Origin of the sequence: Frankia sp. AiPa1 (genome assembly GCF_023243075.1) — a bacterium.
In the GTDB taxonomy this organism is placed as follows: domain Bacteria; phylum Actinomycetota; class Actinomycetes; order Frankiales; family Frankiaceae; genus Frankia.
The window spans coordinates 1-57,671 of record NZ_JALKFZ020000125.1; the positions used below are offsets into that span (position 1 = coordinate 1).

The following is a 57,671-nucleotide window of genomic DNA, read 5'->3' on the forward strand; positions in this document are numbered from 1 at the left end:
CGACGTTCGGCAGCACCTGCCGGCCGGCGATGGCGACCGGCCCGGCGCCGCTGGCCCGGGCGGCGGCCATGAAGTCCTCGACACTCGGCGCGTCGAACAGGTCGCGGATGGCGAGGTCCACGCCGAGCGCCGCCCGGGCCCGGCTGACCACCCGGGTGGCGAGCAGCGAGTGGCCGCCGAGGGCGAAGAAGTTGTCCTCGGCGCCGACGGACGGCAGTCCGAGCACGTCGGCGAACAGGTCGGCGAGGGTCTGTTCGACGCCGGCGGCCGGCGGCCGTCCACCGCCGCGGGCCACGGGTTGCGCGGCGGGCAGCGCGGCGACGTCGAGCTTGCCGTTGGCGTTACGGGGAATCTCGGCGAGCGACAGGAACGCCGAGGGCACCGCGTAGTCCGGCAGCAGCGCCGCGAGGTCGGTGCGCAGCCGCGCCACCAGTGCCCCCGCGGCCCGTGCCGCCGTCGGGTCGGTCGTGCGGGGCTCGGTCGTGCGGGGCTCGGTCATGCGGGGCTCGGGGAAGGACGGCCGCCGCAACGGCAGGGCGGCCGGCTCCGTGCCGTGGACGAGGACGACATCGAGCAGGCCGGCCGCGCCGGTGCGCGGGGCGAGGGCCGCGGTGTAGCCGAGCGAGTCGGCGAGCGCGTGGACGTCCTCCGGGTCGACGGCCTCGGCCGCCGCGGAGTCGACGTCTGGGGCGCAGATGGCGAGTTCGGCGGCCACCCGGGCGTCGGGCACGCCAGCGAGGCACACCCGTCCCGGCGGCCGCTCGCGCAGGAACGCGGCGAAGCCGGCGAGATCGTCCACGTCCACGCCCCAGACCAGCTCCGCCGTCGAGGTCGGGGGCAGTTCGGCCCGCGCCGGGGGCTGTTCGGCCTGGGCCGCCGGACGGCGCAGGACGACGTCGTAGCGATGGCGGGTGAGCTCGTTGCGGTGCCGGCCGCGCTTGACCCGCACGCACACCTCGAGCCCGGCGTCCGCGGCCAGCTCCTCGAAGAACGCCGGTGCGACGACCAGCTCCTTCTCCAGGTGCAGGCGCCGGTCGACGGCGGCGGCGAAGCGCGCCGGGTCGTTGCCCGTGCCGGTGCCCTGGGCGACAGCGTCGGACTGGGCCCGTTCGATCGCGCTGTGGAAGGCCCGCAGCCGGCCGAGGTCGCGCACGTCGCCGACGAACAGCGTGCCGCCGGGGGCGAGCAGATCCAGCGCGCCGAGCAGCACCCGGCGCAGGTAGTCGGCGCCCGGGAAGTACTGGATCACTGAATTGATCACGACGGTGTCGAAGAAGGCGCGCGGCAGGCCATCGGTGACGTGCGCCGGGGCGTGGCGCAGCTCGACGGCACCAAACCGCGCCGGGTCGGCGGCTGTCTCGGCGCGCAGCTTCGCGATCACCGGGGCGGCGAAGTCCGTCGCCCAGTAGGCCGCGCAGTCGGGCGCGAGCGGCCCTAGCAGCAGCCCGGTCCCGACCCCGATCTCCAGGATCCGCCGGTCCCGTGTTTCACGTGACACCAGCGCCCGGATGCGCTCGACCGTGGCGGCGCGCCATTCCTGCATGTGCGGCAGCGGGATCGGCGTCCCGTCGTAGCTGGAGTCCCAGCCGGCGAAGTCCTCGGCGGCGGTGCCCTGCGCAGTGGCAGCGGTCGGGATCCGCTCGTACTCGTCGGTGTAGATCTGCTGCCACTCGCCGACCTGCTCGGTCTCGGTCGCCGTCGTCTCGTCGGCGGAGCGCCGGGCCGGCACGACATAGGCGACCAGGCGCTTGGAACCGGGCAGCGTCGGGTCGGGGGCGGCAATGACGGCCGACTGGCTGACCGCTGGATGGCTGTCCAGGGCGGAGATGACTTCACCGAGCTCGATCCGGTGGCCGCGGATCTTGATCTGGTCGTCGGTGCGGCCGAGGTAGTCCAGGTTGCCGTCGGGCCGGCGGACCACCAGGTCGCCGGTGCGGTACATCCGTTCGCCCGGGTGGACGGGGTCGGCGACGAACCGGGTCGCGGTCAGTCCGACCTGCCCGAGGTAGCCGCGGGCCAGCCCGTCCCCGGCGATGTAGAGCTCGCCGGCGGCACCGTCCGGGACGGGGCGCAGCCAGCGGTCGAGGATGTGCACGGCCGTGTTGCGGATCGGCCGGCCGACCGTCGGGGTGACGCTGTCGGAGGTGCCGGCGCCGAGGGTGTTGATGGTGTACTCGGTCGGCCCGTACAGGTTGTAGCCGGCGGTGTCATCGGTGTCGCGCAGCCGGTTCCAGACCGACTCCGGCACGGCCTCCCCGCCCAGCATCACCAGCGCCGGCCGGTACTGCTCCGGCTCGTCGCGGTCGAGCAGACCCGCTTCGAACAGGTGCAGCGCGTAGGTCGGCGTGACGTTGACGACGTCGATGCGGTGCCGGTCGCAGTAGGCGACCAGACCCTCGGCGTCGCGTCGCAGGTCCTCGTCGCAGATGTGCACCTCGTGGCCCTCGACGAGCCAGAGCAGCTCCTCCCAGGACATGTCGAAGGCGAACGAGACGGTGTGCGCGATGCGCAGTCGTCGCCCGCCAGCCGCCGCGATCGTCGGCGCGAAGATCTCTTTCTGGTGGTTGAGCTGCATGTTCGTCAGCCCGCGGTACGGCGTGACGACGCCCTTGGGCCGTCCCGTCGACCCGGAGGTGTAGATCACGTAGGCGGGATGGTCGAGCCGGTCGGCCCGGTCGCGGGCGAACGCGCCGAGCTCGGCGTCCGACAGGGCGTCGGAGGGGCTCGCGGCGAGCTCGGCCGCGAGCGTCGGCTCGTCCAGCTCCAGCCAGGTCACCGCGGGCAGCTCGCCGAGATAGGCATGGGTGGTCTCGGTGGTCAGGGCCAGGGCGGCACCGGCGTCGGCGACCATGCCGAGCAGCCGGGCCGGCGGGTGGTCCAGTTCGAGGGGCAGGTAGGCGGCGCCGGTGCGCAGCACGGCGAACAGGGCGATGACCATGTCCAGCGTTCGGCCGAGGCCGAGGGCGACCACCGTCTCGGGGCCGGCGCCCCGAGCGATCAGCAGCCGGGCCAGCTGGTTGATCCGGGTGTCGAGCTCGGCATAGGTCAGCCGCTGGTCGCCGAGGACGAGCGCGACCTCGGTTCCAGCGCCGTCCCCGACCGACGCTGCCCGGGCGGCCAGCAGGTCGGCGATGGTCTCGGTGCCGATCGGGTCGCGGACCAGCGCGGTCTCGGCCGCCCGCCGGGCCTGTTCGGCGGGCAGCAGCGGGTCGAGCGCGCCGACGGGCGCGTGCAGGTCGGCGACCAGCCGGTCGACCGTGACCCGGAACCGATCGAACAGGGCGTGGGCCAGCTCCACGTCCACGACATCGGCGCGGTACTCCAGCCGGACGGTGATCCGCGCGCCCGGGAACAGGACGAACGTCAGCGGGTAGTGGGTGTGGTCGAGGCTCGACCCGCCGACGATGCCGTAGCGGGCGGTGGTCTGCTCGTTCGCCACCTCGTCGATGAAGTTCTGCAGCACGTAGAGGGTGTCGAACAGCACCGGGTGCCCGCTGGCCCGCTGGATCTCGCCGAGCCCCAGGTACTCGTGGTCGAGCAGATCGAGACGATCGCCGCTGACCCGGCGCAGCAGGTCGCCGACCGGCTCCGCCGGATCGAGCCGCACCCGCACCGGGACGGTGTTGAGGAACAGCCCGACGACGGACTCGATGCCCTCGAGGTCGGTCGGCCGGCCGGCGACGGTCGTCCCGAACACGACGTCGTCCCCGCCGGTGACGCTGGCGAGCACCAGGGCGAGCGCCGCATTGAAGATCGTGTTGACGGTGACCCCGTGCGCCCGGGAGGCCGCCCGCACCGCTGCCGCGGTCGCCGCGGGCAGCTCGGCGGTGATCCGCCGCGGCGCGACCGGCGCGAGCCCTCGGCCGGCCGGCACCACCAGCGTCGGCTCGGCAAGGCCGGCGAGCGCCGCCCGCCAGGCCGCCGCGGCCGCGGCCGTGTCCTGCGCGCGCAACCAGCCGAGGTAGTCCGCGAAGGACGCGGCCGGCGCCGCCGGGACCGCGATCTCACCACCAGCCCCGCTGGCCGGGTCGGCGGCGTACAGGGCGAGCAGGCTCTCGACGACCAGCGCGCCGGACCAGCCGTCCCACAGCAGCACCTGGCGGTTGACGACCAGCCGGTCGCGGCGTGCGTCCAGGTGCAGCAGGGTCAGGCGGAACAGCGGCGGCGCGGCCACGTCGAACGGGCGGGACCGGTCGGCCGCGGCGATCTCCTGCGCCCGCCGGTCACGCTGCGCGGGCGCGAGCCCGGTCAGATCGATCTCCTCGACTGGCGCCGGCAGTTCCCGGGCGATGGCCTGCACGGTGTGGGGCAGCCCGTCGCTGAGGAAGCCGGCCCGCACGGTCGGGTTGGCCGCCATGAACGCCGTGGTGGCGCGGCGCAGCCGATCGGCATCGAGCCGGTGGTCGAAGTCGAAGGAGAACTGGGCGGTGTAGGCGTCGCTGGTGCGGTCCAGCGCCCACTGGAAGTACAGACCCTCCTGCAAAGGTGACAGCGGCCACACGGCCTCGACCTCGGCCGGAAACACCCGCGCGATCCGCTCCAGCTCAGCGTCCGACAGGGCTACGAGTGGCGCGGCGGCGAGATCAGCGCGGCCGGCGAGACCCGCGAGGTCCCGCAGGGCGTCGAGAAAGTCGGCGGCGATCCGGGCGGTCTCCTCAGCGGTGAGGACCGCCGTCAGGAACGTGAAGGTGGCCTGCAGCCCCGGGCCCTGCGGCGTCTCGACGCAGGCGACGTCGACCGTCAGCGGGTAGCCGACCCCGAGGCCCGGGTCTGGCGCGGCGGCCAGCGCGTCGAACTCGGCGGCCGGTGCGAAGTCGGTCCGTCCGTCGGTGCCGAACCGGCCCAGGTAGTTGAACAGCACCTGGGCCCGTCCCGCCGCGGCCAGGGTGGGCCCGGCCAGCGGGTTGGCATAGCGCAGCAGGCCGAAGCCGACCCCCTCGCCCGGCACCGCCCGCAGCGCCGTGCTGACGTCGGCGAGCAGGTCACGCGCCGGGCCGCGGGCAGGCCCGAGCCGAACCGGGGCGATGCTGGTGAACCAGCCGACCGTCCGGCTCAGATCCACGCCCGCCGCGAGCTCCGTGCGCCCGTGCCGTTCCAGGTCGACGATCAGGTCGCCGTCCTGCTCGCCGCACCGCACCGCACGGCGCAGGCCGGCGAGCAGGATGTCGGTGATCTCGGCGCCGGTCGCGACCGGCACGCTGGTGAGCAGAGCGGCTGTCGTCGACACCGGCAGGTCGACCCGCAGCGATGCGGTGTCCGCGGCGGTCCCCACCGCGCCCGGCCCGAGCGGCTCGGCGAACGGACGTCCACCGGGCGCGAGTACCGCCAGCCAGTGGTCCAGCTCGTCGAGCCGCTCGGGCGCGACCGCCGCGTCCGCGAGGATCCGGCTGAAGGCGCGCAGCGAGGTGCCGACCGGATCGAGCGCGGGTGCCGCGCCGCCGCGCACCGCCGCATACGCCTCGGCGAGGTCGTCGAGCAGGATCCGCCAGGACACCCCGTCGACGACGAGATGGTGGGCGACGAGCACCAGCCGCCCGGGAGCGTCCGGCCCGGCGTCGAGCCACGCCGCCCGCAGCATCGTCCCGGCGTCCGGGTCGAGCCGGCCGGCGGCCGCACTCGAGCTGGCGGCGATCGTCGCCCGCAACGCCTGTTCGTCCAACCCGGTGACGTCGATGCGGGTGAGCAGCTCCGGGTCGGGCCGCGGCGACGGGTCGATCCGCATCAGCCACACCGACGGCGCCGGGCGCAGCAGCCGGGCACGCAGCCCGTCATGCCGGGCCAGCAGCGCCTCCAGCGCCCGGCGCAGGCTCACCTCGTCGGCCCCGGCGGGCGTGCGGACCAGGAACGCCTGGTTGAACCGCCGGATCTGCCCGCCCCATTCGGCCAACCGGGCGACGATCGGCAGCGGCGTCAGCATCCCGACCGCGTCGGCAGCGGTGTCGGTGCCTGGGGTCGAGGCGCCCCTGCCGAGACCTGCGTCGGTGCGGGCGGCGACGAGAGCGGCGAGGGCGGCCGGGGTGCGCCGCAGGAACACCTCTCGCGGTGTCACCCGCACGCCCTCGCGGCGGGCCTGGTTGACGAGCTGGATGGCGATGATGCTGTCCCCGCCCAGCGCGAGGAAGTCGTCGTCGACGCCGACCCGGTCAAGGCCTGCCCGGTCAAGGCCGAGGACGGCGGCGAACACCGCGCACAACGCCCGTTCGAGCTGCGTGCGCCCGGCCCGGGCCGACGTCGCGGCGCCGAGGTCCGGGGCGGGTAGTGCGGCCCGGTCCAGCTTGCCGTTGCTGGTCAGCGGCAGCGCGTCCAGGGCGACGATGGCCGCGGGCACCATGAAGTCCGGCAGCGCGGCCGCGACCCGGGCCCGCAGCGCCGCCGGGTCCACCTGTCCCGCCGGGACGACGCCGCTCGGGACGACGTAGGCGACCAGGCGGTCCCGGCCGGCGGCGTCGGGACGGGCGAGGACGACCGCCTGCGCCACCGCCGGATCGGCGGCGAGTACCGCGGCGATCTCCCCCGGCTCGATCCGGAACCCGCGGATCTTGACCTGGTCGTCGGCGCGGCCCAGGTATTCCAGCGCGCCGTCCGGAGCCAGGCGGGCCAGGTCGCCGGTGCGGTACATCCGGTCGCCGGGCGCGCCGTAGGGGTCCGCGACGAAACGGGTGCTGCTCAGACCGGGCCGGCCAAGGTAGCCCCGGGCGAGCTGCGTCCCGCTGACGTAGATCTCCCCCGGCACACCGGGCGGGACCGCGGTGAGATGCCGGTCGAGCAGCCGCGCGCGCAGGCCGGGAATCGGCTGCCCGATCAGGCTGTGTCGCCGGGCGGCCCCACCGGCGGCGCACGACGCGTCCAGCGGCAGGTAGGTGACGTGCACCGTGGTCTCGGTGATCCCGTACATGTTGACCAGACGCGGGGCGTCGCTGGCGTGCCGGGCGTACCAGGGTGCGAGCCGGCTCGTCTCCAGCGCCTCCCCACCGAAGATCACCAGCCGCAACGCCAGCGGCGCGCCTTCCTGATCGGCGGCCTGATCGGCGGCTATGAGGGTGGCGAACGCGGATGGCGTCTGGTTCAGGACGGTGACGCGCTCGCGGGCCAGCAGGGCCCGGAACGCCTCGGGCGAGCGGGACACCTCGTGGTCGATGACGACGAGCCGGCCGCCGTGCAGCAGCGGCCCCCACAGTTCCCAGACGGAGAAGTCGAACGACACCGAGTGGAACAGCGTCCACGTGTCCTGGTCGTCGAAGTGGAACCAGGCACGCGTGTCGGCGAACAGGCGCACCACATTGCGATGCGGGATCAACGTGCCCTTGGGCCGACCGGTCGAGCCGGAGGTGTAGATGACGTAGGCGAGGTTGTCCGGCCGGGGCCGGGCGGGCCCGCCGGGCCGCGGCGTGGGCCCGGTCGGCGGCTGCTCGGCGAGCGCCGCGCTGACCAGCGGGTCGTCCAGGGCGAGCAGCGGCACGCCGGCCCGGGTCGGCAACGTCGCGCGGACGGCGACGGTCGTCACCGCGCACACGGGGGACGCGTCGCGCAGCATGAACGTGATCCGCTCGGCCGGGTAGTCCGGGTCCACGGGCAGGTACGCACCGCCCGCCTTCTGCACAGCGAGCAGTGCCACGACCAGGTCCACCGACCGGGGCAGGACGACCGCGACGATCGACTCGGGGCCGACGCCACGCCGGCGCAGCAGCCGGGCAAGCCGGTTGGCCCGCGCGTCCAGCTCCGCGTAGGTGAGTGAGCTGTCCCGCCAGGTCAGGGCGACCGCGTCCGGAGCCCGCCGGACCTGCGCCTCGAACAACTCCGGCAGCGTGACGTCCAGGTCTGGTCCGGCGGCAGGTGCGGGGAGCGCGGGCCGGGCGGCGAGGGCCCCGACCGTGCGGTCCGGGTCGGCGGCGAACGCGTCGAGCAGCGCGAGCATCCGGTCGGCGAGGCCGGCGACGGTCGCGGCGGCCAGCACGTCCGGCTGGTAGCCGAAGGTCAGCCGGGGCCGTTCCCCCGGGATCACCCGCACGGTGAGCGGGTAGTGCGTCGCGTCGTGGCCGTCGATGCCGGCCAGGCGCGGTCCGCCCGGTGGGATGAGGCTGGCCGGATCGAACGGGTAGGACTCGACGACGAGCAGCGTGTCGAACAGCTCCCCGAGCCCGGCCGCTGCCTGGATCTCGGCCAGGCCCAGATGGTGGTGCTCGAACAGCGCGCCCTGCGCGGCCTGCAGGTCCGCCATCAGCGCGGCGGCGGGCTGACCGGCATGGACCGTCACCCGCGCCGGGACGGTGGTGACGAACAGGCCGACCATCGCGTCAACCCCGGCCAGCTCCGGCGGACGGCCGGACACCACCGTGCCGAACACGACGTCGTCCCGCCCGACGGCCCGGGAAAGCAGCACCGCGTGCGCGGCCGCCATGATGGTCGCGAAGGTCAGTCCCCGTGCGCGCCCGAGCTCACCGAGGCGCCGCACGAGTCGCGCGTCGACCTCCCGCTCCAGCACCGACGGCTCCGCGAGCCCCGTCGGCACGCCCCGGTGGCCGCCGCCGGCGAGCAGGGTCGGCGGGTCAAGGCCGTCGAGCGCGGCCCGCCAGGCGGCCCGGGCCGCCTCCGTGTCCCGCGCCCGCAGCCAACGCAGGTAGCGGGAGTAAGGCTGCGGCCTCCCCGCAGCCGCCGCATTCCCCGCAGCCAGGCTGAACAGCTCGCGCAGCAGCAGGGGCAGCGACCAGCCGTCGCTGACGATGTGATGGGCGCAGACGGCGAGCGTCGCCGTGTCCGCGCCGGTGCGCACCCACAGGAAGCGGACCAGCGGCGGCGCGGCCAGGTCGAACCGGCCGGCCCGGTCGGCCGCGATCAGCCGCGCCGCCTCGGCCCGGGCCTCGGCGGCCGGCCAGCCGGACAGGTCGGCGACGGTCCACTCCGGTTCGGCCTGCGCCAGGATGACCTGCGCCGGCACACTCCCGTCGGACACGATCGCCGCGCGCAGCAGGTCGTGCCGGGCGACCAGCACCCGCGACGCCGCCCGCAGCCGCTCCACGTCGGCCGGGCCGTCCAGCTCGGAGCCGTCAAGGTCGAGAACGAACTGCAGGACATAGGGGTCCTCGCCGTCCTCGCCGTCGAGCAGCCGGTGGAACAGCAGCCCCGCCTGCGACGGCGAGAGCGGCCAGACGTGCGTCGCCGCGGGGAACCGGTCCCGCAGGCGGGCCAGTTCCGCGTCGTCCACCGTCAGCTCGGGGTCCGCGCCGTCGCCGTCGGTGGCGGTGGCGGTGGCGGTGGCGGTGGCGTACGGGGCCAGGGTGGCGACGCTCGGATGGGCGAACACGTCGGCGAGTGCCACGGTGAGTCCGCGGGCCGCCGCCCGGGTGACCATCGTGAAGGCAAGGATGCTGTCGCCGCCAAGGTGGAAGAACGAGTCCTCCACGCCGACCTCGGGCTGGCCCAGCACCTCGGCGTAGACGTCGCGCAGTACTGCCTCCGCCCACGTCGACGGCGCCCGTCCGCCCCCGGCGGCGGGGGCGAAGTCCGGCGCGGGCAGCGCCCGGCGGTCCAGCTTGCCGTTGGCGGTGGTGGGTAGCGCGGGCAGCACGACGAAGGCCGCCGGCACCAGGTGGCCGGGCAGCCGGCCCGCCGCGTACGCCCGCAGCTCGCCCGGCGACGCACCCGCCGCGGTGGGAACGACATAGGCGACCAGGGCACGGCCGGCCGGACCATCCTCGCGGACGACGACGGCGGCGCGCCGGACCGCGGCGTGCTCGACGAGGGCGGTTTCGATCTCCCCGGGCTCGATCCGGAACCCGCGCAGCTTCACCTGGTCGTCGGTGCGCCCGGCGATGTCCAGATCGCCGGTGGGGGTCCAGCGGGCCAGGTCGCCGGTGCGGTACATCCGCTCGCCGCGGCCGTAGGGGCTCGCGACGAACCGGGCCGCGCTCAGGCCTGGGCGGCACAGGTACGCGTCCGCCACCGCCGGTCCGGCCAGGTACAGCTCCCCCGGCACGCCGGGCGGGACGGGCATGAGCGCGCCGTCGAGCACGAAGGCGCGCGTGTGCCGCAGCGGCGGTCCCACCGTCGGACGACCGGGTCCCGGCCGCACCACCCCGGCGGTGGCCCAGACCGTCACCTCGGTCGGGCCGTAGACGTTGGTCAGGTCGCGGGCCCGGTCCGTGAGTTCGCGGGCGAGGTCGGGCGCCAGCGGCTCACCGCCGGCGAGGACTCGCACCGGCAGCGGGCCCGGCCCGGCCGCGTCGAGGATGGACCGCCAGCGGGTCGGCGTCGCCTGGGCGATCGTCACCGTGCCGGTGGTGATCAGCGCCGCGAGCAGCGCCGGGTCGCGCCCCTGCCCCGCCTCGACGAGATGGCAGGACGCGCCGAGAGTCAGCGGCGCGAGCAGCTCGACCGTGCTCGGGTCGAAGCCCAGGGTCGTCGCACCCAGCAGCCGGTCGTCCGGGCTGATGCGCACCGCCTCGACGAACGAGTCGAGGAACACCGACAGCGACCGGTGGCTGACGACGACGCCCTTCGGCCGCCCGGTCGACCCCGACGTGTAGATCACGTACACCGGAAGCCGCGGGTCCACCGCTGGCGGCCATGCCCCGTTCGCCACCGGGTCGGGTTCGGATTCGTCCCCGTCTACGAGCACCAGCGCGGTGCCGGGCCGAACTGGCAGCCGGTCCACGAGGTCGCCGGTCGTCACCAGCACCGTGGGGGACGCGTCGGCCAGCATGAACGCGATCCGGTCGGCCGGATGGTCGACGTCGACGGGCAGGTAGGCGCCCCCCGCCCGGCCGATGGCGACGACCGCGACGACCAGCTCGGCCGTCCGGGGCAGGGCGACGGCGACGATCGATCCGGGCCGCACGCCCCGGCCGGCCAGCGCTCGGGCCAGGCGATCGGCCCGCGCGGCCAGCGCGCCATAGGTCAGGGTTTCCGCCGCGGTGACCAGCGCCGTGCGGTCCGGCGCCCGGTCCGCCTGGTCGGCGAACCGCGTCATCCACGGCCGCGCGTCCTGGCCAGGCAGGCCCGGGACGTGCGGCGCGCCACCGGCGGCCAGGACCCGGGTGCGTTCGTCCGCGTCGAGCAGGTCGAGGGCGCCGATCGGGGCGTCCGGGTCGGCGAGGGCGGCGGCGAGCAGCCGGGCCAGACGCGGGCCGACCGACCGCGCGAACGCCGGGGACACCACGGCGTCCTGGTAGGTGGTCTCCAGCTCGAACGCGCCGCCGTCACCGGCACCGGCACCGTCGCCGAACTCGGCGACGACCATCAGCGGGAACTGGGCGGTGCCGTTGTGCAGCGAGCGGCGCTGCCCGTGCAGGCCCCGTCCGTGCAGGCCCCGTCCGTGCAGCGCCGCCGCGGCCGGGCTGCGCACGGCGACCATCGTGGTGAACAGGCTGGACACGCCGTCCGCGCGGTCGGGGTTGACCGCGCGGACGACGTCGGTGAGGTCGACGTCGGCGTGGGCGAAGCCGCCCCGGCACACCTCGCGGGCACGCGTGAGCAGCTCGGTGAACGTGTCGGCCGGCCCGACGGGCAGCCGCAGGCACAGGCTGTTACCGAAGTACCCGAGCATCCGCCCGCTCGCCGCGTCGTCCCGGTTGACGACGGGTGTGCCTACCGTGACGTCCGACGCACCGGTGGCCCGGTGCAGCAGCGCGGCGTAGGCGGCGAGCACCACCATGAACGGGCTGGCGCCGTGCCGGGCGGCGAACGCGCGGACCCGCCCGGCCAGCTCCGCCGACGCCTGATGGACGGCCTGCACCCCGCCGTCTGGATCCCCGGTGCCAGCCCCGTCGGCGAGCTCCTCGGCGGTGGGCGCCGGCAGCGTGACCGGTTCGGCGAGCGGGGACAGGGCGCCTCGCCAGTAGTCGAGCCCCGCCGCACTCGGCCGGGCGGCGGCCGGCGCCGCGTCGAGGTACTGGACCACCGCGGGCCGCGACTCGGGCACACCGTCATAAGCCGCGAGAAGATCACCGAAGAAGACGTCCCAGCAGGCGTCGTCCCAGGCGATGTGGTGGGCGGCCAGCGCCAGGGTGTGCCGCTCGTCGCCGTGACGGATGACGGTCACCCGCAACGGCGACTCGGTGGCGAGATCGAACGGTCGGCGGGCGGCGCGCAGCGCGGCGTCCCGGACGGCCGCGCCTCGACGTGACTCGGGTTCCGCGGTGACGTCGACGCTGCTCCAGCCGGGTTCGACGTCGTCGCGGGGGACCTGTTCGAGCTGGCCGTCGGGGGTCGTCCGGTAGGTGGTGCGCAGGATCTCGTGCTGGCGGGCGACGGCGCGCAGGGCGTCGCGCAGGGCGTCGACGTCCAGCGGTCCGATCAGCTCGAACGCCGTCGAGATCGTGTAGGCCCGGCTGTCGGGTCGCAGCCGTTGCAGGAACCACATCCGCCGCTGGCCGGCGCTCATCGGATAGCCCTGGCCAGAGGCGCGGGCCGGGCCGGTCTCCGACTCGCGCGAGAGCGACTCCGCCTCCAGACGTCGACGGAGCAGCTCACGCTTGCGCTGCGCGGAGTCGGGACTGGCCACGGTGTATGTCCTTCCGGTGCGCCCACGGCGGGCATGGCTGTCAGCCCGGGTGCGGGAACCGGCCGGGCAGGGTGGGGGTGCGGTCAGCCGAAACGGCGGCGCAGCTCGCGTTTATCGATCTTGCCGATGGCGGTGAGGGGCAGCTCGTCCACCACGGTGAGCAGGTCGGGGAGCATGAACCGGGCCAGGCCCCGCTCCCGCAGGTAGGTCTTGACGTTCTTCAGCTTGATCGACTCTCCGGCGCCCAGCACCACCACGGCCCGCACGCTCTCGCCGAGCTGTTCGTCGGCGGCCGCGATGACGGCGGCCTGCACGATCGCCCGATGGGCGAGCAGATGCTCCTCGAGCTCCGTGGCGGAGACGTTCTCCCCGCTCCGGTTGATCACGTCCTTGATCCGCCCTTCGACGACGAGGTTGCCCTCGGCGGTGCGCCGGACCAGGTCACCGGTGCGGTAGTAGCCGTCGGGGGTGAACGCGGTCGCGTTGTGCTCGGCGGCGCGGTAGTAGCCGCGGATGGTGTACGGCCCGCGGGTCCACAGTTCGCCGGTGGCCCCGGCCGGGACGTCGAGTCCGTCCTCGTCGACGACGCGGATCTCGTCGGCGGCGGCCAGCGGCCGGCCCTGCGAGGTGCAGGCGAGCTCGTCGCCGTCGTCCAGGCGGGTGTAGTTGAGCAGGCCCTCGGCCATCCCGAACACCTGCTGGACGGCGGCGCCCAGCACCGGGCGGATCTGGCGGGCCAGCGCCTCGTCCAGCTTCGCCCCACCCACCTGCAGCAGGCGCAGGCTGGTGGTGTCCGGACCCTCCCAGCCGGCGGCGGTCACCCAGATCCGGGCAAGTGCCGGGACGAGGGCCGTCACCGTCACCCGTTCGCGGGCGATCAGCTCGAAGGCGATCTCCGGGCTCGGCGCACAGGCCAGCACCACCGTCGCCCCGACGCCGAACGCGCCGAGCAGCCCCGGGCAGGCCAGCGGGAAATTGTGGGCCGCGGGCAACGCCACCAGGTAGACATCGCTGCCGCTCAGCCCACACAGCCGGGCGCTCGCCGCCGCGTTGTACGCATAGTCCCAGTGGGTACGCGCGATGAGCTTGGGCTTGCCGGTCGTCCCCCCCGAGATGAGCAGCACCGCGACCCCGGCCGGGTCGACCGGCTCGGGACTGGTCACGGGCCGCCCGCCCCGCGCGGCGGCCCCGGCCGCGGCCAGCCCGGCCAGCCCGGTGAACGCGGTTGACGCCCCGGCATCGCCGGCGACCAGCACGTGCCGGATGGACGGGACGGCCGCCACGATCTCCCCGGCGAGCACCCGGTGGTCGAAGCCCTCGTGCCGGTCCGGGATCGCGTACGCCACGGCGCCGGAGAGCCGGGCCAGATGCTCGATCTCGACCCGGCGGTGCGCGGGCAGTGTCAGGACCGGGATCGCGCCGAGGCGCAGCAGCGCGAACAGCAGCGTCACGAACTCGATCCGGTTCGGCAGATGCAGGACGACCCGGTCGCCCGCGCCGAGTCCAAGCCCGGCCAGACCGGCGGCCAGGTCGTCGACGGCCTCGTCGAGCTCGGCGTAGCTGCGCCGCACGGGCGCCCCGGGCGGCCCGCCGACGAGCGCGGTGGCCGCGCCGTACCGCTGCGCCCAGTCCCGCAGCCGGTCCGCCAGCGGCCCGCCTTCCCAGTACCCGGCCTCGCGGTAGCGATCGGCGAACTCCGCCGGCCAGGGAACGAATCCCTCGCCCATCAGACGTCTCCCAGCCGGGACTCGATCTCGTCGTCGGACATCCCGGCGATCTCCCAGGCGATCGACGCGACCCGGTCGAGCCGGCCCGGCATACGCTCGGCCGCGCGCATGGCGTCGGCGAGCCCGGCCACCGTCGGCGTCCCGAACAGCATCCGCACCGAGACGTCCGTCGTGTCGAGCTCGTCACGCAGGCGGGTGACAACCGAGGTGGCCAGCACCGAGTCCCCACCCACGGTGAAGAACTCGTCGGTCACCCCGCATTCGGCACCCAGCACGTCCCGCCAGACCAGCAGGATCATCCGTTCCAGGTCGCTGCCCGGCGGTGTCGTCGGGCGCGTCCCGTCCCGCTCCCGGCCCAGCAGCGCGGCCACCGCGGCCCGGTCGATCTTCCCGTTGACGCTCAGTGGCAGCGCGGGCACGACGACGACCCGGTCCGGCACCATGTGGGGCGGCAGCAGACCGCGCAGCCGCTCCCGCGACGTCACCGCGGCGGCCTCCTCGGCGATGGCGTCCGCATCCGGGTCGAGGACGACCGCGGCGCCGAGCGTCACCGCCGGCCCGCCGCCGGTCAGCGTGGCGACGGCCCCGTTCACCCCCGGCAGGCCGCGCAGCGCGTGCTCGACCTCGCCGAGCTCCACCCGGAAACCGCGGATCTTGACCTGATGGTCGCGGCGGCCGAGGAACTCCACCGTCCCGTCAGGCAGGTAGCGGGCCAGATCCCCGGTGCGGTACCAACGGGAACCGTCCTGGGTGACGAACCGGTCGGCGGTCCGCTCGGGATCGCCGCGATAGCCGAGCGCGACACCGTCCCCGCCGATCCACAGCTCGCCGGTGACCTGGTCGGGACAGTCCCGGCCCCGCGGGTCGACGACCCGTAGCCGCACGTTGCGCAGCGGCGTCCCGTAAGGGATCGCACTCCAGCCGGCCGGCACCGGAGCGCCGCCGACGACCTCGCACACCGTGGAGTGGATGGCCGTCTCGGTCGTCCCGCCCAGGCCCAGGAAGCGGCAGCCCGGCGAGGCCTGCGCGAGCCGCCCCGGCAGGTCGACGCCGATCCGGTCCCCGCCCAGCAGCACCGCCCGCAGGCTGGTGAGGCTGCCCGCCGCCGCCGACGATGCCGTCGTCAGGAGCAGGTCGAGGACGGCGGGAACGCAGTTGAGGAGGGTGACGCCGTGCGCGGCGACCAGCTCCACCCAGCCGGTGGCCTCCCGCCGGGAGGCCTCGTCGACGAGCACGACCGCGCCGCCCACGGACAGCGGCGCGAAGAGGTCGAACACGGACAGGTCGAAGTCGAGCGCGGAGACGGCCAGCGTCCGGTCACCCGGACCGATTCCCAGCCGTTCGACCAGGTCATCGAGGGTGTTCATCGCCGCCCGGTGCGACACCTCGACCCCCTTGGGCTCACCGGTGGACCCGGAGGTGAACAGCACGTAGGCCGGCGCGTCCAGCCGATCCGGGTCATCCGCGGCGGCCAGCACCGACCCACCACCAGACCCGACCGGCCCAGTGAGCTCGGTCAGGGTCTGCTCGGTCAGGGTCTGGGTGAACCCGGCCGTGCCCGCGATCCGGGCGACCCGCGCCGGCGGCTGGTCGATCCCGACCGGCACGTAGGTGGCACCCGCCGCCAGCACGCCGAGAACCGCGACGACCTGCTCCGGCCCCTTGGGCAGGCTGACGCCCACCAGGTCACCCGGCCGCGTCCCCCGGGCGGCCAACGCCCCGGCCACCTCCCGGGCCCGCGCCGCGAGCTGTCCGTAGGTCAGCGTCCCGGTCCGCCCGGCCGCCGCATCCGCCGTCCACAGCAACGCCGGGGCGTCAGGTTCGCGGGCGGCTCGGGCGAAGAATCCCTCGTGCAGCAACCGCGTCGACCGCGGGCCCGCGACATCCCCGACCCGGTCCCGCACCGCCCGCGTCGCGTCGTCGAGCAGCGCGTCAACCGGCCGGTCCCAGCGATCAAGGTGTTCCGCGGAACCGGCGAGTTCGCGGACGAGCCGCTCGAAGGCAGCGAACATCGCGTCGACGACGCCGGGGGCGAAGGCGCCCTCGCGGACGTCCCAGTTGAGCAGCAGACCGCCGTCCAACTCGGTGACCTGCGCGTCGAGCAGGACCTGCGGCCCCTGCGAAATGATCCACTCCGGCCGGCCGAACGCCTCTCGCACTGCCGGATCGAACAGTTCACCGAGCCCGAGGGCGCTGGTGAACACGACCGGAGCGAGCATTCGCTCGCCGCGGGCGCGGCCGGCGTCGCGCAGCACCTCCACGCCGGAGTAGGCGGCGTGAGCGGCGTCGGCGTGCAGCCGGGACTGAATCCGACGGGCCCGCTCGACGAACGGAACCGCTCCGGTGAGATCGACCTCGAGCAGCACCGAACTGGTGAAGTCACCCACCACCCGGTCGATGTCCAGATGCACCTGCTCACGATCGAACAGCGGTACGTTCAGCGCGAACCGTTCCTGGGCGCTCCAGGCGCCGATCACCTCGGCGAACGCGGTCGCCACCGCCACCGCCGGGGTGACCCCATGCCGGTGCGCCGAGCGGCCGAGCTCCTCGCGGGCCTCGCGCGGCAGCCGGACGTGCCGGCGGGTCACCCGGGTCGAGGTCTCGTGGGTCGAGGTCTCGTGGGTCGAGGTCTCGCCACCGGAGGCGAGCGGCAGCTCGGGCGCCCCGGGCAGGCTCGGCAACCGGTCGTGCCAGGCCTGCCGGGACCGCTCGGCCGCCGCCCGCCGGGCCGCCGCCCGTTCGGCCCGGTACTGCCGGTAGGTGTAGGCCGGCGCCGGCGCGAGCGCGCCGTCCGGCTGGGCGTACAGCTGCGCGAGATCGGCCAGCAGGACGCGGTAGCTCACCGCGTCGGCGGCGACCATGTCGACGTCGAGATGGAACCGGGTCGCCCCGCCGGGCAGCAGGCTCAGGGCGGTGGAGAACACCTCGCCACGCTCGATGTCGAGCATCTGATGGGACAGCGCGTCCCGCACCTCGCCGAGCCGGGCCTGGACCGTGGCCTGGTCGAACCCCCGCAGGTCATGGATGGTCAGCCCGCGCCAGCCCGACGACGCCTCGACGCGCTGGGAGCCGTTGTCGGTGATCCTGGTCCGCAGCGCCTCGTGCCGGGCCACGAGCTGCCCGAGCGCCGTGGCGAGCCGGTCCGGGTGAATGTTCCGGCCATCGAATTCGGTGTGGTCGAATTCGGTGTACAGGTGGGCGGCGACCCCGCCCAGCGGCTGCCCGCGGTCCCGGCCCACCCAGTAGGCGTGCTGCATGAGGGCGAGCGGGAACTCCGCGGGTGCCGGCTGGACCGCCGGGCCGGGCGCCGGGCCGACTGCCGGCCGGGCGAGGATCTTGGCCCAGCCATCGAGGGTCGGGTTCTCCGCCAGCTCGCCGAACGTGACCTCGAGGCCGTCGCGGCGCCAGGCGCCGACCGTCTGGATCAGGGCGATCGACTCCAGGCCCAGCTCGAACAGGTTGTCCTCGTCGCCGACGTTGGCGGGATCCTCCTCGATCAGCTCGGCGACCTGGCGCCGCAGCGCCTCTCGGTCCAGCCCCGGCGCGGCGACCAGAAAGCGGCTGACGCTGCGTAGCTTCTCCCGCGTCTCCTCGAGTTCACGCTCCGGACTGGACGCACCGACGATGCCGGCACCGGCCCGCAGCCAGGTGCGTCCGTCGCGCTGGAACGCCGAGCGCAGCACGAGGGCCGCGTCGAGCGAACCGTCCGCGTCGACGCTGAGTACCGCGCCGCTGTACACCCCGCGCGGCGCCGCCTCGTACCGGCGGATCGCGGCGAGCGCGTCGGCCTTCGGGATGCCGGTGGCGGTGATGGACGGGAAGACGGCCCCCAGCGCGTCCCAGCAGTCATGGCCGGACGCGAGGCGCCCACTGACCCGGGAGGCCAGATGTTGCACGCTGCCGCGATCGAGCACGGACATGAACTCGTCAACGACCAGGGATCCCGGCCGGCACAGCGGGCGCAGCTCCTCCTGCGCGGCCTGTACCGACACGGCGTGCTCGTAGATCTCCTTCGGGTCGGTGAGCAGCGCCGCCCGGCGGGCCTGGTCGGCGGCGCCGCCGTCGCGGGCGGTGGTTCCGGCCAGCGGCTGGGTGGAGACCCGGCCGTCCGCGGCGACCTCGACAACGGTCTCGGGGCTGAAGCCGGCCAGACGCAGATCGCCGAGATCCAGTAGGAACGAGCGGGCCGGTGTGTTGCCGCGCCGCCCCCGCTCGTAGGTGGCGGCCAGGTCGATCGACGCGTCCACCGGGACCAGCCGAGACATGATCACCTTGCGAAACCGGCCGGCCTGGATGTCGGCGACGACCCGGGCGACGTTCGCCAGGTAGTCGTCACCGCCGTGCTCCAGGTCCGCGGCAGCGACCTCGGTGACGGCAGCGACCTCGGTGACGGCAGCGAGCTCGGTGACAGCAGCGAGCTGCCGGGCCAGCGCGTCGAGCTCGGCGGGGTCGAGCGCACGCAGCAGCGCCCCGGACGCCGTCAGCCGCACCTCACGGGCCGGAATGACCAGGTGCACCAGCGGCTCGCCGGACACGGGGCCGGGCAGTCCGGCAAGCCTGGGCCCCAGTTCGAAGGCAGCCACGCCGTATGCCCGCCAGCCGGCGATCGGCAGCCACGCCAGCACCCGGGCCAGCGCCCGCAGCGGGTCCCCACCCACCGGCTCGCCCCGCCAGGCCCCGCCGCCGCGGTAGCGGATCTCGTCCCAGTACGCGACGATCTCCCCCGCCGCACCCGTGCCGACGCTCCACTCGCCGTCGCGCTCGTAGACGGTGAACGGTGCCTCGGCGGCGCGCGCCAGGCCCACCGCGGTGGCGAGCGGGTCAAGGCCGAGCGTGAGGGCGCGCTCGTGGTAGGCCCGCGGCGCGCTCATCGGGACGCGCCGGAACCCGCGCCGTCGGGCTGCCGGGCAGCGTCCTGCTCTGCCATCCGGGCGACGAGGCTGGCCGGACGCAGATCTGTCCAGTGGGTCTCGACGTAGTCGAGGCAGGACGCCCGGTCGGCCGCTCCGTGCACGATCCGCCAGCCCGCCGGAACCGGAACGAACGTCGGCCACAGCGAGTGCTGCTCCTCGACGTTCACAAGGACATAGAAGCTGCCGTTCTCGTCATCGAACGGGTTCGTCGACATGCGGATCCCGGCTCCTCGGGTCTCAGCTCACAGCGATGACAAACAAACTATATAGGTAAGCTTTACTTAAGTTGCGGGGATGAGTCCAGCCCTGCGGAGGAAAAATTCCCGCACGATGCGGGCCGGGAATGCCGTGCTAACTCAGACGGCCGGCTTCTACCCGGACAGTGCGCGGAAGGCGCTCGATTGTTGTCGGACGGTGTGCGATGACAAGCAGTGTGCGTCCGGGCCGCAGGCGTTCCACGGCGTCCTCGAGGCGCCGCGCCGCCTGCGGGTCGAGGTCGGCGGTCGCCTCGTCGAGCACCAGCACCGGTGGATCCACCAACGCCGCCCGCAACAGACCGACGATCTGCCGCTCCCCGGCGGACAGCCGGGAGCCACGGGCCCCGAGGTCGGCGTCGAGCCCGCCGTCGAGCCCGTCGACCCAGTCGGACAGGCCCAGCTGCTCGACGGCTCGTTCCATCGCCGCCCGGTCCGGCGCGCCCGGGGTGAGCGCGAGGTTCTCGGCCAGCGTGCCGGTGATCAGATGCACCTGCTGCGGGATGAGCACGATGCGCTCGCGCACCTGCGCCGGGTGCACGCCGCGCAGGTCCACCCCGCCGAAGCGGACCGCGCCGGCGTCCGGTTCGTAGAGCCCGGTGAGCAGCTTGGCCAGCGTCGTCTTGCCGGATCCGGTGACGCCGATCAGACCGGCCCGGTCGCCTTCCGCGAAGGCGACCGAGACGTCCCGCACGATGTCGGCGCCGTCGTAGGCGAACCGCAGCCCGTCGGCGACCAGATCCCCGCGCGCCGGCAGGCCGCCGGTGCGGTCGGGTGGGCGCGGCTCGACCGGGGGCAGCGTGGCCAGCAGGTCGACCAGACGGGCGAGGCCGACCCGGGCGACCTGGGCCTCCCCGGCGATCCCGGACAGCGTCAGCAGGTTCTCGAACAGGTTGCGGGTGGCGAGGACGAACACGACGACCGCGCCGACCCCGAGATGATCTCCCCGCACGAGCCAGACGCCGAGCAGCAGCAGCGCCGCCGTGGCCAGGCCCTCGAGCGCGCTGAACAGCTCCAGGCGGCTCTGCACGTCGATGGCCCGCGTGTTCGCCGCGTGCAGCTCGTCGTTGTCCCGGCGGAAGCGGCGCACCCACTCGTCCGGGCGTCCCGGCGCGACCAGCGCCTCGTGCGCGGTGAGGGTCTCGGTGAAGGTCGCGGTCATCGCCGCGTCCGCGGCGGCCTGCCGGCCGAACGCCCCGCCCGCACCCCGGTTGAACCAGGCCAGCACGCCGATGGCGAGCGGCAGGAACAGCGCGATGAGCAGCAGTGTGAGCAGCCACGAGTACACCAGCAGCAGGCCGGTCGTCAGGAAGACGGTGAGAGTGACGCCGACCAGGTTCGGCAGCTGGTCGCGCAGGAACAGGGTCAGGTCGGCGATCTCGCCGGTGGAGCGGCGCAGCAGGTCACCGGTGCGGTGCGCCTCGATGAAGCGCAGCGGCGCGGCGGCGAGCCGTTCGACGACGAGATCCCGCAGGCCACGGATGGTCCGCTCGCCGGCCTGCGACATGAGGACCTCGGACTGGCGCAGCATCAGCATCCGCGCCACGACCACGGCCACGAGGACGGCGACCGCCCACCACAGCCGGGACCGGTCGTGCTCGGTCACCGCGTCCACACCCCAGCCGATCACCGGCGCGATCGCCACCACCGCGGCGGTGCTCGCGAGACTGGCCAGCAGCGCACCGAACACGATCGCCCGGTGCGGGCGCAGGTACGGCCAGAAGCGCCGGAACACGCCTTTCGTCGTCGGCTCCTCGGCCAACGTGCGGGTCTCAGCCACGGCTGCCTCCGGTCTGCGCGCCGACGACGTCCAGGTACAGCACCCGGTCGGCGGCGGCCAGCACCGACGGGCGGTGCGAGATGACGACCAGCGCGGTCCGCGGCGCCCAAGCCCGCAGCCGGGCGAGGATCGTGGCCTCGGTCGCCGCGTCCACCGCGGCGGTGACGTCGTCGAGGATCAGCACGTCGGGCCGGCCGAGCAGCCCCCGGGCCAGCGCCAGTCGCTGGCCCTGACCGCCGGAGACGGTCGCGCCGCGCTCGCCGAGCGAGGTGTCGTAACCGTCGGGCAGGTTCGAGACGAAGTCGTCGACCGCGGCGACCTCGGCGGCGGCGCGCAGCGCCCCGAGATCGAACTCCCGGCCGACGCGCAGGTTGTCCGCCACGGTGCCGGCGAGAATGAGCGGGCGCTGCGGCACCAGACCGATCCGGCTGGACAGCTCCACCCGGGCGACGCGGCGCAGATCCACCCCGCCGAGGCTGACCGTGCCGGCCTGCGGGTCCTCCAGCCGGCACAGCAGGCGGGCAAGCGTCGTCTTGCCGCTGCCGGTCGGCCCGGTCACCGCGACGAACTCCCCGGCGGCGACGCGCAGGTCGACCGGCCCGAGCACCGGGCGGCCGTCGTGCACGGCGGTGATGCCCCGCGCGACCAGCTCACCGCCCGGCGGCGGAACCTCGGCGTCGGCCGGATCGTCGGCGCTGACCGGCGTGTCGAGGATCTCGGCGATCCGGGTGGCGGCGACCCGGGCCTGTCCGCGCGAGGCCAGCAGGTCCACCGCGATCGTGACGGCCAGCGTCAGCGTGGTCATCCAGGACGTGAACGCGACCAGACCACCGATGGTGAGATCGCCGTGCAGGGCGGCGGTGCCGCCGATGGCGAGGCCCGCCGCGATCGCCAGGCGCGGCACCGCCGGTGGGATCGCCGTCCACGACGCCGAGATGCGCGCGGCGGCCATCGTGTGCCCGGTCTGCGCCGCGCTGCGTTCGTGATGGCGACGCACGAGCTCCGCCTCGCCGCCGATACCGCGCACCGCGGCGCTCGCCGTCAGCAGGTCGTCGACGGCGTCGGCCCGGGCGCCGAACGCCTCCGAGAGCTGGTCGTTGGCCACGTCGAACCGGCCGGGGAAGAAGGCGTTGGCAAGCGCCACCAGCGGGATCGTCACGACCCCGACCACCAGCAGCAGCGGGTCGAGCAGGGCGAAGGCAGGCAGCACCACGACGATCGTCACCGCGATGCGGATCCAGATCGACAGGCTCTGCACCCACAGCCGGACCAGGTCGACGTCGCGGGTGGCGCGCATCGCCAGGTCACCGTGACCGTAGCGGGCGAGCGCCGGTCGGTCGAAGGCGGCGACCCGCTCGACGATCGAGGCCCGCAGCCCGTGGGCGACCCGGGCCGCGGCCCGGCCCGACCAGCGCAGACCCGCCATCCCACCGAGGCTGAACGCGACGGCGACCAACGCCGCGGGGATTGCCCACCGCACCGTCTCGTCCACCGAACCCGGGGTGATCCCCCGGTCCAGGGCCCGCTGGATGCACCAGGGCAGCGCGAGCATCGCGACCTGCTGGACGATCGTGGCCAGCGCGCCGAACGTCAGCTCGCGCCGCCGCGGGCGCAGCCGCTCCCGCAGCAGCCGTCTGCCCGTCGAGCTGTTCACAGCGACGCCGGGGCCGGGGCCGGGGCCTGCGAGCGCAGCGGGATGACCAGCGGTGTGCCGGATTCCGGGTCGGTGATGACCCGGCAGGCCAGACCGAAGACCTCGCGCACCAGCTCGGCGGTGACGATCTCGTTCGGCGGCCCCTGGGCGATGATCCGCCCGTCGCGCATCGCCACGAGGTGCCCCGCGTACCGGCTGGCCTGGTTGAGGTCGTGCAGCACCGCCACCAGCGTGTGCCCGCCGTCCGCCAGCAGTCCGGCGCACAGGTCGAGCACCTCGATCTGGTGGGCGATGTCGAGGAAGGTCGTCGGCTCGTCCAGCAGCAGGATCGGGGTCTGCTGGGCGAGCACCATGGCCAGCCACACCCGCTGACGCTGCCCGCCGGACAGCTCGTCGACCGGACGATCGACGAGCTCGGTGAGGTGGGTGCGCTCCATCACCTCGGCGACGACCTGCTCGTCCTGGCGGGACCACTGGCGCAGCAGCCGCTGGTGCGGGTAGCGGCCGCGGGCGACCAGATCCGCCACGGTGATCCCGGCGGGCGCGGTCGCCGACTGGGCGAGCAGCCCCAGCCGGCGCGCGACCTCCTTCGTCGGATAGGACGAGATCAGCTCCCCGTCGAGGTGGACGGCGCCGGCCTTCGGCCGCAGCAACCGGACCAGCGCGCGCAACAGCGTCGACTTGCCACAGGCGTTCGGCCCGACGATGACGGTGAACGCCCCGTCCGGGATCTCGATGCCGAGTCCGCTGGCCACGACCCGCCGGTCGTACGCCAGAGTGAGATCATGCGCGCTCAGCCGCGTCATCGCCCCTCGCCTCCCATCATCCCTGCCGCTGCTGCCGGACGAGCAGAATCGCGAGGTAGAGCCCGCCGACGACGGCGGTTGCCACTCCCACCGGCAGTTGGGTCGGCGCGAACACCCGCTGCGCCGCGAAATCGCTGACGGCGACCAGGGTGGCGCCGGCGAACGCGGTGGCGACCAGCGGCGGTGCCGACGCCCGGCACAGCCAGCGGGCCAACGGTGGCGCGGTGAGCGCGACGAACCCGATCGGCCCCGCGGCGGCGGTCGCGACGGCCGCCAGCGCCGCACCGACGGCGATGAGCGCGGCCCGGCTGCGACCGACACCCACCCCGAGCGCCTGCGCGGTGTCGTCGCCGAGCTCCAGATAGGCCAGGCGCCGCCCCAGCCACAGGGCCAGCGGAATCAGGATGGCCAGCGCGATCGCGAGCGGCCGGACCTGGGCCCAGCCCCGGCTGTTCAGGCTGCCGATCAGCCAGACCTGCGCGGCGACCGCGTCCGCGAGGTCCGTTCGGGTGATCAGATAGGAGTTGACGGACGACAACAGCGCGCCCATCGCGATCCCGATCAGCACCAGACGCGGCCCGGCCACCCCACGCTTGTAGGCAAGCGTGTAGACCGCCATGCCGGTCAGCACGCCGCCGACGACCGCGCCGAGCGTCGCCTGCCCCGCGCTGCCATGCAGCACCAGCAGGACGATGATCGCCCCGGTGGCGGAGCCGAACGTGAAGCCGAGCAGGTCCGGGCTGCCCAGCAGGTTTCCCGACACACTCTGGAAGATCGCTCCGGACAGCGCGAGCCCCGCCCCGACCAGCAGGCCGGTCAGCAGCCGCGGCAGGCGCAGCGAGTTGATGACGAAGTCGTTGCCGCCGCTGCCCTGACCGAACAGGGTGCGCAGCACGTCGGAGACCGGGATCTGGTAGTCGCCGGTGGTCAGCGCGGCCACGCCGACCGCCACGACCGCCACCGCGAACCCGGCGCTGACGAGAATCGCCCGCGGCGAGACGCGCCCGGGGGCCGTCACGCGTGGGCCAGCCGGGCACGTCGGCACAGGGCGATGAACACCGGCGCCCCGACCACGGCCGTGACCACCCCGACCCGCAGCTCACCCGGAGCGATGATCAGCCGGCCGATGAGATCCGAGCCGATCAGCAGAATCGCGGCGAGCACCGCCGAGTAGGGCAGGACCCAGCGCTGGTCCGTCCCCGCGATCGCCCGGGCGGCGTGCGGGACGGCGAGGCCGACGAAGGTGATCGGCCCGGCGGCGGCGGTGGCCGCGCCGCACAGCAACACGACCGCGAGGGCGCCGAGCGCCCGCGCCCGGTTCAGGTGGACGCCAAGCCCCCGGGCGGCCTGCTCGCCGAGGGCCAACGCGTTCAGGGACCGGGCCTGACTGAGCGCCAGCAGCAGGCCGACGACGATGAAGGGCCAGGTCGCCGACAGGGTGGGGGCGCCCGGCGCGGCCAGCGAGCCGACGTCCCAGAACCGGTACCGGTCGAACGCGGTGGGGTCCAGGATCAGGATCGCGTTGACGAACGCGCCGAGCAGCGCCACCGCGGCAGCGCCGGCGACCACGAGGTTCGCGGGTGTGTCCGCGCCGCGCCCGGCCGTGCCGATCAGGAAGACGGCGACGGAGGTGAGCGCCGCCCCGCCGAACGCGAACCAGACGTAGCCGGCGGTGCTCGTCACCCCGAACACCGCGATGCCCAGGGCGACCGCCGCGGAGGAGCCCATGCTGATGCCGAGCAGCCCCGGCTCCGCCAGGTCGTTGCGCGTCAGTGCCTGGGTGACCGCGCCGGACACCCCCAGGGCCGCGCCGACCACGAGCGCGAGCAGCGTCCGCGGGATCCGCAGGTCGTGCACGACCAGGGCCGCGGTGGACCCGTCGTTGTGCCGCAGCACCCGCCAGACCGTGCCGAACGGCACGTGGTTGGCCCCCGCCCACAGACTCAGCAGGCACATCGCGGCCAGCACCGCGACGGCGGCGGCGAGACCCGCCGCACGCGGCGACGCACCGTGGCGTCGCACACCGTGGGTTCGCACGCCGTGGGTTCGCACATCAGGGGGTCGCGCCTCGGGGACGGCCGGGACTGTCCCGGTTGGTCCGTCCCGCGTAGGAGCTCGCACCGACGTGCCTCACAATCCACCCTTGAGGTAAAGATAGGTTAACTTTCTGATCAGCGACAGTATCCGCGAAGCCACCATCACGTCCAGAGGACGGACCGCTCCGGCAGAGTCACTACCAGCTACCCGAACCCCGCCGGAGGACCTCCCTTGACACACCACCAGGTCAACCCGAAGATAGGTTAGCTTACCCTAAGCAAATGACCGGAGGATCGGCTGTGGCAAGCATCGGCATCCAGGACATCGTCGGAGTCGGCTTCGGCCCCTCGAACCTGGCTCTGGCGATCGCCGTCGAGGAACACAACGCACAGGTTCCCGCGCGGGATGCCCTGCGGGTGTCGTTCCTTGAGCGGCAGGCGAATTTCGGCTGGCACCGCGGCATGCTGCTCGAGGGCGCGACCATGCAGGTCTCCTATCTCAAGGACCTGGTGACCCTGCGAAACCCGGCCAGCGGCTTCAGTTTCCTGTCGTTCCTGCACGAGCAGGAGCGCCTGGTCGACTTCATCAACCACAAGACGCAGTTCCCGTTGCGCCAGGAGTTCCACGACTATCTGGCGTGGGCCGCCCGCCGCCTCGATCATCTGGTGGACTACGACCTGCGGGTGGTCGACCTGCGGCCGGTTCTCGCCGACGGCGAGATCGCCCTGGTCGACGTGGTCGCGGTGCGTGGCGACACCGGCGAGACCGTCATCCGCCGCGCCCGCAACGTCGTGCTCGCCGTGGGGCTCGAGCCGAAGCTGCCCGCGGGCATCAACCTCGGTGAACGGGTGTGGCACAACAACGATCTGCTGGCGAGGGTGGCCAGTCTCCCGCCGGCGACCCGTGACCGGTTCGTCGTCGTCGGCGCCGGCCAGAGTGCGGCCGAGGTCACCGAGTTCCTGCATACCCGCTATCCCACGGCGCAGGTCGTCGCCCTCTTCGCCCGGTACGGATACAGCCCGGCTGACAACAGTGCGTTCGCCAACCAGATCTTCGACCCGTCCGCCGTCGACGACTTCTACACCGCCCCGCCCGCCGTGAAGGACATGCTCGGCGCCTACCACCGCAGCACCAACTACTCGGTGGTCGACATCGACCTGATCGACGAGCTGTACCGCCGGGTCTACCAGGAAAAGGTGCACGGCCAGGAACGCCTGCGGATGATGCGTGCCTCGCGTCTGCTCGATCTACGCACCCTGGCCGACGGTGTCTGCCTCGACGTGGAGTTCCTGCCCACCGGCACGCGGGAGACCATCGAGTCAGACATTGTGGTGTTCGCCACCGGCTACCGTTCCCGCGACCCGCGCCTGCTGCTGGGCGCCATGGCCGAGCACTGCGAGACCGACCCCGCCGATCCGTCCGATCCGCATGGTCCGGCCGGCCGCCCCCGCATCGGCCGCGACTACCGGTTGCACACCGGCTCCGGCACCAGCGCCGGGGTGTACGTGCTCGGCGCCACCGAGCACTCGCACGGCATCTCCTCGACCCTGCTGTCCAACGTCGCGGTCCGTGCCGGCGAGCTCATACAGTCGATCACCAGGCCCGCCTCCGGTCTTCTTGTCGGCCGAAGGTGAAAAGATGGGAACGGCGGGTCTCGATGTGGCCGAGCCAGAATCGGCGGGGCGGCTCGCCCCATCCGGACGCCCGGTACACCCGGTCGGTATAACCGTCGAGGTCGTATCCGTCGCTGTCCTCGGTGCGCCATCCGTAACCGAACCGGCCAGCGCGCACGCCGGTGGAGGGCACGAACATCAGCACCAGGTCGGCCTGCAGACGCGACAGGGCGGCGAACTGGGTGGCCAGGGCGTGCACCATCTCGTCTACCGGCCCGGCCACGGCTAGCTCCGCGAGCCGCTCGTCCCCGGTCAGCTCGAACACGGCGGCCCGCATCGCCATCGTCCGCACCGCCTCGACGAACAGCCCTGGGGCGTCGACATGCACGTCCCACTCGGCGAGCAGCGGGAAGCCGGTGAACGTCACCCAGCGTTCCGCGTAGGCGAGCGTCCCCGTGCGGAGCCGGCCGAACTGCGGGTGCGCCTCGATCGCGTCGAGGATGACCGCGGCGCGCTCCCCAGCAGTGTGCGGACCGGGCGGTTCAGTCCGCACAGCGCCTCCTTGAGATACAGATAGCTGCCACTTGTGCGCCTGTATCGGGGAAACCCGCGGTAGGCACGTGTCCCCCCGGGAAATCAGACGGATGACGCGGCAGGCCGGCTACCTTGCCGACAAGCACAGTCTGCGAATGTGGCGCGAAGAATGCCAGAGGTGCGCATGTTCCGCGCTGTGCTGTGCAATGTGCCGTGCTGTGCGGGTCGCGCGCCGCACGGCGGGCGAAACGGGGAGGGGCACCGGCGGTGAGCGAGAATGAGACCAGTGCCGCAGCACTCGGCCGGCGAATCCGACAGCTTCGTGGGCGAATGAGCCAGGACGCTCTCAGCAGGCGGATCGGCTTTCACCGTACCCGGATATCCAAGGCGGAGAACGGGGAACTTCCGTCCGTGGACCTGTGTGCGGCGCTCGACGAGCACTGGCAGACCGGCGGCGAACTGGCCAGCTACCACGCGAGTCTGGACCCGTCCGGCCACAGCCAGCACAGCCAGCACGACCAGAAGGAGGATCCGACGGACAGGCGCAGGCTCGTCCAGCTCGCGGCGCTGTCCGCCCTCGCCTTCGAGACGACCAGCCGCATCGACGCCTGCGCGAGCGCTCCCACCCTCAGTGAGCTCGAGGACGACGTCACGGACATCGCCTCTGGCTTCGACGCGACGCCACGGCCGGCGCTCATCGCGGAGGTCGCGGGGCGCTGGCACCAGGTCGAGACGATGCTGGAACGTCGCCTGAACGTGACCGACAGCCATCGAGCCACCCTCCTCGCCGGCCAGCTGAGCTACTACCTCGGCCGGCTGGCCTTCACCGGTGGCCACTACCGGGACGCACGCCGGTTCGCGGACCTGTCCGACCGGTACGCCGCGCAGGTCGGCGACGCGGCGCTGGTCGGTTCCCTGGCCGCGCTGCGCTCGAGCATCGCCTACTACACCCAACGGTGGGACGAGGCCGCCATCACCGCCGCCCGAGCGCGCCTGGACGCGCCACCCCATCTCACCGCGCGTCTCGCGGCCTATGAGGCGCGCAGCCACGCGCGGCTCGGACGGATCCGCGAGACCCAGCGGGCACTGGCGGACATGAACGCCGCGCGGCAGACGAGCACCATCACGCGGCCGGGCTCGTCTCCGTTCACCGCCGGATCTGCCGCCATGTTCGACGCGGTGTGTGCCGTCGAGCTCGGTGACGGCGCACAGGCCCGACGTCAGGCCAGCCAGGCCGTTGATCTCACCGACCCGTGCTCCCACGAGGAGCGTGGCCACGCCTACCTGTGCCTTGCCGCCGGCTACCTCCTGCAGGACCAGCCGGACCCGGCCGCCGCCGCGGCTGCGGGCCGCGCGGCCGTGACAGTTCCGGACGGGCATCTGTCGGCCACAGTCGTATCAGCGGTAAGCAGGCTCGTCCGGGATCTGGGCCCCTGGTCATCCGATCCCGACGTGCGTGCCCTTGGCGCGTTGGTCCACCAGTCCCGCCTTGCCCTGCCAGGGAGTGCCCCATGACGCTGACCTTCGGACGTCCCGACACCGTCACCATTCCCACTGTGGTCACCGAACGGCTGGTGCTGCGCGGCTGGCGCCGCTCGGACGTCCAGCCCTACCTCGCCATGGCGTCGCATCCGGACATGTCCCGGTACACAAGATCCCCGTCCCGGGAAAGCAGCGTGTGGAACATGACCGCCTTCCAGATCGGCCACTGGGCGCTCAACCAGTTCGGCATGTGGATCATCGAGGAACTCCGGACCGGCGACTTCCTGGGCCGGGTCGGTCTGTACGAGGAGCCGGGCTGGCCGGGCTGCGAGGTCGCCTGGACCGTGCGTCGCGACCGTTGGGGCGAAGGCATCGCCACCGAGGGCGCCCGCGCCGCCGTCGAGTTCGCCTTCACCGAAATCGGCCGCGACCGCCTGATCTCCATCATCCATCCCGAGAACCGGGCGTCGATCCGCGTCGCCGAGAAACTCGGCCTCGGCCTGGCCGAAGGCCCCGTCGACCGCGACGGCCAGCCCAGAAACATCTATGCCCTCGCCCGCACGGACTGGGAAAAAAATCAGGCAGTACTTTAGGCGGGCTGCCAGAGCTCGATCCGGTTACCCTCCGGATCGGTCACCCAGCCGAGCCGGGACCCTCAGCTGCGCATGCTCTCCTCGTACAGGACGTACCGCCCCCGGCCCTGGCGCTTGGCGGCGTACATCGCGATATCGGCGGCGTCGAGCAGTTCCCCCGGGTCGACCAGCCCCGGGCCGGACAGCGCGACGCCGACGCTGGCGGTGGCCGTGAGCCCACCGCCGCGCCCGGGCAGCCGGAGCGCCTCCACCACGTGACCGGCGATCGTCTCGACCTCGCCCATCGTCGTCATCCGCTTGCAGAGCACCGCGAACTCGTCACCGGCGAACCGCGACACGACATCGGCGGGCCGGACGGTGGGCCGCAGCCGGGTCGCCACCTCGCGGAGAAGATCGTCACCTGCGCGGTGGCCCAGGGCGTCGTTCACCGCCTTGAAGCCGTCGAGGTCGATGAACAGGACGGCCACCCGTTCGGCCCCGCGCTGGGACCGGATCAGTGCCCGCCCGAGACTGCCCAGGAACGAGGCCCGGTTCGGCAGCCCGGTGAGAGCGTCGTGCAGCGAGCTGTGCCGGGCGGAGGCCGCATGCGCGCGTTCGGCCTCACGTGCCCGCGCCAGCATCAGACCAAGCGAGATCTGACCGCCGATCGTTTCGACGAAGTCCTGGTAGTCCTGATCCAGCGCGAGCAGGTCGCTGGCGCCGACGAGGAGGAGTCCGACGGGCATGGCGCTTGTACGGTTTCTCAACGACACCGCCACCGCGGTCGACGGTGCGGGGGATCCGCCGGCCAACAGTACGGTCTCCCATCCCGGCAGCCGCGAGACGACCCGCCCGCCCCCGAGCGAGGTCGCCTGTACCACCTCGGGAACGACGCGGCCACGGTCGAGTGCCGCGAGGGCGGCGCGGGTCATCTGCCGTCCGCCCAGCCCTGATGCCGCGACCAGCCGCGGAGCCGCCAGGGACGGAGCTCGGCCCCAGAGCACCACCAGGCTGTACGGGACATCTTCCGGGTATCTTCCCAGCACGGTGGGAGCCCGGGAGCAGATGGACCGCTGCGTCCGCAGCCGCGCGAGGGCGGCGGTGAGTTCTCGTTGGCAGGCCAGTCGCCGGGACCGGATCACCTCCCGGGTGGTCTCCTGGTAGGTCGACAGAACCCCCGCTATCCGGCCACCGTCGGACATCTCCCGGATGGGACCGAACGAGAAGGTGAAGTAGGCCTCCTCCAGATAGCCATGCCGGCGGATCAGGAGGCGCTTGTTCGCCGACCACGTCGCGCCGTTCCCGGCCATCACCTGAGCGGACAACGGACCTAGCTCGTCCCAGATCTCGGGCCAGACCCACCGCAGTGGCATACCCATGGCATCTGGATGCTTGTCGCCGAGGTTGGGAATGCACGGCTCGTTGTAGAGATAGGCGAGTTCCGGTCCCCACATGACGATCATCGGGAACCGCGACTCCAGACACGTGCAGACCGCCGTGCGCAGGCTCGGGCTCCAGTCCCCCGGCGCCCGCAGGGTGGTGGTGGACCAGTCCTTGGTTGCCAGCACCCGACCGGCTGCCCCGCCGGCCGCGAACAGCGGCCCCATGTCCAGCGGCCCCATGTCCAGCGGCCCAGAGCCGGAACCAGACCCGCGGCTCGGCCCAAGGTCGCGCCCGACAGTCCGCGACGGAACAGGGCGTACCTGGCGCGTCTGAGATCGTTTCGTCGTTCACCGCCCCCATTGGCCATCGCCCGGCTCCCGCCGGCCACCCGTCACCGAGGCGCCCAACGTCCGCAGCGCCCTGCATGTGCCCCCCGCGCCGGGGCGACAAACCCGCCGCAATGATCACCAGCTGGTCGGCGGGTGCGTGCGGGCCGCGGCGACCCTGCCGGCGAGTTCGAGCGGCGCTGTGTCGAGAACGGGCAGGTCGACTCCACGCCGGCGCAGGGGCTTCGGCTCGGCCGCGGACGGTTCCGCGGAACCGTCTGACGCCGACGGCCGGCCGGGGTCTCGGCAAGGCGCTGACGGCAAGGCGCTGATCGCGAGTCATGGGGGGAAGTCGCATGAACGAGCGACTGCGCGGCCCGGCGATCTTCGGATCGCTGGCCTCGGCGCAGGTCGAGGGCGCCGTCTAGTGGCAGGCAAGCAGGTTCGGCTCTTTCTGGTCGATGGCACGCCCGGCGGGTTGATGACCGCGGAGATCATGAACTGGACCGGTCACGTCCTGAAGGGCAAGCGTGAGCGGCTGGGCGACATCCGTGCCAGGCCCGCTACCTCGAGTCGAGACTGGTGAAGCTGGCGAGCTCGCTCGGGCGTGTTCAGACGTTCCCCACCGAGGGCACCGCGAAGCAGTACGCGGCTCGCCGGGCCAGGCACGCGGCACTACAAAGACGTGCCCTTCTCGTCACCCTCCGCCGCCGCGGCCATCTCGTTGGGGCGCGCATCGTCGAATGGACGCACCGCCTGGATTACCGACGCGGGGCAGACCTACGGGCAGTGGGAGAGCACGAAGATCTGAGAATCGCCGAGCCATGAACTGGCCCGCTCGCCGCGTCATCTTGGAGCAGCGAGCCGTAATAGTCCGGCGTGCGCCTCACGCTCAGTTATCCCCGCCTGCCCGGCTGGCCTGGGGCGCCCGGGGAGATCACGGGTCGGTGTACTTCTTCGACCGCAACATCACCTGCGAGTCGGTGCCGATGACCGTTCCCCCTGCCGGGCTCTGGGAGACGACATGCCAGTTTCGATCAAGAACCAGGAATCGCCCCTGGCCGGTGGCGTCCTGTTCGGCGAGGTTGTAGAAGCCGGCGGCCTGGAGGGTGTCCTGGGCGGTCTGGTGGTTCATCCCGACAACGTTCGGCACCGCCTTCTGCACGGCCGGCGCTGACGTCGCTACTGCCGCCGCTGCTGCCGGCGCCGCAGCGGCTGGCGCAGCAGCTGCGTCTGTGACCACGGCGGCGGGAGAGCCCGGGACACCGGCGGAGGAGGCGGTAGAAGCTCCATTGCCTCCTCCGCCAGCAGCGATACCGATCACCAGGAGCAGAAACGCGACGCCCGCACCGATTCCGATCTTCGCGTTACGGGAAAGCCCCCGGTCGCCATAGCCTTCGGGCCGATAGCCCCGCTTGTCGTACTCGTAGCTCATCGTGCGTTCCCCCGTTTGATACGTGTGACCGCGCATACTAGCGATCAGCCCCATCGCGGATGCACACGGCATTCAGGGATTGACGGTGCGTTGACGGTCCCGCGAGAGCTGGGCGAACCGCACTGGCACTCTTCCCGCGCCGAGACCCTGCTCGGCAGGGGTGGCTCCGCGCCGGTCGCCGGGTCAGGTCGTGCGGTCCTACCTGGCCGAGACCGTGCGCCTGATCGAGCGGTTCGACGCGTTCGAGATCTTGGCGCACTCGAAGTCAACACCAGGGTTCCGCTACACCGCCAAATGCTGGCATGGTGGCGTGAGGAGGGTGACCAGGCCATCACTTTCGTCAGCGACGCTCACGACCCCGGCACCCTCGCCCGAGGCTTCCGCGACGCCGTGCGCATAGCTGAGGCACCGCCTCTGCCGTTACCGGGTAGAAGGACATCCCCGCTCATTGGCAGCGGTGTGTCGTTGGCAGCGGTGTGTCGTTGGCAGCGGTGTGTCGCGCGTCGGGCAGCCGGGCATCACGCAGGCCGGCGGCTGGACCGGGAGCCCACCTGTACATGCATCTGCTGCGGTCGTCCGGGGCGCAGACCGCGGAAACGAGATGGCGGAGGATGAGAGATTCGAACTCTCGAGGGGTTGCCCCCAACACGCTTTCCAAGCGTGCGCCCTAGGCCACTAGGCGAATCCTCCGTCGATGAGACTATCTGATCGTCAGCCGCCCGTGGGCGGCGGGGTGCCCCAGGGGCCTCGATGCTCATGATCGCCCGGGGCCAGCTAGACTGCACAGCAGACCCCTCGTGCGGCGTTACCCTCGTGAACTCCCCCAGGGCCGGAAGGCAGCAAGGGTAAGCGGGCTCTGACGGGTGTGCGGGGGGTCCCCTCGTTTCGCATGCCAGTCGAGCGGAGCAGGCCAGTGAGCGCAGCGCTGTACAACCGGTACCGTCCCGCGACGTTTGCCCAGGTCGTGGGCCAGGGGCACGTGACCGACGCGCTGCGCAAGGCCCTGTCCACCGGCCGCCTGCACCACGCCTACCTGTTCAGCGGGCCGCGCGGCTGCGGCAAGACGTCCTCGGCCCGCATCCTCGCAGCCTCGCTGAACTGTGTTCACGGGCCGACGCCGGAGCCGTGCGGGGTCTGCGACGAGTGCGTCGGCATCCGCACCGGGTCGTCGATGGACGTCACCGAGATCGACGCCGCCTCTCACGGGCTCGTCGACGATGCCCGTGACCTGCGGGAACGGGCGTTCTTCGCGCCGGCGTCGGCCCGGTTCAAGGTGTTCGTGGTCGACGAGGCGCACATGGTGACGGCCGCGGCGTTCAACGCGCTGCTGAAGGTCGTCGAGGAGCCACCGCCGTACCTGAAGTTCGTGTTCGCCACCACCGAGCCGGACAAGGTCCTGGCCACGATCCGCTCGCGCACGCACCATTACGCCTTCCGGCTCGTCCCGCCGGGGGTGTTGCGCGAGCATCTGGCGTCCATCTGCGAGCGCGAGGGCGTACCGGTCGACCCGTCGGTGCTGCCGTTGGTGGTGCGGGCGGGCGCCGGCTCGGTGCGGGACTCGCTGTCGGTGCTCGACCAGCTGCTCGCCGGCGCCGACGACGACGGCCTGCATTACGACCGGGCGGTGACGCTGCTCGGCATGACCGACGGCGTCCTGCTCGACGAGACGGTCGAGGCCCTCGCGAAGCAGGACGGCGCGGGCCTGTTCACCGTGGTCGACAAGGTGGTCTCCGCCGGGCATGATCCTCGCCGCTTCGCCCTCGACCTGCTCGACCGGTTCCGCGACCTGATCGTGATGGCGGCCGTTCCAGACGCCGCCGACCGCGGCCTGCTCGAGTCCTTCTCCCCCGACCAGGTCGACCGGATGCGCATCCAGGCCGCCTCGGTCGGCCCGGCGGAGCTCTCCCGCACGGCGGACGTGCTGCACGCCGGCCTCGTCGAGATGCGCGGCACGACGAGCCCGCGTCTCATGCTCGAGCTCATCCTCGCCCGTGCCCTGCTTCCCGCCGCCGCCAGTGACCCCGCGGCCCTGTTGACCCGGCTGGAACGACTTGAACGACGCTCCGCGGTCGACGGGCCCGCGCCAGCCACCCCAGCCTTCTCGCCAGCCCCGCCCGGTCCACGCCATCCGGCCGGTGCGGCTCCTCCCGCCGGTCCCATCGGTGGTAGCCCAGCGGGCTGGGCTCCCTCCGGCGACACGCCCGGTGCTCAGGCACCGGCGCGGGGAGTCGCACCCGGGCCGGCGGGTGGCGGCGAGCGGATCGACGCTGCCGGCCTGCGGATGTTGTGGGAAGAGGTACTCGCCCTCGCCGCGCGACGCAGCCGTAAGACCCACGCGATTCTCAAGGACCACGCGAGCGTCGCGGACGTCCGCGGCGACGAGGTCGTTCTCGCGTTCGCCAGCACGCCGATGGGCCGGATGTTCGGTCAGGGCAACAACGCGGAGGTGTTCTGCGCCGCCCTCGCGGAACGCGTCGGCGGCACCTGGCGGGTGACAGTCGCCCCGGCCGGCGGTTCGGCCCCCGGTCGCGGCGGGCGCCCAGGCGGCTCGTCACCCCCGCCGTTGCCGTCCGCGCCGCCCCCCGGCGGTGATTGGGGCAGTCCGCAGCCGCATCCCGGCCCGCCTTCAGGCGGTGGGATGGCACCGTCGGCAACAACGTACGGTGACGCCCGTCCGGCGGCTCCGCCGTCGCCGTCCGGCCCCGGTCAGGTCACCCGTTCCGGATGGAACCAGAACACCGGCCAGAGCCACGAGTTCGGGCAGCGGGACGGGGCCGTCCAGGTCGTCGACCGAGTCGCGCCGGCAGGCCGCCCAGACGAGGGCAGCACCGTCCCCGCAGGCACCATCCCCGCAAGCACCGTCCCCGCTGCCAGAAGTGCCGTTCCCACCGGCGTCGACACGGCACCCCGCGTCGACGGTAAAGGCGTCAGGACAACGGACGAGCCGTCCCTCGATGACGAGGACGCCCCGCAGCAGATGGACGGCGCCCGCGGTGGCGAGGAGGCCGCGATGTCGCTGCTCCGCACGGGTCTCGGTGCCACGATCATCGAACAGAACCCGGCGACCTGACAGAACAGTAGGCTCGTCGATATGTCGAACCCGCAGATCCCCGCTGGCGGCACAGGTGGCGCGGACGCCGCCGGAGGTGCCCCGCTCGGCCAGATCCTCCAGCAGGCGCAGCGGATGCAGGCCGCGATGCTGTCCGCGCAGGAGAAACTCGCTGATGCCCGGGTGAACGGGACGTCCGGCGGTGGCCTGGTCACGGCCACCGTCAACGGCGGTGGCGAGCTCGTCGACCTGACGATCAGCCGTGCGGCGATCGACCCGGACGACACCGACACCCTCGCAGATCTGGTCCTCGCCGCGGTGCGGGACGCGACGACCAACGCCCATCGGCTTGCCGCCGAACGGATGGGGTCGATCACGGGTGGCCTGAGCGGTCTGGGCGGTCTGGGCGAGCTGTTCGGCGGCGCTGCCGGAACCCCGCACTCACGCTGACGGCGCTCGCACTGACGGACAGGAGCACCGATGTACGAGGGCATCGTCCAGGACCTCATCGACGAGCTTGGGCGACTGCCCGGCATCGGGCCGAAGAGCGCCCAGCGGATCGCGTTCCACCTGCTGTCCGCCGACCCTGTGGACGTGCGCCGGCTGGCGACGGTGCTCACCGAGGTGAAGGAGAAGGTCCGGTTCTGCCGGACCTGCTTCAATGTCGCGCAAGCCGAACTGTGCAGGATCTGCGCCGATCCGCGCCGCGACCAGAGCCTGATCTGCGTCGTGGAGGAGCCCAAGGACGTCGTCGCGATCGAGCGCACCCGCGAGTTCCGCGGCCGGTACCACGTGCTCGGCGGAGCGATTAACCCGATCGGCGGCGTCGGCCCGGACGACCTGCACATCCGTGAACTCATCGCCCGGCTCGCCGACGGCTCCGTGACAGAGCTCATCCTCGCCACTGACCCGAACACCGAGGGCGAGGTGACGGCGTCCTACCTCGCCCGCCAGATCGGCCCGATGGGCCTGCGGGTCACCCGGCTCGCCAGCGGCCTGCCCATGGGCGGCGACCTGGAATGGGCCGACGAGGTGACACTCGGCCGAGCCTTCGAGGGCCGCCGCGTCGTCGGCGCCTGACCCCGGCGCCTGGACCTGGCGCCTGGACCTGGCCCGCTAGCCAGACTGCCGCACGGTTCCGCGGAACACCTTGATCGTTCGCAACACGCCAAGGCGGGTCGTGATTCGAAAATTTGTTCGAAAAAGTCGGCGTGAGCCGCAGACAGGACCGGCCCGGGATGGGACACTCGATCTGCAAGGTCGAACTGTCCCTCACCCCTGAACCGGTGATGACCATGACAACCGCAACCCCGTGCAACCCGAATGAGCTCGACGCCGAGCACGCTCCTCTGGAGCAGGTTGAGGAAACGATCTGCCGGTGGGCCGCGCGACTGGCCTCCGCCACCTGCACCTGGCTCGCGATGATTGCGGCCTTTGACCGGCGCCAGGGTTGGGCCGGCCTCGGTATGTCCTCCTGCGCGCACTGGCTGGCCTGGCGCTGCGGTCTGGATCTGCGCACTGCCCGCGAGCATCTCACCACCGCTCACGCCCTGGAGAGTCTGCCAACGATCCGGGCCGCGTTCGCCTCCGGCGAACTGTCCTTTTCCAAGGTCCGGGCTATCACCCGGATCGCCGGTCCGAACGACGAGCATGACTGGCTCGACCACGCCCGCCGCATGTCCGCCGGCAAGCTGGAACAGCACATCCGCGGCCAACGTCAGCGTGACGCGGATCCGGCCAAGCTGCGCGCCGCGCGCAAGCTCGCGATTCGCTCGACCAACGACGGCATGGTCCAGATCGTCGCCACTCTTGCCCCGGACGATGCCGTGATTCTGCTTGCTGCCCTCGACGCCGCCCGCACCAGCCTTGAGACCGGGCAGCGCACCGTTCCAGGCGAACGTCCCAGTCAGGACCCGGCGCCCGCCCCGTCCGGTCCGCCCGAGGACGGTGAGATCGTCCACGCCCCACGTGGGCAGGCACGCGACGCCGACGCTCTCATTGCCCTCGCCGAGGCCTTCTTCCATTACCAGGCGCCCCACCTGCAGAACTCCCCCCATACCCTCACCTTCCACATCACCGCACCCGGCGAGGTCGAGGGTCCGCACGAGTCCCAGGCGGGGGACGGCTCCGAGGCGCATGACGAGCCGGTCGAGCGGCCGAACAAGCTGCCATCCGGCATCGCTTCCGTCGGCAGGTGGAATCTCGGACTTCCCGCCGGCATGGTCGCGCGCCTCGGCTGCGACGCCCTCATCCGCGCACTCCTCACCGACGGGCAGAACAACCCGCTGCGCCTCGGGCGACGTCACCGCCTGCCCAGCGGCCGGCTACGCGACTCCGTCTACGCCCGCGACCAGGGGACCTGCCAGTTCCCTGGCTGCGATCACACTGAATGGCTTCAGATCCACCACTGCGACGAGTGGGCGGCCGGCAACGGCCGCACGGACGTCGAGGTCCTGCTGCTCATCTGCGGCACGCATCACCGGGCGATCCATGATCAGTATCTCACCGTTAGCCGCCACAACGACGGCTCGGTCACCGTCCGAGCCCCGGACGGACAGGCCATCACCAGCATGCCTGGGCCCATCCTCTTCCCCACCATCGACCGTAATGCCATCCCCGACCTCGACAAAACGTACGGCCTCATCGCATAGCTTGACGGTGGAAGGCTGGTCAGAAGCCCAGGATCGGCGCGTAGGCGGAGCTGGGGATCGACCCCAGGGTCAGCAGCACCACGCTGACGTCCAGATGATCGGCTTCAGCGCTGAACACCGCCTGGTGGCCGCCAGAGGTGTGGTAGACGCCCACGCCGTGGTCGCGGATCACCCGCACCCCGAACATTCGCGTCGCACGGATCCACCAGATCCGCCCGCCGGCCCGGATCCGGATCTGCCGCGCGTCCCGACGCAGGCCGGCGATCAGGCGTGCCCGCCCGTCCGTGGGCAGGCCTGGCTGGTCGACAAGGCCAGGAATGTCATGCAGCGGGCTGTGGACGACGATGCGCGCCGGCCCGGTGTCAGCGCTCGGTTCCACCAGATCAAGCTCCTCGGTGAGCTCCCGGTCCGACGGATACATTTCCGCTGGCCAGACGCCTTCACCGCGTAGGACGCGTTTTCCCCACGCCCCGCCGTGGGGATGGCCGCGGGGCAGCGACCCCCCGATGATCCGGCCAGCTCCGTCCAGGCGCCAGGCCACGGAGACGACCGCTCCCGGCGGGAGATCCGGCGCGAAATCCGCGGCGGTGAGCACCTGTTCCGGGCGTAGGTCACGGATCCGCCGATCCATCCAGGCCGCTAGCTGCCGTGGCCGCGTGGTGCGAAATCCGTCATCTGGCATCCCTCCTAGCCTCGATCACCCTCCGCAAGATTGATTACTTTGTGTACTCAACCTCGGTGCGAGGCGGCGCTACATCCAGCATTAAGCACCAGGTCGATGCGCTACGCACCCAGATGCTACGCCCTGCGGCCAAATGTCCATCATGCGCACGCGCTCACGCAGGTGCGTGCGCGTCGGCGCGCGCACCTGCACGACACTCGGCCCGACGCGGCCCCCCCGCGCTCGGTGTCTCGAGGCGGAGGCGGCAAGCTAGGCGGCAAGCACTCGGGAGGTAGACCGAATGATCATCAGTTCGCATGTTCCCGCGGGTGCGTTCGTGGGAATGGCGATCCGTCATCCCGTGGGGGCGCTGGCGGCGGGCTTCGTCTCGCATCTCGCCATGGACGCACTGCCGCACTGGGGAACGGGCCCGAACACAGAGCCGGAGTGGTTGCCGATCGCACGCCGGGACGGGGTGGCCGGACTTGCGGCGATGGCGCTGCTGACCGCGGCGGCCCCGTCCGGGCGTCGCCTCGCGGTGCTCGCGGGGATGACCGGCGCCTGCCTGCCCGATACCGACAAGGTCGGTCGGTACTTCGTCGGCACCAGCCCGTGGCCGAGCCGGTTCGACCGCTTCCACGAGCGGATCCAGAACGAGGCTCGCGACCGGCTGCCCCGCGAGGTGGCCACCGCGGCGACGCTCACCGCGGCTGGCGCCCTACTGCTACGCCGCCTCGCCGGCTAGGGGGCTAGAGGCGGGGCGGTTCTCGGTCTGGGTCAGACGCTGACGCCGTGGTCGCGGGCCAGACCGCCCAGGTCGTTGTGACCCTGGCCGACAGCCCGGAACTTCCACTCGGCGCCGTTGCGGTACACCTCGCCGAAGATGACCACGGTCTCGGTGGAGTAGTCCTCGGACAGGTCGTAGCGGACCAGTTCGTTGCCGGTCTGGTCGACGACGCGGATATACGCGTTGCGCACCTGGCCGAAGTTCTGCGACCGGTTTGTCGCGTCGTAGATGGACACCGGCACGACGATCCGGTCGATGTCGGCCGGGACCGCCGGCAGGTTTATGATCAACGACTCGTCGTCGCCCTCGCCCTCACCGGTCGTGTTGTCGCCGGTCAGCGTGATCGCTCCGTCCGGCGAGGCCAGGTTGTTGTAGAAGATGAAGTAGCTGTCGTTGAGCGCCTTGCCGTCCGGCTTGAGGCCGATCGCCGAGGCATCGAGGTCGAAATCCGTTCCGGTGGTGGTGCGCGCATCCCAGCCCAGGCCGACGTTCAGCGAGGTGAGCTGGGTGTTTCCGGCCTGCGCCGCCTGCTTCGTGAGGCTGACGTTGCCACCCTTGGCAAGGCTGACTGCCATTGTTGATCGTCCTTCCTGGGGGTATACCTGCTCTCCGTCACCCTGGCACAACCAGTCGGATCCGCCCAGCCTGCCGTCGCCGGGACGACACGGGCGACGTCCACCTGGCTGCTCGGTAACCTGGCTGCCATGGCGCTCCTGGTCGCGAAGTTCGGTGGGTCCTCCGTTGCTGACGCGGACCGCATCAAACGAGTCGCGGAGCGGGTCGTGGAGGCGCGCCGGGCCGGCAACGACGTCGTCGTCGTGGTGAGCGCGATGGGCGACACCACCGATGAGCTCCTGGACCTGGCCGAACAGGTCTCGCCGCTGCCGCCGGCCCGTGAGCTCGACATGCTGCTGACCGCCGGCGAGCGGATCTCGATGGCACTGCTGGCAATGGCGATCGCGACGCTGGGGGCGGAGGCCCGTTCGTTCACCGGGTCCCAGGCCGGTGTGATCACCGACTCATCCCATGGCAAGGCACGGATCATCGACGTCACCCCGGGGCGGATCCGCGCCGCGCTGGACGAGGGCGCGATCGCGATCGTCGCCGGCTTCCAGGGCGTCAGCCAGGACACCAAGGACATCACCACCCTGGGCCGCGGCGGGTCGGACACGACCGCCGTCGCGCTCGCCGCGGCGCTGTCGGCCGATGCCTGCGAGATCTACACCGACGTGGACGGCGTGTTCAGCGCCGATCCGCGCATTGTCCCGGACGCCCGCCGCATCGACCGGATCTCCTACGAGGAGATGCTGGAGATGGCGGCCTGTGGCGCCAAGATCCTCATGCTGAGGTGCGTCGAGTACGCCCGCCGTTACAACGTCCCCGTGCATGTCCGCTCGTCCTTCTCCTCGAAGCCGGGCACGTGGGTCATCGAGATTCCGGAGGCACAGCTGGTGGAGCAGGCCATCATCCGCGGCGTCGCGCACGATCTCTCCGAGGCGAAGGTGACGGTCGTCGGCTGCCCGGACAAGCCCGGCGTGGCTGCGGCGGTGTTCCGGGCGGTCGCCGACGCGGACGTCAACCTCGACATGATCGTCCAGGTGGGCTCGGTGGCCGGGTCGGGGCGCACGGACATCTCCTTCACGCTCCCCAAGGCCGACGGGCGCACGGCGCTCACCGCGCTCGCCAAGGTGCAGGGTGAGATCGGCTTCGAACGGACCCTCTACGACGACCACATCGGCAAGCTGTCGCTGATCGGCGCCGGTATGAAGTCGCATCCGGGGGTTTCGGCCCGGTTCTTCGGCTCGCTCGCCGACGCCGGCATCAACGTCGAGATCATCTCCACCTCGGAGATCCGGATCTCGGTGGTGGTTCGCGACAATGACCTGCCCGCCGCGGTGCGCGCCGTGCACGGCGCCTTCGAGCTGGGCGACCCCGACGGCGGGGCTGTGGTGTACGCCGGCTCAGGACGATAGGGCCGGTTCAGGATGAACAGGAGCAATCTGATGGCAGGCGACGGCGCGGCCAGGCCCACGCTCGCGGTGGTGGGCGCGACGGGGGCGGTGGGCACTGTGATGCTGTCGCTGCTCGCCGAGCGTGCGGACGTCTGGGGGGAGATCCGGCCGGTCGCGTCGGCCCGCTCCGCCGGGCGGACGGTACGGGTCCGCGGCGAGGATGTTGTCGTGCGGGCGCTGGCGCCGGAGGTCTTCGACGGGGTGGACGTCGCGGTGTTCGATGTCCCGGACGAGGTGTCGGCCGCGTGGGCGCCGGTCGCGGCCGCCCGCGGCGCGGTGGCCGTCGACAACTCGGGTGCCTTCCGGATGGACGACGACGTTCCGCTGGTGGTGCCCGAGGTCAACGCCGAGCAGATCGCGCAGCGGCCGCGGGGCATCATCGCCAACCCGAACTGCACGACCCTGTCGATGATCGTCGCTCTCGGCGCGTTGCACCGGGCATTCGGCCTCGAGTCGATGTTCGCCGCGTCCTACCAGGCTGCCAGCGGCGCCGGACAGGCCGGCATTGACGCCTTGTACGACCAGCTCGCCACGGTCGGCGGCACCCGGGAGCTCGGTCAGAGCGCCGGGGACGTACGCAAGGCGGTGGGCGAGAACGGGCTCGGACCGTTCCCGGCGCCGCTGGCGCTCAACGTCGTGCCGTGGGCGGGGTCGCTCAAGGATGGAGGGTGGTCGTCGGAGGAGCTCAAGGTCCGCAATGAGTCTCGCAAGATCCTTGGGCTGCCGGGACTGCGGGTCTCGGCCACCTGCGTCCGGGTACCGGTGATCACCACGCATGCGGTCGCGGTCCATGCCCGCTTCGCCCGGCCGGTGACTGCCGACGAGGCCCGCCAGGTGCTACTCACCGCGCCCGGCGTCGAGGTGGTCGACAATCCGTCGGCCGGCGAGTACCCGACTCCGTCGGACGTGGTCGGCACGGATCCCACCTGGGTAGGCCGTATCCGTCAGTCCCCGGACGATCCGAACGAGATCGCACTGTTCCTCTGCGGCGACAACCTGCGCAAAGGCGCGGCTTTGAACACACTGCAGATCGCCGAGCTGCTCGTCGGACGCCTTTCGGGGCTTTCTTAGGAATCTTTAAGCAATTCAGGTCCGGAATATAACCAGCCCGCCCAGCAGAGTACCCGTTGGGCGGGCTGGTTATGAAGTCTCTCGTGGCTCAGACGACGCGGACGGCGTCGGCCTGCGGACCCTTCTGACCCTGGGTCACCTGGAACTCGACCCGCTGGCCCTCCTCAAGTGCCTTGTAGCCGTCCATCTGGATGGCGCTGTAGTGAACGAAGACGTCGGAGCCGCCGCCGTCCACGGAGATGAAGCCGAAGCCCTTCTCCGAGTTGAACCACTTCACCGTGCCCTGAGCCACGTGCCGTTCTCCTTGCTGGTGCAGTCAGGACCCACACCGCGCGGGCCCCGGGCCGAATGCCGGGAAGCCACAAGAGTTCCTGGCGAACTTCGGCCAGGGATGACGCTACACGGATGGAGGCCTTCGCGGGAGTCCTCCGAGCAAGGAAGTCCACTTCATGCCCCGGTAACAGAACAACGCCGCTGGTCGGCCCGCGGCCGGGTCGGGCAACGTCATCCCGCAATCCTGCGGGCTGGCAGGGCATTTCCCAGGGTCACCGGTTCGCGGCCGGCCTAGGGGGCGTAGTGGCCCAGACGTGGCACCCAAACAGGTGATCTCTTGAAGACTTTCCCGTCGACCACAGTCGAGGCCACACCCGCGCGAGGGTCGCGCCAGGCTCCCCTACTGCAGCCAGCGGCGGTGCCGGGGCGCGGAGATCTGCGGCCAGGCATCGAAGAAGTCACGCTCGGCCATCCGGCCACGACATTCCTCCAGGCCCAGCAGCACCCCGAGGGTGAAGGCCGTCGCATCGCCCTCCGCCTGGGCCGCGACTCCCCAGTCGCGCAGCAGGTCGCGGGCAACCGTGGCGTCCTGATGGATGCCCAGCAGCTCCTGGGCCTGCGCGGCGGCGTCGGCGAGGTCGCTGGCCTTCGCGCCGTAGAGCGGGCTCACGATCTCGGCGGCATAGCGCAGCCGCTTGGCCTGCTTGCGTGCGGTGTGCAACAGCTCGTCCCGATCGGGCCCGACCGGGAGCCGCGCGGCCGCGCCCACCCTGCGGGCGAGTCCACGATCAGCCCGGCCGACGAGTACCGGCAGCGCCGTGCCGGCGGGCTTGCGCGCCGCTTTGGTCAGCGGCGCCCGGACCAGCTCGATCAGGCTGTCGACGAGCGCGAGGTAGCGGTCGCTGCGCAGCATCTCCAGGGCCTGTTCCCGCCCGGCGGCCATGCCCGCGTCGAGATGGGCGCGGACCACCGCGTGCACGGGCCCGGCGACGAGGGCAGCCGGCAGGTCGGCGACCCGGCCGTCGAAGTAGGCGAGCTGGACCTCGGCGTCCCGAGCGCCGGACAGCGCTGCGGCGAGATCACGCAGTTCGGTGTCGAGATGGGTGATCGTCTGGGCCGGGAACAGCGGTGCGAAGATCCGCAGTGCGCTGCGAGCCCGCCGGCAGGCCACCCGCATCCGGTGAACGGCCTCGGGCTCGTCCAGACGTACCCGGGGGTCGGCGGCAAGCAGGGCACGCACCTGTTCGACCAGGTAGGCCTGCACCACCTCGCCCGCGGGCCGTTTGCGCCGCAGCCGGCGGGGCGCGGTGGGCAGGTCGGGCCCGGGGCCGGCAGCCAGCGCCGGGCCGAGCAGCCGGGCGAGCTTGGAGGAGTCGGCGGCGGCCCGCGCGCCGGCCGCCAGCAGCAGCTCGCCGACCGAGTCGAGCACCTCGGGCCCGCCATCGACGAGTTCCACCTCGATCTCCCGCCAGCTGCTCACCGTCGTGGACGCGCCGAGGGTCTGCGCGGAGACCTGATCGTCGACGACCTCGGCGAGATCCGCGCCGCCGGCATCCCGCAGCCGGCGGGCGGTGCGCAGCGTGCGCAGCCGGGCCACCGGTCGCAGCTGGGCTCCACGTGCGTAGACGGCGACCAGGTCGACGAACTCGGCCGGCGGAGTGGGCCGTGTGCCCAGGGCGGGCTCGATCTGGCCGCCGCCGGCGTCCAGCGGAAGCTGCAGTTCGTCCCGCTGGCCGACCCGGACCGGCAGCTTCAGGTGCCAGCCGGCGTCGGAGCCGCCCGTGCGCCGACGCAGTGTGATCCGATTGCGGGCCAGGCGCAGGTCGTCCGTGTCGTAGTAAGTGGCCTCGAGCGTCACCGTGCGGCGGGTCCGGGCGGTGGCCACACCGCTGACCGCGCCCAGCTTCGGCAGGACGAACGACGGTGTGACGGCGTACTTACGTTCGATCTCCCGGACGGCGACCGCCATGGCCAGCCCCTTTCGTTTTCCTTTCGTTCACCTTAACGTGGCACTGGGATCCAGGAGACCTTCCCGACGAGCAGCACATAGCCGACGAAGGCGACGGTGTCGATGAGCGAGTGCGCCACGACGAGCGGCAACACCCGGCCGCGGCGCTGGAACAACCGGCCGAACAGCAGGCCCATCGCCAGGTTGCCGAAGAAGCCGCCGAGTCCCTGGTAGAGGTGGTAGGAGCCACGCAGCACGGCGCTTGCCATCAGCGCCCCTCGCGGGGCCACCTCCAGCTCCCGCAGCCGGACCAGCAGGTAACCGGTGACGACCACCTCCTCAGCCAGACCGTTCTGCCAGGCGCTGAGCGCCAGGACGGGGATCCGCCACCACACGTCCGGCAGGCCGGACGGCGCGACGGTGAGATTCGCGCCGCTGTGCCAGGCCAGCAGGTAGAAGCCAAGGCCCACACCGCCGACCCCGGCAGCGATCAGCGCCCCCCAGGCGACGTCCGAGCCGGGGCGTCGCCCGTCCAGCCCGATCGCCCGCCGCCCGCCGCCATGCCGGGACAGCAGATACAGCGCGAGCAGGACCGGCATCACCCCGGTGAGCACATCGGCCAGTTGCAGGGCAAGATCCAGCCAGGGCCGCCCAGGCGCCGCCGAGCCGTTGAGCTGGGCCACCTGGGACCGCACCGGCCCGGGGCGGGTCAGCACGCCGACATAGCGGATGATCGCGTAGAGCGCCGAGGCCGCGAACGACATCCCCAGCATGACGCCGATCTCGGCGGTGAGCTGCCGTCTCGTGGGCGGCCCGTCCGCACCGGCGACGACCGGCATCGTCGCGGCGTCCGTCACCGTTTGACGGTAGCCCACGCTGGAGGCGACGCCGCCGGCCGGCCTGACGGCTGGTGACGCCAGGCCGGCCGCGTCGCGGATCAGACGGGGATCAGACGGGGTTCACTCGACCGGTTCAGGCCGAGTGAACAGGCGATACAGGACAATCATTGGTGGCAGGACGATCGCCAGACCACCGGCGACGGCGTAGAGCATCGCGTGGATGTTCGTCGACGGCGCCGCGGCGTCGTCGACGGTGACCTGCCCGACGATCAGGTCCGGGTACTGGGCGATCGCCCAGCCCCAGAGCATCCCGCCGACGGCGAGTCCGGCAGCGATCCGGGCCGCGACGAACTGGTTCCGGCCAAGGGCCACCAGCGCGGCGACCCCGCCGCACGCCGACAGCGCGACCAGCGGCACCGACCGGTCACCGAACCGGTGGGCGACCACCGGCGCCTCGTGCGCGAACAGCGGCAGCAGGATCAGCGCGAGCACCCCGCAGACGACCGCGCCGCCGAACGCCCGGCGGCGGAACACCGGCACCAGATGTGCCGAGACCGGGGAGGCGCTTGCGTCCTTGCACAGGTACACGGCGGCGAGGAACGCGGTCGCGGCCACGGCGAACAGGCCGCAGCCCAGCCCGAAGACGCTGCGCAGCGGTGCCATCGGGTCGGAGGCCGACATCTTCCCCGTGGCCAGCGCCGCGCCGGTCACGCCCAGCGCGAACGGAGTGATCGTCGAGGAGACCGCGAAGACATGCCCCCACCAGTGGTCGGGACCCGCCGCGCCCGCGCCGTACGCGCGGTAGACGTAGGCGGCGCCGCGCAGCACGATGCCGACCAGCGCGGCCGCGAGCGGGATCTCCAGCGACGAACCGACCACGCCGTAGGCCGGGGGAAAGCCGCTGAACAGCGCGACGACGATGAAGACCAGCCAGACGTGGTTGGCCTCCCACACCGGCCCGATCGAGTGGGAGATCAGCCGGCGCTGCGACCGGGCGTCCGGGCCACGGGCCAGCAGATCCCAGACGCCGCCGCCGAAGTCGGCACCGCCGAGCAGCGCATAGGCGGTCAGCCCGATCACCATGACGACGAGGAGCAGGTCGGCGGACGTCATCGGGACTCTCCGTCAGTCGAGCGGCCGGAGGCCGCGTGGCGTCCGGCCGGTCGGCCGAACAAACGGAGTCCGGTGTGGTGGGCCTCATGCCGCGGGCGTGGGATGGCCGACGTCCTCGCCGGCTGGTCCTTCCCGCCGGACCCGCCGGACCCGCCGGACGCACTCGGCCTGGCGGTGGGAGCGGGCGCACCGGCAGGGGTGAGGGCGTACCGGGCGGCGTGTTCGGCAGCGGGGTCGTACTCGGCAGCGGGAGCGGACTCCTTGGAGCCGCGGCGCCCGTCGTCCTCGCCACCCTTGCCGGTGCCTTCGCCGCCGTCGCGATCCGGACGTCCGGAGCCACCCTGGCCGCCGTCGCGCGGGCGCGGGGCGCTGGGTGTCGTCGGCCCGCCGGAGCGGCCCGGTACCAGCTGCTCGCCACTGGCGCCGCCGCTGGCCATCCGGCGCAGGATCAGGATGAGGGCACCGGCCAAGCCAAGGTAGAGCGTCAAGGTACCGGCAAAGATCGGAGCCGCACCGTTGCTGCCCGTGACGGCGTCGGCGACCTTCATCCGGCCGCCGACGATCCACGGCTGCCGGCCGCCCTCGGTGACCTCCCAGCCGGTAAGCATGGCGAGCATCGCTGCCGGGCCGGTACAGGCCGCGGCCAGCAGCCAGAGCCGGCCGGTCGGCAGCAGCGGTGTCTCCGCCCGGCGCCGGCGCCGTAGGACGGCGGTCCCGGTCGCCAGCGACAGCATGATCAGCGCCGAACCGGCAACAATCATCACCGTGAACGCGCCGTGCACGAGTGCGCCATCGGGCCGCTTGTCGGGCGGGGCGGAGTCAAGGCCCGTGACGACGTGATTCGTACTGAAGCCCTCGATCAGCGAGAGCATCCCCGGAATCTCCAGGCCGTGGCGGACCTCGCCGGTCTTGTCGTCGTAGATCCCACCGATCGTGAACGGGGCGTTCGACCCGGTGTGGTAGAGCCCTTCCATCGCGGCGAGCTTGAGCGGCTGGTGGTCGGCGGCGTTGCGGCCGGCCCAGTCACCGGCGATGAGCTGCAGTGGGGCGGCGACCAGCACCGCCGTGAGCCCGATGGCAAGGCCGTGACGGTGGTATGCGTCCCGGCGCCCGCGCAGCATGCCGACCGCGTAGATCGCAGCGACCATCCCACCGGCGCACATGAACGCGGCGAGCAGCATGTGGACGAGCTGCGGACCGAACGACGGGCTGGTGAACGGGGCGAACGGTTTCTCGGCGATGACGTGGCCGTTCCGCTCGGTGATGCCCCGCGGGGTGTTCATCCAGGCGTTGACCGTGATGATGAACAGCGTCGACATCGTCCCGGAGATCGCGATCGGCCACAACGTCAGCCAGTGCGCGCGGGCCGAGAGACGTTTCCAGCCGTACAGGTACATCCCGACGAAGATCGCCTCCGTGAAGAACGCGAATCCCTCCATGGTGAACGACAGCCCGAGGGCACCGCCGTACTTGGACATGAAAGCGGGCCACAGCAGCCCGAACTCGAACGACAACACTGTTCCCGAGACGGCGCCCACCGCGAAGAGCACGGCGAAAGCACGGGACCACTTCTTCGTCAATGCCAGCCATACCGGATCGCCGGTACGCAGCCAGCGCCACTCGGTGTAGAGCAGCATCCAGGGCAGGCCGACACCGAACACGGCGAAGCAGATGTGGAACGCGAGGGAGAACGCCGTCTGGGCACGAGCAAGGTCGATGGCGTCGGCGGCGAGAACCATGCGCACGGCTCCTTCGAAGGACCGCGGGGAGAAATCGACCGGGAATCAGCCGACCTTCTACCCAACGTAGAAGGTCCCAAGGTACGTATCGGGTGATCCGGTCGGCCCGACGCGCCGCAGTGAGGTCCACAACAGGGTCGACGCCGACCGGCGGGACGGCGCATCGCACGCCCCCACCACTGGCATACGCGACCGGGACGACATTTCCAGGCCGAGCCGGGTGTGATTCCTTCGAACCTGGGTGAACCTGGTCGATTTCCACCGGTCGGGCGGCACCAAAGAGTGTTTCGCGCGAACCTCGCGCATGGGCCAGATGGCCCGGCCGGTTGTATTACTTTTCTGTAAAGAAATCCCACTTCCCGGCGAATTCAAGCCCCCAGCGAGCGGGCGGAGCGAATGGCCGGACCGGCCGGATGGGCCGGATGGGCCGGGCCGGGGCTGGCGCGGCCAGACCTTCGGGCCATGCGGACCGGGTGACCTCGCCTACGGACGTGGACCCGACCCCGGGCCGCCACGGGCTGCCACGGTCCGGTCGCCGTGCCGTTCCATCCGTCAGACGCCGAGGTCAGCACCGCTGTGACGCAACCTTCGCCCACGAGGTTCGGTGTTTCGCGACGGCAAACTTCTACGCGACGTAGGATTGACCCATGGCGCGACTGGGTGAACTGGAACGCTCGGTCATGGACGTGTTGTGGTCCAGCGACGGGTGGTTGACGGCTCGTGAAGTAGCCGCCCGGCTCGACCACGAGCGCGATCTCGCGTACACCACCGTGCTGACCGTTCTCGAGAGGCTCGAACGCAAGGGTTTCGTGCGCCGGCAGCGGGCCGCGCGGGCCCACCGCTACGCGGCCGCCGACAGCCGGGAGGCCGTCGTCGCCGAAGCGATGATGGAGGCGCTCGGCACGGCGGATGACCGGGGTTCGGCCCTCGTCCGCTTCGTCGGGTCCGTCTCCGCCGAGGAGGCGGAGATTCTCCGGCGGGCGCTGGAAGCTGATCCCCTGAGCGTGGTCCCGCCGACGGCGGAGCCCATCGGGACCAGCCCGACGCCAGGTGCTGCCGAGGGCCGCGACGTGGGCTCAACCACCCCGAAGTAAACAGTTCAGCTTCGGCCGGTGCGGGGGTAGCGTGGCGCGAGATATGACGATCGCGGCACTCCTCGCCTTGTTCGCGGGCGTACTGGCCTGGCCGGTACCACGCCTGCTGGCTGCCGCGCGTTGGCCGCACCGATGCCCGCGGTCGGCGATCATGCTCTGGCAGGCGATCGGGCTGGCCGGTGGCGTCTCAGCCCTGCTGGCGGCCATCGCGTTCACCGTCTCGCCACTGGCCAGCCGCACCCCGTCCGCGATCGCCGACCATGTCACCAACGTCGCCGCGGGCGAGCCGCTCGCGGGGCTGCGCTGGACCAACCTCGTCGGGCTCGCGCTCGCCACGGCGCTCGCCGGCCGGCTGTTCGGTGTGCTCGGCGCCTCCACGGCTGCCACTCTGCGCGAACGTCATCGGCACCGGCATCTCGTCGACCTGGCCGGCCGCCGGCACCGCCGCCATGGCCATCCGGCATCCTGTTGCCTGTGTGAGCATCGCGATCGGGCCGGCATCGGGCTGCGGATCCTCGATCACCCGGTCGCGGTCGCGTACTGCGTACCAGGGGTGCGTCAGGCCCGGGTCGTGGTGTCCCGCGGCCTGCTCAACACCCTGGACGCAGCCGAGCTCGACGCGGTGCTCGCCCACGAGGCGGCGCACGTCGCCGGCCGGCACGACCTGGTGATCCAGCCGTTCGTCGCCTGGGAACGCACCTTCCCGTTCCTGCGACCGGCCCGGGAGGCCACGGCGGCCGTCTCGCTGCTCGTCGAGATGCTCGCCGACGACGCGGCTGGGCGGCAGACCAGTCGGCACACGCTGGCCCGCGCCCTGGCCCGCATCGGCGTCACCCGGACGCCGGTACCCGCCGGCGCGCTGGGCGTTCTCGGCCATCCGATCAGTTCCAGCGTCGGGCCGGTCGGGGTCAGCTCGTCCCGTGGGGTCACCAACCCGGTGGTCTCCCGGATCGCCCGGCTACTCGACCCGCCGCGGGTGCGCTGGTGGCAGCCGCTCGCCGGCTACCTCGCCGCACTCGTGGTGCTCGCGACCCCATCGCTGATCGTTCTGATCGGCTGACTTGCCGAGACAGGCTCACGACATCCGAACGACCCATTTCGGAGGCGGTGTGATGGCCGATCAGAATACGGCAGCCCTGGACGAACGAGACTCGGATCCGGGCGCCTTCGCCGGCGGCGTCTCCACCGATGCGCGGCACGCCGCCGTGCGCGCCGGGGTGCGCCGCCTCGGTGACCTGCTCGGGCAGGCACTGACCCGCCACGAGGGCGCCGAGACGCTCGCGCTGGTCGAGCAGGTGCGGGCACTGGCCCGCAGGCCCGACAACGGCACCGAACTCGCCCGCCTGCTGGCGACGGTGGACGACCCGACGGCCATCGTGCTGGCCCGGGCTTTCACCGCCTACTTCCAGCTCGCCAACATCACCGAGCAGCTCTACCGGTCCCGGGAGCTGTCCGACCGGGCCCAGGGCCCGCTGGCCGAGACGTTCGGGCGGATGAGCGAGGCGCTGGAGGCGGGCCTGCTCGACCGGGAGCTCGTCGGCTCCATCGCCGGGCGCCTGGAGCTGCGTCCGGTGTTCACCGCGCATCCGACCGAGGCCAGCCGCCGTTCGGTGCTCGACACGTTGCGCCGCATCGCGGACCTGCTGGACGCCGACAGCCCGGATGTCGGCGCGCCCCGCCCCGCGGACCGCGACCGGCTCGGCCGCCGGCTCGCCGAGATGGTCGACGTCCTGTGGCAGACCGACGAGCTGCGGGTGGAACGACCCAAGCCCGCCGATGAGGCCCGCTCCGCGGCCTACTACCTGGAGCTGATCGCCACCGAGGTGCTGCCCGACCTGCTCGAGGAGCTGGAGCTCGCTTTCGCCCGGGTGGGGATCCGGCTGCCGGACGACGCCCGGCCGCTGCGGTTCGGCTCCTGGGCGGGCGGCGACCGCGACGGAAATCCCAACGTCACCCCCATGGTCACCCTCGAGGTGCTCACCCTCCAGCACGAGTTCGGCATCCGTCTGCTCACCTCGTCCGTCGAGCAGCTGATCAAGGAGCTCACCGCGTCGACGCGGGTGGTGGGCGTCAACGACGAGCTGCTCGTCTCCCTGGCCGCCGACCGCGAGTCGCTCCCTGAGGTGTACGACCGGTTCGTCCGCCTCAACGCGGCGGAGCCATACCGGCTCAAGTGCAGCTACATCCTGGCCCGGCTCGCGGCGACCCGGGAGCGCCTGGCCGCCGGCCGCCCGCACGTCGCGGGGCGCGACTACGCGGGCCTGGCCGAGGTCCTCGGCGATCTGACGGTGATGCGCACCTCGCTCGCGGCGAAGGACGGCGGCCTCGTCGCCGACGGTCCCCTGCTCCGGGTCATCCGCACCGCCACCGCGATGGGCCTGGCGCTCGCCACCCTGGACATCCGCGAGCACGCGGACAAGCACCACGGCGCGCTCGGCGCCGTCTACGACCTGCTCGGCGAGCTGGACGTGCCCTATGCCCAGCTCGACCGGGCCGGGCGGCGCGCCCTGCTCTCCGGTGAGCTCGCGAAGCGCCGCCCGCTGCTGGGCAGCGCGCCGCCGCCGCTGCCCCCGCAGGCGCTCGGCGCGCTCGAGCTGATGCGCACGATCCGGGTCGCGCTCGACCGGTTCGGCGGCGACGTCATCGAGAGCTACATCGTCTCGATGACCCGGGACGTCGACGACGTCCTCGCCGTGGCCGTGCTCGCGCGGGAGGCGGGGCTGGTCGGGGTGGGGCTGGCCGGGCAGCCGGCCTGGGCCCGCATCGGGTTCGTCCCGCTGTTCGAGACCGTGACGGAGCTGCGGTCCGCGGGGGGGCTGCTGGACGGGATGCTGTCCGACCCGTCGTACCGGGCACTCGTCGGCGCGCGCGGGGACGTGCAGGAGGTCATGCTCGGCTATTCGGACTCGTCCAAGGATGCCGGGATCACCGCTTCCCAGTGGGAAATCCACAAGGCCCAGCGGGAGCTGCGTGACGTGGCGCGGCGCCACGGCGTCGTGCTGCGGCTGTTCCACGGCCGCGGCGGCTCGGTCGGCCGCGGCGGCGGCCCGAGCGGTGAGGCGATCATGGCCCAGCCGTTCGGCACCCTGGACGGCACGATCAAGGTGACCGAGCAGGGCGAAGTCATCTCGGACAAATACACCCTGCCGCAGCTCGCCCGGCACAACCTCGAGACCGCCCTGTCGGCGGTCGTGGAGGCCTCGATCCTGCACCGGTCGTCCCGGCTCTCCCCGGCGGTGCTCGCCGGCTGGGACGCCACGATGCAGGCCGTCGCCGACTCCGCCCGACACACCTACCAGGCGTTCGTCGGCGACCCGGCGCTGGTGCCGTTCTTCCTCGCCGCCACCCCGGTGGAGGAACTCGGCAACCTCAACATCGGCTCCCGGCCGTCGCGGCGGCCCGGTGGGTCTGGTGGCCTCGCCGACCTGCGGGCCATCCCCTGGGTGTTCGGCTGGACGCAGTCCCGGATCATCCTGCCCGGCTGGTTCGGGGTGGGCACCGGCCTTGCCGCCGCGCGCGCCGCGGGTGCCAGCGACACGCTGGCCGAGATGTACCGGTCGTGGCACTTCTTCCGCACGTTCCTCGGCAATGTCCAGATGACGTTGGCCAAGTCCGACCTCGCCATCGCGCAGCGCTATGTCGCCACCCTGGCCGGCGGCTCCGGCGAAGCCATCTTCGCGACGATCCGGGCCGAGCATGCCCGGACCGTCCATGAGGTCCTGGCGGTCACCGGGCAGCGGGAGCTGCTGGAACACGCGCCCACACTGCGGCACACCCTCGAGGTCCGCGACGCCTACCTCGCGCCGCTGCACGCGCTGCAGATCTCGTTGCTGGCCCGCGCCCGCGCCGCCGGTCCGCACGCCGATCCCCAGCTTCGCCGCGCCCTGCTGCTCACCATCAACGGCATCGCTGCCGGGCTCCGCAACACCGGCTGAGCCCTGAATCCACGTCACGCTGGGTACCTGGCGCTTTCACCGACGGCGCGAGCGGGTATGTCACGGGTTCAGAGCGACAAGGGCGACCGGAGAGGAGCACGGCCCGGCCCGGCGGAGCGCGAGCCGAGAAGGGGGTCCATCACGTTATGTCAGGATACTTTCCGACAGGTCGCTGTCCTGCTGACGGTCCGTGCAGATAATCGCAGCGAGCGCCAGCACGGACCGCCTGTAACGGATAGTTAACACGAGATTGATGTCGAGAAAACAGACATGCGTCAACGTGGAGCAACGCGTTCGATCCGGCTTCGCACGCAGGCTCAGCAGGTAACAGGCTCACAGGTAACGGGCTCAGCAGAAAACTGCGCCGGACCGACCGAAACGACCAACCGGCAGGTGGTGGACGCCATGGAGACGATCGTCAAGATTGCGGCTTCAATCGACGACATTCCCACCGTCGAGGAAACCGACGCGATGCTGGACGAGCTGCGACGCTGTCCGCGCGATCCGGCGACCCTCAAAATGATCGACGAGCTGCTCGAGATCCGGATGCTACTCGGCGCGGCCTACGAGACCACCCGCGCCGAGTAGCCGGACGAGCTTCTTACTGCTGCGAGCCAAACGGCTGGTTGCGCTGGCTCTGGCTGCCCTGCGAGGCGCCGAAACGCTCGCCCTGACCGGCGCCCTGGTCGGCACCGACGCCGACCAGCTCTCGCAGGCGGTTCTCGACGTACCGCTCGCTGTGGTGCGTGCGGTCCGCAATGCGGGCGACCAGGTCGTTAACGCTGGTCGCGTTGTCGACGTCCGAGGCGCTGACCTGTCCGAACTGGTCGAGAATGCGGTAACGAAGCTGCTGCCAATTCTGCCGGAGGTGCTGCTCGATCTGCTGCTCCTGCTGCTGGGCCATTCCTGGGATCCTCTCCACTGATGTTCAGGGACTGCGCTGGGCGCGCGGCGAGAGGTTACCGCGATGTATTCGGTCGCCGTCAAGCTGGGGCGCCAACAGGCATGTATCCGGCTTTTAGCGAATGCAGGATTTTCCCTGCGTGCCGGACATCCGACATCGATCGCGATCCCCGCACACTATTCCGCGCGCACCGGAAAGTGCGATTCTCCCGCCGGCTGCCCATTTTCGGTGGGAGGCACACGAACGACCGCCGGAACCATAATGCCGGCGCGGGCGCGAGCGCATATCACCGCGCCCTCGGCCATGCCGGTCGCCGAGGCCGAGCCCGCCGTCATGACGGCGCCGGCGACACGACGGGCGTGGTCGATCGCCTCGATCGACAGGTCGACTCCGGTGACCCGATGACCACGCGCGGCCAGCGCAAGGCTGTGCGGACGAGATGTGCTCGCCAGCCGACAGGCCGACCGGTCTACCGATGACCCGGGTGGCAACCCGGGCCAGGCACGAGGCATCCTCCAGAGCAGGCCGCCGGCGACCACCGACGGAAACAACCAGCACGCTAGGCGACCAGGGTCCACCCATCTGGCCCACCGTATTCTGGGCAGCCAGCGAGTTTCTGGACAGATCGAGCCAGACCGGGAGGACGTCGGCGGTGGAGGCTCTACGGCCCGACGATCCTGAGTCGATCGGTGACTACCGGCTGCTGGCCCGGCTCGGGGCCGGTGGCATGGGCCGGGTCTACCTCGGGCGCAGCAGCGGCGGGCGGACGGTAGCCATCAAGGTCATCCGGGCCGAGTTCGCCGAGGAACCCCAGTTCCGCTACCGGTTCCGGCGGGAGGTGGACGCCGCCCGCCGCGTCGCAGGGATGTGGACGGCTCCGGTGCTCGACGCCGACCCGGACGCCGAGCAGCCGTGGCTGGTGACCACCTTCGTCCCGGGCCCGTCGTTGCACGACGCGGTGCGGGAGCACGGCCCCCTCCCAGTCGGGACCGTGCGGGCGCTCGGCGCGGGCCTGGCCGAGGCACTCATGGCGGTGCACGGCGCGGGCCTCGTCCACCGTGATCTGAAACCGTCCAACGTGCTGCTGAGCCTGGACGGTCCGAAGGTGATCGACTTCGGCATCTCCCGGGCCGTCGACGCGACCGTCCTCACTCACACCGGCGCGGCGGTCGGCTCGCCGGCCTACATGGCACCGGAACAGATCGGCACCGGCGAGATCGGACCGGCCACCGATGTCTTCGCGCTCGGCATCGTCCTCGCCTATGCCGCGACCGGCGAGCCGCCGTTTCGCGCGCCGAGCCTGCCGGCGCTGATGTACGCGATCCTGTCTCACGAGCCGGATCTGTCCCAGGTACCCGATGAGCTCGCTGACCTGGTCGCCCGCTGCCTGCATAAGGATCCCGGCCAGCGGCCGGCTCCGGCGCAGGTGCTGGCCCGCTTGGCGCCTGCCACCCCGGCCGCAGGCGGAGCGGCAGCGTTGGTGGCCGCCGGCTGGTTACCTCCGGACCTGGTCACGGCCCTGAGCCGCAGCGCGCTCGCCCTCCTCGATCTCGACGCCCCGACCCGTAGCCAGCCCGTGCCGTCCACGTTCGTCGTCCACTCCCCCCCGGGCAGCCTCCCTGCACCACCCCCAATGCCGGTCGCCGCGCCGTCGCCATCGCAGCCGCGGTCGCGCCGGACTGGTCTGGCGTTCGCCGGTGCAACGGTCCCGGTCCTGGCGCTGGTATTGACGATCTTACTCATCGGCCTCCGATCCGGCGACCATGACAGAACAGCGGGCGCCGGTGCGAGCGCCACCTCAGGCACCTCCGGGTCTGATCGCTTCGTGGTCTCGGGCCCGGCCTCGCCGCCCCGGTCGACCCCGGGATCCGCGGCAACCGCACCTGGCGACTCGGGTGGCACGTCCCGTACGGGTGAGGACGCCGTCCCGGACGCCTACCTGGGAACCTGGCAGGGCGTGATCAGCGACAGCTCCAGCCTGTCGCAGAATGTGAATATGACGGTGCGCGCCGGACGCATCGGCGAGACGATCGTCCATTCGGAGGTCAGCACCGACGCCTTTGTCGCCACCACCGGGCAGAAGGTGACCTGCCTCTCCGACATGCGCCTGACCTCGGCATCGGACGGGATCACCCTGGTGGACGTCCCGGGCAGCGGCGGCACCAGCGAGCCGACCCTGCTGGGCCTGCCCCTGTGCACCCACGGCGGCCAGGTGACGTTGCAGGTGCAGCCTGGCGGCACGGTGCGCTACACCTCCGCGATCCCCGGAACCGCGAATCCCACCGGGATCCTGGCCCGAACCCGCTGAGGATCTCAGCTCGCCCGGCCGCCGACCCGATGCTCCGGGCCGCGCACAGCGTCAGTCAGAGCGGCGGCGTCGGCGCGGGCGGCCTCGATGCCGGAGACGGTGCGCAGCGGGATCTCACGCACGAAGAAGGCGAGAACCAGGCCGATCACGACCACAGCCGCGCCGACGATGAAGACCAGGCCCATCGCGTCCGAGAATCCGACCATGAACGGGTGGGTCAGGGTCTTCTCGATCGACTGCAGGAAGGCGGTGTCGTTCAGCGAGGTGCTGGA

At 72.1% G+C, this 57,671-nt stretch carries 38 protein-coding genes, 1 tRNA gene and 1 other RNA gene (1 of these 40 running past the window's edge); 18 read left to right on the forward strand and 22 right to left on the reverse strand.

Going from position 1 to position 57,671, the window contains the following annotated elements:
- The 9 genes from MXD95_RS10975 to MXD95_RS11015 form a co-directional block, all read right to left on the reverse strand.
- Nucleotides 1-12,499: non-ribosomal peptide synthetase (locus tag MXD95_RS10975; RefSeq protein ID WP_250640479.1), on the reverse strand; the 12,499-nt coding region annotated here is incomplete at its 3' end.
- Between the two features lie 83 nt (nt 12,500-12,582).
- Nucleotides 12,583-14,226: a (2,3-dihydroxybenzoyl)adenylate synthase gene (locus MXD95_RS10980; protein WP_250640480.1), complete on the reverse strand. Its 1,644-nt coding sequence runs from the start codon at nt 14,224-14,226 to the stop codon at nt 12,583-12,585.
- On the reverse strand, nt 14,226-19,097 hold the full coding sequence (locus MXD95_RS10985) for a salicylate synthase (protein WP_250640481.1): 4,872 nt from the start codon (nt 19,095-19,097) through the stop codon (nt 14,226-14,228). Before MXD95_RS10985 ends, MXD95_RS10980 begins: the two co-directional genes overlap by 1 nt.
- Nucleotides 19,094-19,354: an MbtH family protein gene (locus tag MXD95_RS10990; RefSeq protein WP_250640482.1), complete on the reverse strand. Its 261-nt coding sequence runs from the start codon at nt 19,352-19,354 to the stop codon at nt 19,094-19,096. The genes MXD95_RS10985 and MXD95_RS10990 overlap by 4 nt, the downstream gene beginning before the upstream one ends.
- Before the next feature lie 136 nt (nt 19,355-19,490).
- A complete protein-coding gene (locus MXD95_RS10995) occupies nt 19,491-21,173 on the reverse strand; it encodes an ABC transporter ATP-binding protein (RefSeq protein WP_250640483.1) in 1,683 nt (560 codons plus the stop codon).
- The gene (locus MXD95_RS11000; RefSeq protein WP_250640484.1) at nt 21,166-22,827 is read right to left on the reverse strand and encodes an ABC transporter ATP-binding protein; all 1,662 of its coding nucleotides are present in this window, start codon (nt 22,825-22,827) and stop codon (nt 21,166-21,168) included. The genes MXD95_RS10995 and MXD95_RS11000 overlap by 8 nt, the downstream gene beginning before the upstream one ends.
- A complete protein-coding gene (locus MXD95_RS11005) occupies nt 22,824-23,633 on the reverse strand; it encodes an ABC transporter ATP-binding protein (protein ID WP_250640485.1) in 810 nt (269 codons plus the stop codon). Before MXD95_RS11005 ends, MXD95_RS11000 begins: the two co-directional genes overlap by 4 nt.
- A 16-nt stretch (nt 23,634-23,649) precedes the next feature.
- A complete protein-coding gene (locus MXD95_RS11010) occupies nt 23,650-24,651 on the reverse strand; it encodes a FecCD family ABC transporter permease (protein ID WP_250640486.1) in 1,002 nt (333 codons plus the stop codon).
- Nucleotides 24,648-25,670: a FecCD family ABC transporter permease gene (locus MXD95_RS11015; protein WP_250640487.1), complete on the reverse strand. Its 1,023-nt coding sequence runs from the start codon at nt 25,668-25,670 to the stop codon at nt 24,648-24,650. The genes MXD95_RS11010 and MXD95_RS11015 overlap by 4 nt, the downstream gene beginning before the upstream one ends.
- 281 nt (nt 25,671-25,951) lie before the next feature.
- On the opposite strand from MXD95_RS11015, the gene MXD95_RS11020 reads away from it, so the two are divergent.
- The gene (locus MXD95_RS11020; RefSeq protein ID WP_250640488.1) at nt 25,952-27,304 is read left to right on the forward strand and encodes a lysine N(6)-hydroxylase/L-ornithine N(5)-oxygenase family protein; all 1,353 of its coding nucleotides are present in this window, start codon (nt 25,952-25,954) and stop codon (nt 27,302-27,304) included.
- On the opposite strand, the gene MXD95_RS11025 is transcribed toward MXD95_RS11020, so the two are convergent.
- Nucleotides 27,264-27,836, reverse strand: coding sequence for a hypothetical protein (locus MXD95_RS11025; RefSeq protein WP_250640489.1), 573 nt, complete (start codon nt 27,834-27,836; stop codon nt 27,264-27,266). The genes MXD95_RS11020 and MXD95_RS11025 overlap by 41 nt on opposite strands.
- Nucleotides 27,837-28,084: 248 nt before the next feature.
- On the opposite strand from MXD95_RS11025, the gene MXD95_RS11030 reads away from it, so the two are divergent.
- Both MXD95_RS11030 and MXD95_RS11035 read left to right on the forward strand, forming a co-directional pair.
- Nucleotides 28,085-29,332: a helix-turn-helix transcriptional regulator gene (locus tag MXD95_RS11030; RefSeq protein WP_250640490.1), complete on the forward strand. Its 1,248-nt coding sequence runs from the start codon at nt 28,085-28,087 to the stop codon at nt 29,330-29,332.
- Nucleotides 29,329-29,892, forward strand: coding sequence for a GNAT family N-acetyltransferase (locus MXD95_RS11035; protein ID WP_250640491.1), 564 nt, complete (start codon nt 29,329-29,331; stop codon nt 29,890-29,892). Before MXD95_RS11030 ends, MXD95_RS11035 begins: the two co-directional genes overlap by 4 nt.
- Nucleotides 29,893-29,954: 62 nt before the next feature.
- Here MXD95_RS11035 and MXD95_RS11040 read toward each other — a convergent pair whose 3' ends face one another.
- Nucleotides 29,955-31,493, reverse strand: a complete 1,539-nt coding sequence (locus tag MXD95_RS11040; protein WP_250640492.1) for a GGDEF domain-containing protein — start codon at nt 31,491-31,493, stop codon at nt 29,955-29,957.
- Nucleotides 31,494-32,007: 514 nt separating this feature from the next.
- Between MXD95_RS11040 and MXD95_RS11045 the strand changes: the two genes are divergently transcribed.
- Together MXD95_RS11045 and MXD95_RS29240 are read left to right on the forward strand one after the other, a co-directional pair.
- On the forward strand, nt 32,008-32,166 hold the full coding sequence (locus tag MXD95_RS11045; protein ID WP_250640493.1) for a hypothetical protein: 159 nt from the start codon (nt 32,008-32,010) through the stop codon (nt 32,164-32,166).
- Between the two features lie 99 nt (nt 32,167-32,265).
- Nucleotides 32,266-32,391 (forward strand): DUF4357 domain-containing protein, encoded by a 126-nt coding sequence (locus tag MXD95_RS29240; protein WP_374122007.1) that lies wholly within the window; start codon nt 32,266-32,268, stop codon nt 32,389-32,391.
- A 126-nt stretch (nt 32,392-32,517) separates the two neighbouring features.
- Here MXD95_RS29240 and MXD95_RS11050 read toward each other — a convergent pair whose 3' ends face one another.
- Both MXD95_RS11050 and MXD95_RS11055 read right to left on the reverse strand, forming a co-directional pair.
- Nucleotides 32,518-33,069, reverse strand: a complete 552-nt coding sequence (locus MXD95_RS11050; protein ID WP_250640494.1) for a PASTA domain-containing protein — start codon at nt 33,067-33,069, stop codon at nt 32,518-32,520.
- 548 nt (nt 33,070-33,617) lie between these two features.
- Nucleotides 33,618-33,705 (reverse strand) — tRNA-Ser (locus tag MXD95_RS11055).
- A 96-nt stretch (nt 33,706-33,801) separates the two neighbouring features.
- Here MXD95_RS11055 and ffs point away from each other — a divergent pair.
- From ffs to MXD95_RS11080, 5 genes are all read left to right on the forward strand, one after another.
- Nucleotides 33,802-33,898, forward strand: an RNA gene (gene ffs / locus MXD95_RS11060) — signal recognition particle sRNA small type.
- 30 nt (nt 33,899-33,928) lie between these two features.
- Nucleotides 33,929-36,085, forward strand: a complete 2,157-nt coding sequence (locus MXD95_RS11065) for a DNA polymerase III subunit gamma and tau (protein ID WP_250640495.1) — start codon at nt 33,929-33,931, stop codon at nt 36,083-36,085.
- Between the two features lie 21 nt (nt 36,086-36,106).
- The gene (locus MXD95_RS11070) at nt 36,107-36,514 is read left to right on the forward strand and encodes a YbaB/EbfC family nucleoid-associated protein (protein ID WP_250640496.1); all 408 of its coding nucleotides are present in this window, start codon (nt 36,107-36,109) and stop codon (nt 36,512-36,514) included.
- Between the two features lie 30 nt (nt 36,515-36,544).
- On the forward strand, nt 36,545-37,144 hold the full coding sequence (gene recR / locus MXD95_RS11075) for a recombination mediator RecR (RefSeq protein WP_250640497.1): 600 nt from the start codon (nt 36,545-36,547) through the stop codon (nt 37,142-37,144).
- 131 nt (nt 37,145-37,275) lie between these two features.
- Nucleotides 37,276-38,715 carry an HNH endonuclease gene (locus tag MXD95_RS11080; RefSeq protein ID WP_250640498.1) on the forward strand — a complete coding sequence of 480 codons (1,440 nt, stop codon included), beginning with the start codon at nt 37,276-37,278 and terminating at the stop codon, nt 38,713-38,715.
- Nucleotides 38,716-38,734: 19 nt separating this feature from the next.
- Here the strand turns inward: MXD95_RS11080 and MXD95_RS11085 are convergent, their stop codons facing one another.
- Entirely contained in the window at nt 38,735-39,346 is a 612-nt protein-coding gene (locus MXD95_RS11085; protein ID WP_250640499.1) for a hypothetical protein, read from the reverse strand.
- Nucleotides 39,347-39,677: 331 nt separating this feature from the next.
- Here MXD95_RS11085 and MXD95_RS11090 point away from each other — a divergent pair, with 331 nt between their 5' ends.
- Entirely contained in the window at nt 39,678-40,121 is a 444-nt protein-coding gene (locus MXD95_RS11090) for a hypothetical protein (RefSeq protein WP_250640500.1), read from the forward strand.
- Nucleotides 40,122-40,153: 32 nt separating this feature from the next.
- Here the strand turns inward: MXD95_RS11090 and MXD95_RS11095 are convergent, their stop codons facing one another.
- The gene (locus MXD95_RS11095) at nt 40,154-40,738 is read right to left on the reverse strand and encodes a TerD family protein (protein WP_250640501.1); all 585 of its coding nucleotides are present in this window, start codon (nt 40,736-40,738) and stop codon (nt 40,154-40,156) included.
- A 129-nt stretch (nt 40,739-40,867) separates the two neighbouring features.
- On the opposite strand from MXD95_RS11095, the gene MXD95_RS11100 reads away from it, so the two are divergent.
- Together MXD95_RS11100 and MXD95_RS11105 are read left to right on the forward strand one after the other, a co-directional pair.
- Nucleotides 40,868-42,136 carry an aspartate kinase gene (locus MXD95_RS11100; protein WP_250640502.1) on the forward strand — a complete coding sequence of 423 codons (1,269 nt, stop codon included), beginning with the start codon at nt 40,868-40,870 and terminating at the stop codon, nt 42,134-42,136.
- Between the two features lie 30 nt (nt 42,137-42,166).
- Nucleotides 42,167-43,246 (forward strand): aspartate-semialdehyde dehydrogenase, encoded by a 1,080-nt coding sequence (locus MXD95_RS11105; protein ID WP_250640503.1) that lies wholly within the window; start codon nt 42,167-42,169, stop codon nt 43,244-43,246.
- A gap of 88 nt (nt 43,247-43,334) precedes the next feature.
- On the opposite strand, the gene MXD95_RS11110 is transcribed toward MXD95_RS11105, so the two are convergent.
- From MXD95_RS11110 to MXD95_RS11130, 5 genes are all read right to left on the reverse strand, one after another.
- Nucleotides 43,335-43,538 (reverse strand): cold-shock protein, encoded by a 204-nt coding sequence (locus tag MXD95_RS11110; protein WP_009740954.1) that lies wholly within the window; start codon nt 43,536-43,538, stop codon nt 43,335-43,337.
- Between the two features lie 381 nt (nt 43,539-43,919).
- A complete protein-coding gene (locus MXD95_RS11115; RefSeq protein ID WP_250640504.1) occupies nt 43,920-45,488 on the reverse strand; it encodes a CYTH and CHAD domain-containing protein in 1,569 nt (522 codons plus the stop codon).
- A gap of 32 nt (nt 45,489-45,520) precedes the next feature.
- Nucleotides 45,521-46,306, reverse strand: a complete 786-nt coding sequence (locus tag MXD95_RS11120; protein ID WP_250640611.1) for a CPBP family intramembrane glutamic endopeptidase — start codon at nt 46,304-46,306, stop codon at nt 45,521-45,523.
- 120 nt (nt 46,307-46,426) lie between these two features.
- A complete protein-coding gene (locus MXD95_RS11125; protein ID WP_250640505.1) occupies nt 46,427-47,419 on the reverse strand; it encodes a cytochrome d ubiquinol oxidase subunit II in 993 nt (330 codons plus the stop codon).
- Complete coding sequence (locus tag MXD95_RS11130; RefSeq protein ID WP_250640506.1) at nt 47,416-49,158, reverse strand: cytochrome ubiquinol oxidase subunit I; 1,743 nt, start codon at nt 49,156-49,158, stop codon at nt 47,416-47,418. Before MXD95_RS11130 ends, MXD95_RS11125 begins: the two co-directional genes overlap by 4 nt.
- Before the next feature lie 647 nt (nt 49,159-49,805).
- Here MXD95_RS11130 and MXD95_RS11135 point away from each other — a divergent pair.
- The 4 genes from MXD95_RS11135 (at nt 49,806) to MXD95_RS28915 (ending at nt 54,775) form a co-directional block, all read left to right on the forward strand.
- Entirely contained in the window at nt 49,806-50,252 is a 447-nt protein-coding gene (locus tag MXD95_RS11135; protein ID WP_250640507.1) for a BlaI/MecI/CopY family transcriptional regulator, read from the forward strand.
- Nucleotides 50,253-50,295: 43 nt separating this feature from the next.
- On the forward strand, nt 50,296-51,312 hold the full coding sequence (locus MXD95_RS11140) for a M56 family metallopeptidase (RefSeq protein WP_250640508.1): 1,017 nt from the start codon (nt 50,296-50,298) through the stop codon (nt 51,310-51,312).
- 52 nt (nt 51,313-51,364) lie between these two features.
- Nucleotides 51,365-54,187, forward strand: coding sequence for a phosphoenolpyruvate carboxylase (gene ppc / locus MXD95_RS11145; RefSeq protein ID WP_250640509.1), 2,823 nt, complete (start codon nt 51,365-51,367; stop codon nt 54,185-54,187).
- Nucleotides 54,188-54,457: 270 nt separating this feature from the next.
- Nucleotides 54,458-54,775 carry a hypothetical protein gene (locus tag MXD95_RS28915; RefSeq protein ID WP_308301479.1) on the forward strand — a complete coding sequence of 106 codons (318 nt, stop codon included), beginning with the start codon at nt 54,458-54,460 and terminating at the stop codon, nt 54,773-54,775.
- Between the two features lie 13 nt (nt 54,776-54,788).
- Here MXD95_RS28915 and MXD95_RS11155 read toward each other — a convergent pair whose 3' ends face one another.
- Nucleotides 54,789-55,091 carry a hypothetical protein gene (locus MXD95_RS11155; RefSeq protein ID WP_250640510.1) on the reverse strand — a complete coding sequence of 101 codons (303 nt, stop codon included), beginning with the start codon at nt 55,089-55,091 and terminating at the stop codon, nt 54,789-54,791.
- A 652-nt stretch (nt 55,092-55,743) separates the two neighbouring features.
- Between MXD95_RS11155 and MXD95_RS11160 the strand changes: the two genes are divergently transcribed.
- Nucleotides 55,744-57,399, forward strand: a complete 1,656-nt coding sequence (locus MXD95_RS11160) for a serine/threonine-protein kinase (protein WP_250640511.1) — start codon at nt 55,744-55,746, stop codon at nt 57,397-57,399.
- A gap of 5 nt (nt 57,400-57,404) precedes the next feature.
- On the opposite strand, the gene MXD95_RS11165 is transcribed toward MXD95_RS11160, so the two are convergent.
- Nucleotides 57,405-57,671: the 3' portion of an MDR family MFS transporter gene (locus MXD95_RS11165; protein WP_250640512.1), read on the reverse strand. 1,428 nt of this gene lie beyond the right edge of the window; 267 of the gene's 1,695 nt are visible here — the last part of the coding sequence; its start codon lies beyond the right edge, outside the window; its stop codon occupies nt 57,405-57,407.

What these genes read in the sequence shown, in the direction of transcription:
- MXD95_RS10985 (WP_250640481.1), bottom strand. Translation starts at nt 19,097, where the DNA reads ATGAGCGCGCCGCGGGCCTACCACGAGCGCGCCCTCACGCTCGGCCTT.
- MXD95_RS11130 (WP_250640506.1), bottom strand. Translation starts at nt 49,158, where the DNA reads ATGGTTCTCGCCGCCGACGCCATCGACCTTGCTCGTGCCCAGACGGCG.
- MXD95_RS10980 (WP_250640480.1), bottom strand. Translation starts at nt 14,226, where the DNA reads ATGGGCGAGGGATTCGTTCCCTGGCCGGCGGAGTTCGCCGATCGCTAC.
- MXD95_RS11155 (WP_250640510.1), bottom strand. Translation starts at nt 55,091, where the DNA reads ATGGCCCAGCAGCAGGAGCAGCAGATCGAGCAGCACCTCCGGCAGAAT.
- MXD95_RS11125 (WP_250640505.1), bottom strand. Translation starts at nt 47,419, where the DNA reads ATGACGTCCGCCGACCTGCTCCTCGTCGTCATGGTGATCGGGCTGACC.
- MXD95_RS11105 (WP_250640503.1), top strand. Translation starts at nt 42,167, where the DNA reads ATGGCAGGCGACGGCGCGGCCAGGCCCACGCTCGCGGTGGTGGGCGCG.
- MXD95_RS11090 (WP_250640500.1), top strand. Translation starts at nt 39,678, where the DNA reads ATGATCATCAGTTCGCATGTTCCCGCGGGTGCGTTCGTGGGAATGGCG.
- MXD95_RS11085 (WP_250640499.1), bottom strand. Translation starts at nt 39,346, where the DNA reads ATGGATCGGCGGATCCGTGACCTACGCCCGGAACAGGTGCTCACCGCC.
- MXD95_RS11020 (WP_250640488.1), top strand. Translation starts at nt 25,952, where the DNA reads ATGACCGGAGGATCGGCTGTGGCAAGCATCGGCATCCAGGACATCGTC.
- MXD95_RS10990 (WP_250640482.1), bottom strand. Translation starts at nt 19,354, where the DNA reads ATGTCGACGAACCCGTTCGATGACGAGAACGGCAGCTTCTATGTCCTT.
- MXD95_RS11095 (WP_250640501.1), bottom strand. Translation starts at nt 40,738, where the DNA reads ATGGCAGTCAGCCTTGCCAAGGGTGGCAACGTCAGCCTCACGAAGCAG.
- MXD95_RS11005 (WP_250640485.1), bottom strand. Translation starts at nt 23,633, where the DNA reads ATGACGCGGCTGAGCGCGCATGATCTCACTCTGGCGTACGACCGGCGG.
- ppc (WP_250640509.1), top strand. Translation starts at nt 51,365, where the DNA reads ATGGCCGATCAGAATACGGCAGCCCTGGACGAACGAGACTCGGATCCG.
- MXD95_RS11050 (WP_250640494.1), bottom strand. Translation starts at nt 33,069, where the DNA reads ATGGGGCTGATCGCTAGTATGCGCGGTCACACGTATCAAACGGGGGAA.
- MXD95_RS11100 (WP_250640502.1), top strand. Translation starts at nt 40,868, where the DNA reads ATGGCGCTCCTGGTCGCGAAGTTCGGTGGGTCCTCCGTTGCTGACGCG.
- MXD95_RS11120 (WP_250640611.1), bottom strand. Translation starts at nt 46,306, where the DNA reads ATGCCGGTCGTCGCCGGTGCGGACGGGCCGCCCACGAGACGGCAGCTC.
- MXD95_RS11035 (WP_250640491.1), top strand. Translation starts at nt 29,329, where the DNA reads ATGACGCTGACCTTCGGACGTCCCGACACCGTCACCATTCCCACTGTG.
- MXD95_RS11115 (WP_250640504.1), bottom strand. Translation starts at nt 45,488, where the DNA reads ATGGCGGTCGCCGTCCGGGAGATCGAACGTAAGTACGCCGTCACACCG.
- MXD95_RS11070 (WP_250640496.1), top strand. Translation starts at nt 36,107, where the DNA reads ATGTCGAACCCGCAGATCCCCGCTGGCGGCACAGGTGGCGCGGACGCC.
- MXD95_RS11140 (WP_250640508.1), top strand. Translation starts at nt 50,296, where the DNA reads ATGACGATCGCGGCACTCCTCGCCTTGTTCGCGGGCGTACTGGCCTGG.
- recR (WP_250640497.1), top strand. Translation starts at nt 36,545, where the DNA reads ATGTACGAGGGCATCGTCCAGGACCTCATCGACGAGCTTGGGCGACTG.
- MXD95_RS11135 (WP_250640507.1), top strand. Translation starts at nt 49,806, where the DNA reads ATGGCGCGACTGGGTGAACTGGAACGCTCGGTCATGGACGTGTTGTGG.
- MXD95_RS11040 (WP_250640492.1), bottom strand. Translation starts at nt 31,493, where the DNA reads ATGGGGCCGCTGGACATGGGGCCGCTGTTCGCGGCCGGCGGGGCAGCC.
- MXD95_RS28915 (WP_308301479.1), top strand. Translation starts at nt 54,458, where the DNA reads ATGCGTCAACGTGGAGCAACGCGTTCGATCCGGCTTCGCACGCAGGCT.